Source organism: Anabaena sp. FACHB-1237 (assembly GCF_014696225.1).
GTDB lineage: Bacteria > Cyanobacteriota > Cyanobacteriia > Cyanobacteriales > Nostocaceae > FACHB-1237.
In genome coordinates this window covers 1-57,671 of record NZ_JACJPV010000023.1, presented here as the reverse complement: position 1 = coordinate 57,671, position 57,671 = coordinate 1, and the positions used below count along the sequence as shown (strand labels likewise).

50 protein-coding genes and 2 pseudogenes are annotated in these 57,671 nt (G+C 35.4%); 23 read left to right on the top strand and 29 right to left on the bottom strand.

What is annotated here, in order from left to right; all coding sequences use genetic code 11:
- Window positions 1-178 precede the first annotated feature (178 nt).
- The gene (locus tag H6F32_RS12790) at window positions 179-1,831 is read right to left on the bottom strand and encodes a type I-C CRISPR-associated protein Cas8c/Csd1 (protein ID WP_190369715.1); all 1,653 of its coding nucleotides are present in this window, start codon (window positions 1,829-1,831) and stop codon (window positions 179-181) included.
- A complete protein-coding gene (gene cas5c, locus H6F32_RS12785) occupies window positions 1,816-2,481 on the bottom strand; it encodes a type I-C CRISPR-associated protein Cas5c (RefSeq protein ID WP_190369714.1) in 666 nt (221 codons plus the stop codon). The genes H6F32_RS12790 and cas5c overlap by 16 nt, the downstream gene beginning before the upstream one ends.
- Before the next feature lie 38 nt (window positions 2,482-2,519).
- Here cas5c and cas3 point away from each other — a divergent pair, with 38 nt between their 5' ends.
- The 3 genes from cas3 to H6F32_RS12770 all read left to right on the top strand — a co-directional run bounded on the left by cas3 (window position 2,520) and on the right by H6F32_RS12770 (window position 8,019).
- Window positions 2,520-4,568, top strand: coding sequence for a CRISPR-associated helicase Cas3' (gene cas3 / locus H6F32_RS12780; protein WP_190369713.1), 2,049 nt, complete (start codon window positions 2,520-2,522; stop codon window positions 4,566-4,568).
- 569 nt (window positions 4,569-5,137) lie between these two features.
- Window positions 5,138-7,570 carry a phenylalanine--tRNA ligase subunit beta gene (pheT, locus tag H6F32_RS12775; protein ID WP_190369712.1) on the top strand — a complete coding sequence of 811 codons (2,433 nt, stop codon included), beginning with the start codon at window positions 5,138-5,140 and terminating at the stop codon, window positions 7,568-7,570.
- 179 nt (window positions 7,571-7,749) lie between these two features.
- Window positions 7,750-8,019, top strand: coding sequence for a YciI family protein (locus tag H6F32_RS12770; RefSeq protein WP_190369711.1), 270 nt, complete (start codon window positions 7,750-7,752; stop codon window positions 8,017-8,019).
- 168 nt (window positions 8,020-8,187) lie between these two features.
- Here the strand turns inward: H6F32_RS12770 and htpG are convergent, their stop codons facing one another.
- Window positions 8,188-10,134, bottom strand: a complete 1,947-nt coding sequence (gene htpG, locus H6F32_RS12765; RefSeq protein ID WP_190369710.1) for a molecular chaperone HtpG — start codon at window positions 10,132-10,134, stop codon at window positions 8,188-8,190.
- A 350-nt stretch (window positions 10,135-10,484) separates the two neighbouring features.
- Between htpG and H6F32_RS12760 the strand changes: the two genes are divergently transcribed.
- Window positions 10,485-10,700 carry a hypothetical protein gene (locus H6F32_RS12760; protein ID WP_190369709.1) on the top strand — a complete coding sequence of 72 codons (216 nt, stop codon included), beginning with the start codon at window positions 10,485-10,487 and terminating at the stop codon, window positions 10,698-10,700.
- A gap of 466 nt (window positions 10,701-11,166) precedes the next feature.
- Window positions 11,167-11,529, top strand: a complete 363-nt coding sequence (locus H6F32_RS12755) for a hypothetical protein (protein ID WP_190369708.1) — start codon at window positions 11,167-11,169, stop codon at window positions 11,527-11,529.
- A gap of 788 nt (window positions 11,530-12,317) precedes the next feature.
- Here H6F32_RS12755 and H6F32_RS12750 read toward each other — a convergent pair.
- Entirely contained in the window at window positions 12,318-12,803 is a 486-nt protein-coding gene (locus H6F32_RS12750) for an allophycocyanin subunit alpha-B (protein WP_190369707.1), read from the bottom strand.
- A 286-nt stretch (window positions 12,804-13,089) separates the two neighbouring features.
- Between H6F32_RS12750 and rlmD the strand changes: the two genes are divergently transcribed.
- Both rlmD and H6F32_RS12740 read left to right on the top strand, forming a co-directional pair.
- Window positions 13,090-14,487 carry a 23S rRNA (uracil(1939)-C(5))-methyltransferase RlmD gene (rlmD, locus tag H6F32_RS12745; protein WP_190369706.1) on the top strand — a complete coding sequence of 466 codons (1,398 nt, stop codon included), beginning with the start codon at window positions 13,090-13,092 and terminating at the stop codon, window positions 14,485-14,487.
- 403 nt (window positions 14,488-14,890) lie between these two features.
- Window positions 14,891-15,343 (top strand): ATP-binding protein, encoded by a 453-nt coding sequence (locus tag H6F32_RS12740; protein ID WP_190369705.1) that lies wholly within the window; start codon window positions 14,891-14,893, stop codon window positions 15,341-15,343.
- A 10-nt stretch (window positions 15,344-15,353) separates the two neighbouring features.
- On the opposite strand, the gene H6F32_RS12735 is transcribed toward H6F32_RS12740, so the two are convergent.
- A complete protein-coding gene (locus H6F32_RS12735) occupies window positions 15,354-15,641 on the bottom strand; it encodes a DUF6439 family protein (protein WP_190369704.1) in 288 nt (95 codons plus the stop codon).
- Window positions 15,642-15,682: 41 nt separating this feature from the next.
- Between H6F32_RS12735 and H6F32_RS12730 the strand changes: the two genes are divergently transcribed.
- The 4 genes and pseudogenes from H6F32_RS12730 to H6F32_RS12715 all read left to right on the top strand — a co-directional run.
- Entirely contained in the window at window positions 15,683-16,036 is a 354-nt protein-coding gene (locus tag H6F32_RS12730) for a hypothetical protein (protein ID WP_190369703.1), read from the top strand.
- A gap of 76 nt (window positions 16,037-16,112) precedes the next feature.
- Window positions 16,113-17,504: an asparagine--tRNA ligase gene (gene asnS, locus H6F32_RS12725; RefSeq protein ID WP_190369702.1), complete on the top strand. Its 1,392-nt coding sequence runs from the start codon at window positions 16,113-16,115 to the stop codon at window positions 17,502-17,504.
- 378 nt (window positions 17,505-17,882) lie between these two features.
- Window positions 17,883-19,343, top strand: coding sequence for an Asp-tRNA(Asn)/Glu-tRNA(Gln) amidotransferase subunit GatA (gene gatA, locus H6F32_RS12720; RefSeq protein WP_190369701.1), 1,461 nt, complete (start codon window positions 17,883-17,885; stop codon window positions 19,341-19,343).
- 398 nt (window positions 19,344-19,741) lie between these two features.
- A pseudogene (locus H6F32_RS12715) lies at window positions 19,742-19,957 on the top strand (hypothetical protein); the annotation flags it as partial.
- Window positions 19,958-19,982: 25 nt separating this feature from the next.
- On the opposite strand, the gene H6F32_RS12710 reads toward H6F32_RS12715, so the two are convergent.
- The 4 genes from H6F32_RS12710 to H6F32_RS20570 all read right to left on the bottom strand — a co-directional run bounded on the left by H6F32_RS12710 (window position 19,983) and on the right by H6F32_RS20570 (window position 22,401).
- On the bottom strand, window positions 19,983-21,218 hold the full coding sequence (locus H6F32_RS12710; RefSeq protein ID WP_190369700.1) for a DUF445 family protein: 1,236 nt from the start codon (window positions 21,216-21,218) through the stop codon (window positions 19,983-19,985).
- A 14-nt stretch (window positions 21,219-21,232) separates the two neighbouring features.
- On the bottom strand, window positions 21,233-21,922 hold the full coding sequence (ubiE, locus tag H6F32_RS12705) for a bifunctional demethylmenaquinone methyltransferase/2-methoxy-6-polyprenyl-1,4-benzoquinol methylase UbiE (protein WP_190369699.1): 690 nt from the start codon (window positions 21,920-21,922) through the stop codon (window positions 21,233-21,235).
- A gap of 117 nt (window positions 21,923-22,039) precedes the next feature.
- Window positions 22,040-22,249, bottom strand: a complete 210-nt coding sequence (locus tag H6F32_RS21090; protein ID WP_313926633.1) for a transposase — start codon at window positions 22,247-22,249, stop codon at window positions 22,040-22,042.
- Complete coding sequence (locus H6F32_RS20570) at window positions 22,192-22,401, bottom strand: helix-turn-helix domain-containing protein (protein ID WP_313926632.1); 210 nt, start codon at window positions 22,399-22,401, stop codon at window positions 22,192-22,194. Before H6F32_RS20570 ends, H6F32_RS21090 begins: the two co-directional genes overlap by 58 nt.
- 72 nt (window positions 22,402-22,473) lie before the next feature.
- Between H6F32_RS20570 and H6F32_RS21225 the strand changes: the two are divergent.
- Window positions 22,474-22,842 (top strand): annotated as a pseudogene (locus tag H6F32_RS21225) (transposase); the annotation flags it as partial.
- 340 nt (window positions 22,843-23,182) lie between these two features.
- Window positions 23,183-24,256 carry a RuBisCO accumulation factor 1 gene (locus H6F32_RS12685; protein ID WP_190369698.1) on the top strand — a complete coding sequence of 358 codons (1,074 nt, stop codon included), beginning with the start codon at window positions 23,183-23,185 and terminating at the stop codon, window positions 24,254-24,256.
- 492 nt (window positions 24,257-24,748) lie between these two features.
- Here H6F32_RS12685 and H6F32_RS12680 read toward each other — a convergent pair whose 3' ends face one another.
- The 5 genes from H6F32_RS12680 to thrS all read right to left on the bottom strand — a co-directional run bounded on the left by H6F32_RS12680 (window position 24,749) and on the right by thrS (window position 32,340).
- Window positions 24,749-26,374: an iron uptake porin gene (locus H6F32_RS12680; protein ID WP_190369697.1), complete on the bottom strand. Its 1,626-nt coding sequence runs from the start codon at window positions 26,372-26,374 to the stop codon at window positions 24,749-24,751.
- 540 nt (window positions 26,375-26,914) lie between these two features.
- Window positions 26,915-27,583: a phosphate signaling complex protein PhoU gene (gene phoU, locus H6F32_RS12675; protein WP_190369696.1), complete on the bottom strand. Its 669-nt coding sequence runs from the start codon at window positions 27,581-27,583 to the stop codon at window positions 26,915-26,917.
- 60 nt (window positions 27,584-27,643) lie between these two features.
- Window positions 27,644-28,951, bottom strand: a complete 1,308-nt coding sequence (locus tag H6F32_RS12670; RefSeq protein WP_190369695.1) for a cell wall metabolism sensor histidine kinase WalK — start codon at window positions 28,949-28,951, stop codon at window positions 27,644-27,646.
- A gap of 53 nt (window positions 28,952-29,004) precedes the next feature.
- Window positions 29,005-29,754, bottom strand: a complete 750-nt coding sequence (locus H6F32_RS12665; protein WP_190369694.1) for a winged helix-turn-helix domain-containing protein — start codon at window positions 29,752-29,754, stop codon at window positions 29,005-29,007.
- 705 nt (window positions 29,755-30,459) lie between these two features.
- The gene (gene thrS, locus H6F32_RS12660) at window positions 30,460-32,340 is read right to left on the bottom strand and encodes a threonine--tRNA ligase (RefSeq protein WP_242031121.1); all 1,881 of its coding nucleotides are present in this window, start codon (window positions 32,338-32,340) and stop codon (window positions 30,460-30,462) included.
- A 534-nt stretch (window positions 32,341-32,874) separates the two neighbouring features.
- On the opposite strand from thrS, the gene H6F32_RS12655 reads away from it, so the two are divergent.
- From H6F32_RS12655 to H6F32_RS12640, 4 genes are all read left to right on the top strand, one after another.
- Window positions 32,875-33,645 carry a Tic22 family protein gene (locus tag H6F32_RS12655; RefSeq protein WP_190369693.1) on the top strand — a complete coding sequence of 257 codons (771 nt, stop codon included), beginning with the start codon at window positions 32,875-32,877 and terminating at the stop codon, window positions 33,643-33,645.
- Between the two features lie 321 nt (window positions 33,646-33,966).
- Window positions 33,967-34,869, top strand: coding sequence for a peptide chain release factor N(5)-glutamine methyltransferase (gene prmC, locus H6F32_RS12650; protein ID WP_190369692.1), 903 nt, complete (start codon window positions 33,967-33,969; stop codon window positions 34,867-34,869).
- Between the two features lie 242 nt (window positions 34,870-35,111).
- A complete protein-coding gene (locus H6F32_RS12645; protein WP_190369691.1) occupies window positions 35,112-35,693 on the top strand; it encodes an L-threonylcarbamoyladenylate synthase in 582 nt (193 codons plus the stop codon).
- Window positions 35,694-35,981: 288 nt separating this feature from the next.
- A complete protein-coding gene (locus H6F32_RS12640; protein ID WP_190369690.1) occupies window positions 35,982-36,821 on the top strand; it encodes a sensor histidine kinase KdpD in 840 nt (279 codons plus the stop codon).
- A 31-nt stretch (window positions 36,822-36,852) separates the two neighbouring features.
- Here the strand turns inward: H6F32_RS12640 and H6F32_RS12635 are convergent, their stop codons facing one another.
- The 5 genes from H6F32_RS12635 to secD form a co-directional block, all read right to left on the bottom strand.
- The gene (locus H6F32_RS12635; protein ID WP_190369689.1) at window positions 36,853-37,305 is read right to left on the bottom strand and encodes a GNAT family N-acetyltransferase; all 453 of its coding nucleotides are present in this window, start codon (window positions 37,303-37,305) and stop codon (window positions 36,853-36,855) included.
- 117 nt (window positions 37,306-37,422) lie between these two features.
- Window positions 37,423-38,118, bottom strand: a complete 696-nt coding sequence (locus tag H6F32_RS12630; protein ID WP_190369688.1) for a methyltransferase type 11 — start codon at window positions 38,116-38,118, stop codon at window positions 37,423-37,425.
- Window positions 38,119-38,153: 35 nt separating this feature from the next.
- Window positions 38,154-38,558: a hypothetical protein gene (locus H6F32_RS12625; protein ID WP_190369687.1), complete on the bottom strand. Its 405-nt coding sequence runs from the start codon at window positions 38,556-38,558 to the stop codon at window positions 38,154-38,156.
- Window positions 38,559-38,672: 114 nt separating this feature from the next.
- Window positions 38,673-39,638, bottom strand: a complete 966-nt coding sequence (gene secF / locus H6F32_RS12620) for a protein translocase subunit SecF (protein WP_190369686.1) — start codon at window positions 39,636-39,638, stop codon at window positions 38,673-38,675.
- Window positions 39,635-41,056, bottom strand: a complete 1,422-nt coding sequence (gene secD, locus H6F32_RS12615; protein WP_190369685.1) for a protein translocase subunit SecD — start codon at window positions 41,054-41,056, stop codon at window positions 39,635-39,637. The genes secF and secD overlap by 4 nt, the downstream gene beginning before the upstream one ends.
- Window positions 41,057-41,462: 406 nt before the next feature.
- Here secD and H6F32_RS12610 point away from each other — a divergent pair, with 406 nt between their 5' ends.
- From H6F32_RS12610 to H6F32_RS12600, 3 genes are all read left to right on the top strand, one after another.
- Window positions 41,463-42,212, top strand: coding sequence for an SDR family NAD(P)-dependent oxidoreductase (locus H6F32_RS12610; RefSeq protein WP_190369684.1), 750 nt, complete (start codon window positions 41,463-41,465; stop codon window positions 42,210-42,212).
- A 34-nt stretch (window positions 42,213-42,246) separates the two neighbouring features.
- The gene (locus tag H6F32_RS12605; RefSeq protein WP_190369683.1) at window positions 42,247-43,554 is read left to right on the top strand and encodes an MFS transporter; all 1,308 of its coding nucleotides are present in this window, start codon (window positions 42,247-42,249) and stop codon (window positions 43,552-43,554) included.
- 365 nt (window positions 43,555-43,919) lie between these two features.
- A complete protein-coding gene (locus H6F32_RS12600) occupies window positions 43,920-44,453 on the top strand; it encodes an MgtC/SapB family protein (RefSeq protein WP_190369682.1) in 534 nt (177 codons plus the stop codon).
- A gap of 191 nt (window positions 44,454-44,644) precedes the next feature.
- Here H6F32_RS12600 and chrA read toward each other — a convergent pair whose 3' ends face one another.
- From chrA to H6F32_RS12555, 9 genes are all read right to left on the bottom strand, one after another.
- Window positions 44,645-45,850, bottom strand: a complete 1,206-nt coding sequence (gene chrA, locus H6F32_RS12595; protein WP_190369726.1) for a chromate efflux transporter — start codon at window positions 45,848-45,850, stop codon at window positions 44,645-44,647.
- Between the two features lie 75 nt (window positions 45,851-45,925).
- Entirely contained in the window at window positions 45,926-46,873 is a 948-nt protein-coding gene (locus H6F32_RS12590) for a D-2-hydroxyacid dehydrogenase (RefSeq protein ID WP_190369681.1), read from the bottom strand.
- A 25-nt stretch (window positions 46,874-46,898) separates the two neighbouring features.
- Window positions 46,899-47,228, bottom strand: a complete 330-nt coding sequence (locus H6F32_RS12585) for a 4Fe-4S binding protein (RefSeq protein ID WP_190369680.1) — start codon at window positions 47,226-47,228, stop codon at window positions 46,899-46,901.
- A gap of 224 nt (window positions 47,229-47,452) precedes the next feature.
- On the bottom strand, window positions 47,453-49,078 hold the full coding sequence (locus H6F32_RS12580) for an FAD-dependent oxidoreductase (protein ID WP_190369679.1): 1,626 nt from the start codon (window positions 49,076-49,078) through the stop codon (window positions 47,453-47,455).
- A 53-nt stretch (window positions 49,079-49,131) separates the two neighbouring features.
- The gene (locus H6F32_RS21220; RefSeq protein ID WP_395939607.1) at window positions 49,132-49,206 is read right to left on the bottom strand and encodes a hypothetical protein; all 75 of its coding nucleotides are present in this window, start codon (window positions 49,204-49,206) and stop codon (window positions 49,132-49,134) included.
- Window positions 49,191-49,370: an SDR family NAD(P)-dependent oxidoreductase gene (locus H6F32_RS12570; RefSeq protein WP_242031119.1), complete on the bottom strand. Its 180-nt coding sequence runs from the start codon at window positions 49,368-49,370 to the stop codon at window positions 49,191-49,193. The genes H6F32_RS21220 and H6F32_RS12570 overlap by 16 nt, the downstream gene beginning before the upstream one ends.
- Window positions 49,371-49,424: 54 nt before the next feature.
- Window positions 49,425-49,859, bottom strand: a complete 435-nt coding sequence (locus H6F32_RS12565) for a beta-lactamase hydrolase domain-containing protein (RefSeq protein ID WP_190369678.1) — start codon at window positions 49,857-49,859, stop codon at window positions 49,425-49,427.
- Between the two features lie 123 nt (window positions 49,860-49,982).
- Window positions 49,983-51,206, bottom strand: a complete 1,224-nt coding sequence (locus H6F32_RS12560; protein ID WP_190369677.1) for a glutathione S-transferase family protein — start codon at window positions 51,204-51,206, stop codon at window positions 49,983-49,985.
- A gap of 2 nt (window positions 51,207-51,208) precedes the next feature.
- Complete coding sequence (locus tag H6F32_RS12555; RefSeq protein ID WP_190369676.1) at window positions 51,209-51,865, bottom strand: class I SAM-dependent methyltransferase family protein; 657 nt, start codon at window positions 51,863-51,865, stop codon at window positions 51,209-51,211.
- An 824-nt stretch (window positions 51,866-52,689) separates the two neighbouring features.
- On the opposite strand from H6F32_RS12555, the gene H6F32_RS12550 reads away from it, so the two are divergent.
- Entirely contained in the window at window positions 52,690-52,983 is a 294-nt protein-coding gene (locus tag H6F32_RS12550; RefSeq protein WP_190369724.1) for a HindIII family type II restriction endonuclease, read from the top strand.
- Window positions 52,984-53,082: 99 nt separating this feature from the next.
- Window positions 53,083-53,922, top strand: a complete 840-nt coding sequence (locus tag H6F32_RS12545; RefSeq protein WP_190369675.1) for a site-specific DNA-methyltransferase — start codon at window positions 53,083-53,085, stop codon at window positions 53,920-53,922.
- Between the two features lie 139 nt (window positions 53,923-54,061).
- On the opposite strand, the gene H6F32_RS12540 is transcribed toward H6F32_RS12545, so the two are convergent.
- Entirely contained in the window at window positions 54,062-55,102 is a 1,041-nt protein-coding gene (locus tag H6F32_RS12540; RefSeq protein WP_190369674.1) for an NADP(H)-dependent aldo-keto reductase, read from the bottom strand.
- 494 nt (window positions 55,103-55,596) lie between these two features.
- Here H6F32_RS12540 and H6F32_RS12535 point away from each other — a divergent pair, with 494 nt between their 5' ends.
- A complete protein-coding gene (locus tag H6F32_RS12535) occupies window positions 55,597-57,372 on the top strand; it encodes an iron uptake porin (RefSeq protein WP_190369673.1) in 1,776 nt (591 codons plus the stop codon).
- The last annotated feature ends 299 nt before the right edge of the window (window positions 57,373-57,671 follow it).

The following is a 57,671-nucleotide window of genomic DNA, read 5'->3' as shown; positions in this document are numbered from 1 at the left end:
TACATATATGCTACATATATGTTTGATTAATGTTCACGTGCCAAGAATCCTCATGTGAACAATAATCTTCAAATGAATAAGCTGTTGTGCCTTTAACTTGAATAATTAATACAAGCAAGATGCTTGTGCTACTGTAACTTCAGGTTTTTTAATTAGACAGTGAGTGCTGCACATTAGCTTATTCATCTGTTTTTTTAGTAAAATATTCACCTCTTTTTTGCCACCAACCTTGAAAAAACAAAGCTTGAGATTTTAAATCTAGCACCTCTGGGAGTATGGAAATATCAAAACTTTCAAATTCTTCAGCTAGTAACTTTTTAATGTATTTACTATTATCACTTTCTAAATAATAATGGGTACAACCATGACAAAGCCTAGCAAACACTTGAGTAGGTGTGGAAGATAAAGTTTTTAAACTACGCATGACATTAGTGTTATCTTCACTGGTCATATTTTGAGCTTTAACTTGTGCTTGGTGCATTAAAAATGCAATTCTGCCTAAAGTGTAAGCAGTATCAAATTTTGGATCACCTGTGGGATATTTCATATTATTGGTGGCTAAATAAAGTAATAAACCTTGAAGTCTGGGAAAATATCTAAATTGTTTACATTTTGAAGGAAAATCATTAAACTCCTTTTCACTGCATATCCTATCAATGATTCTGTGGGCATATTCATCCGGTAATGCTTCACCTAAAAAACCAGCCTTAACTAAAGCAGTTGCTATTCTGTCAGTGTGTTCCTTACTGGGATTCAAAAAAGCACTATTACACAACATCCACATAGGACTAGGTGATAAATTATTAAGTTGCTGACATTCAATAAACTCCTGAATAGAATCTTTGATTTTTTGGGTAGTAACTTCACTCCAACCACTAAGGGAAATTCTGCCTTTATTACCTTTGAGAATAGCAAGATAAAAGCGAGATTGCATATCCTCTGGATTAAAATTTTTAGGATGATGGAGACTAGTAAAAATAGATTTAAAGCGAATATCTTCCCAGATTTGAGGATTAATACCTAAACCATCTTCTTCACCCCAATAAACAAAAACCTGATCTCCTAATTTATAACGGTTGGTGTCACTATTAAGTAAAAAATCTAATGCTTTATGAAATCTCACAGCACTTTCAAAACCTATGGGAGCGTTAATATTTCCCTCCCATCCGTGAGACTGATAAGCGGCTTTATCAAAACTACTAATAGCTGCGCCAGAAGTAGCAGCACCAGGAACACCTTTAACCATCATGGGCATTTTTCGCCCCATTGTTGAAGTCTGTTCACCTGTTAATAAACAAACACCATTAACGGTATCCTGTTTACTGGCATAATAGTTAACCCACCATTTTTGAACTATGGGAATTTTGGTGATTTGTTTACCTTTAAATAGAAACACAAATCTATCCCGATACCAATCTGTATTAGCTGCTGGTGGATAAATTTCTGTTAACTCTTTGGTGATTTGTTCTACAGTTGTATTTGTGACAAAATCATAAACTGCTTTTACTGCTTCGTGGTTAGTTTCTTGTAAACATTTTTCTAGCACCTGTAAATACAATTGATGACGTTTTGCACCTCTATCACCAGCACCAAAAACATATTCTCCTCCATCATCAATTAATAATGGTTCATCGCCATTGCGCCGCAGATCTGGTACTAACATTTTTCTGCCAAATTTCGGTTTACCTTTGGTTGCAGGTGTTTCTAAAACTTGAAAACTACTTAAAGGTAAATTAATTTGCCAATGACACAGACATTCACCAAATCCTATGGTTGTCAGTCGATCTTTCTGTTCTAAAGCTATGCTTAATTGATTTAATTCTTGCAACATAACCGCCCATCTCTCATGATAAAGTGAGCAAATTCTGTAACTACATTTCCCTTAACAAAACCTTCAGCAGTACGCCAAGAAACCGCCCCTTTTTTATCAGGAATAAAGTGCATTTGTTTAGGCATTAAACCTAAATCAATTTCTCCTTTTAATTCTGGTGCAGGTTGATCTTCTTCTGTAGGAAAACTAAAATAGGCTATATATTCCCGACATCCAAAATAAGGCTGTCTAAAACATTGCCCTTTTTCAATTCTGTGCTTAATTTGGGCTGAATATTTATTAGATAAATCTTCCTCCGTTTGTAAGTCAAAGTTAAAATCAATGATGTACGCTACATCACGTAATATTACATGATTTCTTTGGGCGCGATCGCTTACAGCAGTGTAACCCCCTATACCATCATTCTTCATCCAATCTTTAGGATTTTTATAGCTTTGTTTGGACTGTATCATGTTACGCTGGATGGTAAATGTATTAATTGGTTTTAGTACCGTGATGTGATTAATCTTGTATTTAATCTCTGGTTTCCAGAAAATAGACTCTAATACACCTACAGCCGCAGTAAAAGTCATTACCCGATAACTATGTGGTTCAGCTTTAAACTCCGGCCTTGTGAATAATGCCCATTCACCCCATATCTTTAGTTGCATAGACTTGGCTAAAAATTTTTTATATATTGTACACATCAATGAATTATCTTGCAAGAACTACTACAGATTGTAAAGAACAACTACTATCAGCACATTTACAGAATGTGGCCAAAATGTCTGCAAGCGCTGTGCCCCAGGAATTTGAAGCAGTAGCTAGGTATGCTGGTTTATGGCATGATTTGGGTAAATATCAGCAAACATGGCAAAAATACTTAAAAAACAAAGGTAAACGGGTTGTACATTCTCCCCATGGTGCTGTTTTAGCGTTACAAATGGCAAAAAAAGAACCACCAGCAATGGCTTATATTATTGCTGGCCATCATTCTGGTTTATCAGAAAGATTGAGATTAAGAGGTAATGAGTATCAACAATTAGCAATAAATTTAGAGGAATGTTTAGAAATAGCTAAACGGGAAATAGCAGATTTTATACCTCAAGAAATACCAGATATTAATTTACCTAAATTGCGGCGAGAATTTGCTATTAGAATGTTATTTTCTGTATTAGTTGATAATGACAGATTAGACGCGCGAAACTTTGAATATGAATGCGAAAGCCCCAAAAATAATACGGATCTTTCTGCATCAGCAGATAACAAAATGAGTTTCAATCTTCATTCGTTCTTTTCAGCATCACCAAATGTAATTAGTGAAGCAAGGAATGTATTTGCTCAATATTGTATCAATAAAAGCGAATTACCCAAAGGAATTTTTAGATTAACAGGACCTTGTGGAATTGGTAAAACTATTGCTAGTGCTAAGTTTGCCTATTTACACAGTGAAAAAAATCAAATGTCGGGTATAGTTTATGTTGGACCACTAAAAAGTATTATTGAACAAACAGCAGATGTTTATCGGCAATTATTTGGGGAAAATGCAGTATTAGAACATCATTCAGGATATGAACCTAAGTTAGAAGAAAGCAAAGATTATAAATTAAACACAGAAAGATGGGATAAACCCGTAATTGTCACCAGTGGAGTGCAATTTTATGAAAGTTTATTTGCTAATCATCCTACAAAATGCCGTAAATTACAAGGTTTAATTAACAAGGTTATTTTATTAGATGAATCTCAATCTATCCCTGGTAATTTAGTCCGTCCCATCTTAAATGTATTAAATACCTTAGTGATAGATTGGGGATGTACAATAGTTTTAATGAGTGCTACTCAACCAGCATTTCATAATCTTGATGATGATGATTTAATTAATGTTGTAGATATTATTCCCGAAGATGAAAGTACTAGATTATTTCAACAACTTAACCGTGTTAAATATGAATATATTGCTAATAATTGGGAATGGAAAGATGTAGTTTATAACATTGAAAATACTGGGTTAAATCAAGGTTTAATTATTGTCAATACCACTAAATTAGCTAGAGAAGGATATGAAATATTATCTGCACAATTTCCTGAAAAATGCTTTCATCTTAGTTCCAGAATGTGTCCTGATCATCGTTCCCAAATTCTCACAAAGGTGCGACAATTACTAAAAGATCAAAAACCCTGTTTTTTAATTAGTACCCAAGTAATAGAAGCTGGTGTTGATGTGGATTTTCCTATAGTATATCGGCAACTTGCACCTTTAGATTCTATCATTCAAGCCGCAGGAAGATGTAACAGAGAAGGAAGGCAAAATCAAGGTAATGTAATAATTTTTAATATGTCATCTTCCAACCCACCAGGATATCAATACGGAATAAGTATTACCAAAAAAATCCTAGAAAAATATGATTTAAACTGTGATATTTTATCTCTGACAGAGATATATTTTAGTGATTTATTTAATCAAAATCATGATGGAGGTATAGATGTGCAAAAATTAAGAGAAAGATATGATTTTCCTGAAGTCGCTAAATCTGTAAAAGTGATTGATGATGAACATCAAATATCTGTGGTTGTCAAATGGGGAGATAGTGAAAAATTAATTGCAGAAATGCAGAATCAAGAATATTTAACAGAGTCAGATTGGCGGAAATTACAAAAATTTACTGTTAATATTCCTGAGAAATTGACTAATTATACCCAAGTGGGAAAAGTCAATGTTTGGATAGGTGTTTATGATGAAACAGGAATAATATCATAGCTATATTCTGTCAGACTATATAACCAAAAAACCTGAAATTACAGTAACACAAGCATCTTGCTTGTATTTATTACCCTTGGGTAAGTCCTGATTAATTGAGAAATTAAGCTGATGTGTAGGACTGACTATATAACCAAAAAACCTGAAATTACAGTAACACAAGCATCTTGCTTGTATTTATTACCCTTGGGTAAGTCCTGATTAATTGAGAAATTAAGGTGATGTGTAGGACTGACTATATAACCAAAAAACCTGAAATTACAGTAACACAAGCATCTTGCTTGCATCTATTACCCAAATTAAAAACACAACAGCTTATTAGTTTAAATATTAGTTTTTGCTAAAATAATGGTAAGATAATAGTAAGATAATGGTAAGATAATGTTAGCGATCGCTAATATTTACTACTATTTATATTTATTATATAATTGGTTAAATCAGAATTTTTAGTTTGGAAAGATGATCAAGTATCAATTATTTGAAAATATTTGAAAAAATTTTCCTTGCTATTCCCTATTCCTGCTATAACATAATAAAATTAAAGCGAACATCAAAGACAAAATTATTCCATGCGTATTTCCTTAACCTGGTTAAAAGAACTAGTAGAAATCAAATTAACCCCAGAAGAACTGGCCGAAACCTTGACAATGGCAGGGTTTGAAGTAGAAGATATAGAAGATCGTCGTACTTGGGCTGATGGTGTAGTCATAGGAAAAGTGCTGGAACGTCAACCCCATCCCAATGCTGATAAATTAAGTGTGTGTACAGTTGATATAGGCGCGGATGAAACGTTAAATATTGTTTGTGGTGCGTCCAATGTCCGCGCTGATATTTTTGTTCCTGTTGCTACGGTAGGTACATATCTTCCTAATATTGACTTAAAAATTAAACCTGCAAAATTGCGCGGTGTCCCTTCTCATGGGATGATTTGTTCATTAAAAGAGTTAGGCCTACCCACAGAAAATGATGGGATTCATATTTTCCCAGAAAATGTTAAATTGGGTAGCGATGTCAGACCATTATTAGGTTTAGAAGATGTAATTTTAGATGTAACGGCTACGGCAAACCGTGCTGATGCTTTATCAATGGTAGGTATTGCTAGAGAAGTTGCGGCTTTAACTGGTGCAAAATTATCTCTTCCTGAAAATAATCACATTCAAGTATCTCAAAACAGCAAAAAATTAGGCTTACAAATTCAAGAAAATAAAGCCTGTCCTGCTTATATTGGCACTGTGATAGAACAGGTAAAAATTGCTCCTTCTCCCGAATGGTTACAACAATGTTTATTGGCGGCGGGAGTGCGACCAATTAATAATGTGGTAGATATTACCAATTATGTGTTATTAGAAAGAGGACAACCTTTACACGCTTTTGATTTACAAAAGTTACAAACTGTAGGCGGTAATGAAAATGTTACTGTTGGTGTCAGATTTGCTAATAACGGGGAAACCTTAGAAACTTTAGATGGACAAAATCGCAATTTATCCACCCAAAATTTACTAATTACTGCTAATAATATTCCTGTAGCATTAGCAGGAGTTATGGGAGGAAAATCTACAGAAGTTGATAGTAATACCACTAATTTGGTATTAGAAGCTGCATTATTTGATTCTGTAGCTATTCGTCGTTCTGGGCGTGCAGTGGGTTTAAGAAGTGAAGCCTCCGGTAGATATGAAAGAGGCGTAAATCATGCTGAATTAGAAATTGCTTGTAACCGCGCTTTATCCCTAATTACAGAATTAGCTAATGGCGTTATTGTTCAACAGGAAATAACAGATTATCGTCCCAATATTGCCAATTTATCTAATACTATTAATTTGCGGTTAAAAAGGGTTAATGAAATATTAGGACCTGTAGATTTGGGAGAAGAAACAGGAGAATTAACTGTTAAAGATGTGGAGGAAATATTAACAGCTTTAGGTTGTGAATTAACTAGAAACCAAGAAGATAGTTGGATGGTAAAAGTACCTCCCTATCGCTATCGAGATCTAGAACGGGAAATAGATTTAATTGAAGAAATTGCCCGCCTCTATGGTTATGATAATTTCTGTGATACTTTACCGGAAAAATCTGAGGCTGGGTATTTACCTTTTGAACAAGAAATAATTCGTAAATTACGCTCCTATTTACGTGCTGAAGGTTTAACTGAATTGATGCAATATTCTTTAGTTAAGCCTGGAGAAAATAATCAAGTTGTGCTGTCAAATCCTTTATTTACAGAATATTCAGCTTTGAGAACTGATTTAATTTCTGGCTTAATTACGGCTTTTAAATACAATTTAGAACAGGGAAATGGGTCTTTAAATGGTTTTGAAATTGGGCGGATTTTCTGGCGAGAAGAAGATGGTTTACAGGAAGCAGAAGCTTTAGCTGGGATTATTGGTGGTGATATAACTTCTGGTAAATGGTCACGGGGAGGTAAGGATAAACCTATTACTTGGTTTGAAGCTAAGGGAATTTTAGAAAATGTGTTTCAACAGTTAAAAGTTACTGTGGAATTTCAGCCAGAAAATCGAGATTTTCGGTTACATCCAGGAAGAACTGCTTCTTTATGGGTAGGAGGAAATAGGTTAGGTACTTTTGGACAAATACATCCTCAATTACAACGGGAAAAAGATTTACCTGATCCAGTTTATCTGTTTCAGTTAGATTTAGATGTGTTGTTAAATGTGCTGGATAATGATGATTTGTTAACTCCAAAGTTTAATAGTTATTCTACTTATCCAGCAAGCGATCGAGATTTGGCATTTTTTGCCCCTGTTAAAGTCACGGTTTCGGAAATTGAAAAGGTGATTAATAAAGCTGGTAAAGGATTATTAGATCAGGTAGAATTGTTTGATGAGTATTGTGGGGAAAATGTTCCAGCAGGACAAAGAAGTTTAGCTTTTAGGTTAGTTTATCGTTCTAGCGATCGCACTCTTACAGATGCAGAAGTTCAACCAGTGCATGATAAGGTAAGATCATCATTAGTGGAAAAATTTGGTGTAACTTTAAGAAGTTAATTGTTAGTTGGGTTGATGTGGTTGGGTTGATTCAACCCAACCTACAAGCTAAGTTGATGTGCAGCACTCACTGTATAACTAAAAAACTTAAAATTACTGTAGTGCAAGCATCTTGCTTGCATCTATTATCCAAATTAAAAGCACAACAGCTTACAAGAAATACAAGGAGTAACAAAAACATGGCAAAATATATAATGTGGGGTAGTTATTGTGAAGATGTTTTAACTAAAAGAGAATCCTATCGTCAAGCGCATTTAGCAGGATTGGCCAAACAAAAAGAATCAGGTATATTAATTACTTTAGGACCGACTAAAGATGTAACTCAAGTCTTTGGAATTTATGAAGCGGAAGATGAAAAAACCGTTCGCGAATTAGTAGAAAATGATCCTTATTGGCAAAATGGAATCTGGACAGAATATACTATTAAAGAATGGATTCAGGCATTTTAAATTTTTAAATTAAGGCGTTGCTGAACTCAGGTATGAAATTGAGAAATTCAAAATTTGAAACTTTGGGTCTAACGCAAGTGCTTCTCTTCGCTAATGCGCGAAACAAATATCATAATTATACCCCTATTCAGCAACGCCAAATTAGCCAAATTAGCCAAATTAGCCAAATTAACTAACTTTTTCTGTCAACGTGGTTAACACACTATTAGAACGTTCTACAAAAGATTTCATTCCATCAGCATCAAAACCCTTTTGAGACATCAAAGCTAAATCATAAACGTGCTGACAAATCATATTTACTAACTTAGTAGTTGGTGATTCTCCGTCGCCTTGAATAATCGCACCTTGACTAATACTTACCAAGTTTTGAATCAAAGGATGTGCAGTATTCACTAATAAAATATGTTCTTCTGGAAACTCGCTGGTTTGTTGCTGCATCATCGCATTCATATCGCGTAAACGTCGCAGAATCTCTGGTAATAATACCATTGCTGGAGGTGTTCCTTGAGGATTATCTGCTTTTAAAGATTCTGTACGGATATTAACTTTGGGTTTATTCAGTGCTTTTTCAAACAGTTCCTTGATAATTTCGCTCTTGGTTTTATTGGTTGTGGGATCAACTATTTCCCCAGATTTATCATCTAGTAGAGTATCATCTAAATCAGAATCAACACGACTAAACTTAACATCTCGATATTCTTGTTCTAAAAAGTTGATGAAGTGGGTATCTATGAAAGAGTCCATAAATAGCACCTCTAAGCCTTGACTTTTGTGTAGTTCTATGTATGTGGCTTGAGTAGCTTCATCAGTGCTATAGAAAACGCGGTTTTGATGACGCTCTTTATTACGTTCTAAATATTCTTTGATGGTTGTATAAGGGATGGTACTAGATGGAGTGGTTTCTTGCCAAGCATCATCAGCAGCAGTTTGTACTTCTACTTTTGGTGTTAATTCTGGTGTAAATGTGCTGCGGAAAATTAAGATATCTTCCACTTGTTTTTTAAACTTCTCATCATTGAGAACACCAAATTTAACAAATGTACCTAAATCTTTCCAAGCACTAATGTACTGTTCGCGGTTTTCTCTGTATAATTCCTTTAAGCGATCGCCTACTTTCTTAGCTATGTAATCTCCTATTCTCTTCACAGTGCGATCGCCTTGTAAAGCGCTACGAGACACATTCAGAGGAATATCTGTACTATCAATTACTCCCCGCATGGGCACTAAAAATTGAGGGATAATTTCCTCACAGTTATCACTGACAAACACCTGATTACAGAATAACTTAATCTGTCCTTTCGTCACATCCACATCAGGGCGCATTTTAGGGAAATAGAGAATACCATTAATGATAAAGGGATAATCAGTATTCAAATGTACCCATAACAAAGGTTCTTCTTGGAAAGGATAGAGATAGCGGTAAAATTCGAGATAATCTTCTTTAGTTAAACTACTACTAGACTCACGCCAGGGAGCTTTCTGTTTATTCAAAACCTCCCCATCCAATTTAATAGGAACAGGCATAAAATCGCAATAGGTTTTCACCAAATTTTTGATTCTAGCTGGTTCTAAATATTCTTCCTCATCGGGCATCAAATTGAGAGTAATAGTAGTACCGCGAGTAGTACGGGTAGAATCATCAAGAGTAAAAGCAGGTGAACCATCACAAGTCCAATGTACTGCTTGCGAACCTTCTTTGTAGGAAAGAGTATCAATTTCTACTTGTTTCGCTACCATGAAGGAAGAGTAAAATCCTAACCCGAAATGACCGATAATAGGTTGATCAGCCTTACCTTCATACTTGTGAATAAATTCTTCAGCACTAGAAAAAGCGACTTGGTTGATATATTTCTTCACTTCCTCAGCCGTCATCCCAATACCATTATCAGATATAGCCAGGGTTTTTTTATCCTTGTCTATGGTAATGGTAATTTCCGGTTCTCCTAGTTCTCCATTATACTCTCCAGCACGGGATACCATATTTAACTTTTGGATAGCGTCTACAGCGTTGGAAACCAACTCCCGCAGGAAAATTTGATGATCTGAATAGAGAGACTTCTTAATAATGGGGAAAATATTCTCAGTATGAATACTGATTGTACCTTGTTCTAACATGGTGATCTGTTTGTTTTAGTTACTTGCTGATAGTTTTATGAAGTTGATGAAGATCAATCTTCTGTGATTTTATATTTTTTCAGGTAAGGAATACCTCTTAATTATGATTCGGATTACACTACCAGGGTAGTGTTGATGGTTTTCAATAATTATGACGATAATGGGGATATTTAACCATCTTTAGGAATAATTCTATGGATCTCATAACTTTAGCTACTGCCATTACTACCATATTTCTCACGGGAGTCTCAAACCAGAGGTTTTATAACAAATTCCCTCAAATCTGATTTTTGCGGAATTGGTTGCTACTGCTGATGTAGAAAAATCCTAATACGCAAAATGCAGCATTTATGGTAAAATTATTATATATAATAAGCCTTTTGCAGTGTAATAAAAATACATTGTTTAATATTCTTGAATCACTTGCAGAACAAGCAAACTTTGCCGATCTAAATACAGAAACAATGTTAGCATTGCTAAAGCAAATAGAAAACAATCCTAAGTTATTGTCATCTATTCGGGAGTATTTGCAGCAGCAAACAGAAGCATTAGATAACGATACATAAAGAAATGATTGTTATGCAATCTTAAAGTTGTCTGAATTAGGATATCCAGGATTTAAGGATGTACAGGATTATCAGTGTCAAAATACTTGATAAATTACTAAAATCCTGCATAAAATTATATCTGAGCTACATCAATATACTGCGATTTTGTGGAAAATTTTTACAAAACTAACTATAACTTACCAAAAAGCATTAAAAACCACTGCTAAAACTCTGCATATTAAAATGTGAGGGTTGAAAATCATATATAACATTTCCTCATCTCAAACAATACCAAACTATCTGCGTTTATCCGCGTTAATCTGCGTTTAATTATGACTCGGGATACTTCACTGGAATAAAAATAAGTATCACAACTAAAATAAACACAACAAATCATTCACTTAGCAATCAAAAAAATAACGTATTGCCATAAACAAACATTGTATAGTAAAATAATCGCATCATTTTTAATAACAAAGTTACTATGCCAACACCAAATACTACTCGTCGCATTACTCCTAGTAACCTTCAGCAAGATATAGACTCCTACAACGGACTCAAAGCTGTTCCTAACTATACCACTGGTCGCGTAGAAGCTACACCGGAAGCGTTACAAAAAGCATATACAGAAATGATAATAAAACAACAAGAAGAGACAAAAAAACAAGCATTATTCAAAGCCGCAGCGGATGCAGCTAAACAAGCAGAATGGGAGTTTCATAACGCTGTTTTAGCTATGAAAGAAGCGGTTAAAGGTCAATTTGGTTCAGATAGTGATTCAGCGCAAGCAGTAGGTTTTAAGAAGAAATCAGAACGTAAGCGTCCTACGAAAAAGAAAGTAGAATAGAATTATCAGGTAATAGGGGATAGGTAATAATTATTTTATTTATATCAGAGATAGATATTCTTAGATAAATAGATAAGTAGTTATATTTTGAACTTTGTTGATATTCTTTCAAGATTGATTAATAATAATTGCTAATAGCGATCGCATATTCTGTCATAAATGAGTTATTATAATTAACGTAGATAGTTTTTAATTAATTATTCATTCAGTTGGCATAAGGAAGTGATCAAAATCACATTAATATGATGATCTAGATCATTTCTTAGAATCTATAACGTTAAGATAATGATATTGAACTCTAGCCGAGTTATTAATAGGGAACACACTAATCGCTAACAGACTCTCAAAGTTTGTTAGCTTTTCATTTTTGGTCAAAAGTTTATTTATTAGCAGTCAGTAGTCAGCTTTGGGTAGTTAATAGTTAGATATCAATAATATGGTAATATGGTTATTTGTTTGATTTATGGAGCTAAGTGCAAGGTACAATAGATAAGTTTTAAGAAAAATTTTTATCCCCACAGTTAGTAAAAATTTGTCATTACTAACGGTAGGGATAATTACAGGCAAAACAAAAGATGTTATTGTTGAGTTAAGCTGTTGTGCTTTTAACTTGAATAATTAATACAAGCAAGATGCTTGTGCTACTGTAACTTTAGGTTTTTTAATTATACAGTGAGTGCTGCACATTAGCTTAGTGGTAGGGTGCGTCAGATATCGAAAATCTGCTTATTTGGAGAATTTATAGAATCTGACGCACCTTGAAACTTATATCATTAAGTTAAAATAACTTAAGACATTGCTTGAATAATATAGTCAAAGTAAGGCTCTGCTTGGAGTGCATCATCAGAATTTAACAAGTCTAAAGATGCTTGTTTGAGAGATATAATCGCCTCAACCATACCAGGAACAGGAACACCCAAAGAATTGTACATTTCACGCACACCAATCAAACCAATTTTTTCGATTGGCTCCTTGTCACCGGCTAAAATACCATAAGTGATTAAACGTAAGTACCAGCCAAAATCACGGATACACAAAGACCGTTGTTTTTCTCCGTAGGCGTTACCACCGGGAGAAATAAAGTCAGGGCGTTTTTGCCAAAGTTTTTTGGTGGCCTCTGTGACAATTTTCTTTTCGTTTTCTGACAGGGTTGCAGCGATGCGGGTACGCTGTTCGCCTGTTTGCAAAAATTCCTTGATGCTTTTGAGTTCGCCACTGCTAGGGTAACGCAGTTCGTCGTCAGCTTGGAGAATAACTTGGCTAATTACAGTCATGATTACGTAATCAGGGAAAATGATATTTGCTAGTTTAGCGACTTAGAGGTACACAAGTGAAGAGTGTGAGAAGATTAGATATCTCAAGTTTTGAATATTTGCTATTTCTCATCATGGTCAAACTCAGATACCATAAGACTTATACCCTATTTTACATCTCACTTTTTCCCTATTCCTTTTGTAATTTTTGATGATAAAAAACTTAACGAAAATTTACCTTAGCTATCAGCATTCAGGAAAATTTTCTCCCGACTCCCAACTCCCAACTCCACACTTACTATAAATTATGACTAATACAATAACATGGCGACAAGGTGAAGTCCTAGAACTTCAAATATCTGATTTAAGCGATACTGGCGATGGTGTGGGACGCTTTGATCAGCGTGTGGTTTTTGTTCCTGATGCCGTAGTTGGCGATCGCTTACTTGTCAAACTGCTCCACGTCAAGCCTAAATATGCTTATGGTGAAATTAAGCAAATATTAACATCTTCACCCTATCGCATCCGCCCCAGTTGTATAGTTGCTGATAAATGTGGAGGTTGTCATTGGCAACATATCAACTATCAATATCAACTCACAGCTAAACATAATCAAGTTATTCAAGCATTAGAAAGAATTGGCGGTTTTAACAATCCACGAGTAGATCCCATACTCATACCTCTAGCATCTTTGGGATATCGCAATAAAGTCACCTATCCTTTAAGAATATCTTCTACTGGACAAGTTCAAGCGGGATATTATCACAAAGGCAGTCATAAACTAGTGAATCTTAATCAATGTCCTGTACAGGATCAACAATTAAATCAATTTTTAGCGGAAATTAAAAAAGACATTCAAAAACGCGGTTGGTCAATATACGATGAAACAAGCCACAAAGGGAAAATTCGCCATTTAGGACTACGTATAGGTAGACGCACAGGAGAAATATTATTAACATTAGTCGTTACTGATTGGCAACTACCAGAAATCATCACCCAAGCCCAGGAATGGATGGATAAATATGGGCAATTAGTGGGAGTTTCCTTAAATCTTAACAGCGATCGCACCAACAGCATATTTGGCAAAGAGACTCGTAGTATTGCGGGTAAACCCTATATCAAAGAAAACTTTGCCAACTTAGAATTTGAAATTCGTCCAGACACATTTTTTCAAGTTTACACAGAAACAGCCGAAGCACTACTGCAAGAAATACAAAAAGAAATTAATCCACAACCAGATGAAATTCTCCTAGATGCTTACTGTGGTATAGGTACATTAACCCTACCTCTAGCCAAACAAGTCAAACAAGCGATCGGTTTAGAAATACAACATACAGCAGTGGAACAAGCCATAATTAACGCGGAAAAGAACGGAATTAACAACGTCACATTTCGCACAGGAGCGGTAGAAAAAATGATATCGAGTTTAGGGATTATACCAGATATTGTCCTACTTGATCCTCCCAGAAAAGGATGTGAAATAAATGTTATCAAAACTTTACTGAACATCAAACCCAAACGCATAGTATATATTAGTTGTAAGATGTCTACCCTTGCCCGTGACCTAAAAATATTGTGTGGAGAAGGAGTATATCATCTCACAAGAGTACAACCAGCGGACTTTTTCCCCCAAACCCCCCACGTAGAAGCAGCAGCATTTCTCCAACTATCAGCAAATATCAGCACAACAGCCAGCAATACATAAAAGTCATTAATTCTTAACAAAAGCTAAAATGAGAAAATACAAATTTACAATCAAACCTCTAGTCAGAGTGGTAGAATTAGATTAGAATGAACACACAAACAGAGTATATTTCTGCCAAGTTGCCGCAGTAAATATCCTTAAAAAATGGTGAATAAAAGTTGTGTAAATCACAAATTCGTATTTAATTAAAGATAGTAGGGAGCAATATTAAACCCCTGCTGACTCCTTGTTTTCTTGACTTCTAAAATAGTTCATCGTTAACAAATAATTATGATTTCCCACTTAAAAAATTTAGTTTTGCAGACCTAAGTTTGACCACAACAAATGGCATTAATACTTTGATTCAGAGTGCCTACAAAAGCAAACTGATGTCTAACTAACTAAAAGCTATGGGGTTTCTCTTGTGATTACCATTTCTCTCCGTCCAGTGAAACATTATTGGGGTACGATTAGTTTTGCCTCAACTCTATACTTGTGTCCAATATTAGACCTACTACTCACAGACATTCCCGCCAAATTACAGGGAGAACTGAGACTAGGGCTACAGGAAGCATTAGTAAATGCCGCAAAACACGGTAATAAACTTGATCCTGGTAAATTAGTAATGGTGCGTTTTTCTTTAATAGATAATCAATATTGGTGGATTATATCAGACCAAGGGAGAGGCTTTACACCTTCCTTTGATAGAAATATAGATCCCATCGAGTATTTACCATCTGAAGAAGCAGAAAGTGGAAGAGGAATGTCTCTACTTCATCAGATATTTGATGAAGTAGAGTGGAATAATAAAGGAACGGAACTAAGATTATGTAAACAATTGGAAACTAGGCCTTTATTATCTTTATCTTGGCCATAGCTATCAGCTTTCAGTTAAAAGAATGAGTTTTTAATTCCTTGTGATGTGCATGAGTGGGACAAGGAGGTGCAGAAATTGACTTATTTAACCAGCCTACAGCTTGCTCTAACCTAGCTTGTGCCTCTTGAGGTTCATTTTTGACCAAAAATACCAAAGCGGCCGCTACAAGCTCACTAGCGCGGGCATTGCGGTTAGATTTGAGGCGATGCCAGTCATCAGGGGAAATACCTAACCTAGTCATTAAAACTTGGGCTAATTCTAAAGTAGAAATATCATGGAGTTGATCGGGTTGAGACATAATCATTAAAATTTCTATAACTATCTTAATCTAGCAACTAAATGAATCATCGAGAACAGCGCCAAGAACCAGATAACCTACTGATTGCCCAGGAACTAGAGGAACTAGAAGCCGATTTACAACATCTTAAACAAAGATTGGGCCAGGTGCAAGCAGATAAAGAACAAAAGGCACAATGGCAACAAGAATTACAAAATTTACAACAAAATAGAGAACAGACTCCAGAAATAAAAGCTGATATAACACGCATCAAAGAGCAGTTAGAAGCTATAGAAATTAACTTAGAAAGTCAGTTAATATCGTGGAACAGCATAAAAAAACCATTTTGGCAAGCTGTTCGTTTTGGGGGCTTAGGCGTTATTATGGGATGGTTATTAAAGTCTTGGGTAGGGTAGGAGTCAGGAGTCAGAATAAAGAACTTCCACTCCTGCACCCCAAATATACACTTTTAGAAAATACAAATTGTTAACAATGTTAAATCGTCGTATTGTAGAAATATTAAAAACTGGTCAACCTGACGAATCCTTATTAGTACAAGGGTGGGTCAGAACAAAACGCGAATTAAAAGGTTTTGCTTTTTTAGAACTTAATGATGGTTCATGTTTAAGTAACTTACAAATAGTTATTAATCAAGATATACCCGATTACGAAACAATTTTAAAACAGATTAATACAGGTGCTTCTGTAGAAATCAAAGGTGTTGTAGTTGCTTCCCAAGGTAAAGGACAAAGAATAGAATTAAAAGCTGATACTGTGAAATTATATGGTGATGCTGATCCGGAAATTTATCCTTTACAAAAGAAACGTCATTCCTTTGAATTTCTGAGAAGTATCGCCCATTTACGCCCTAGAACTAACTCCTTTGGTGCAGTATTTCGTGTCAGAAATGCTTGCGCTACTGCTATTCATCAATTCTTTCAAGAACGAGGATTTTTATGGGTACATACTCCCATTATTACTGCTAGTGACTGTGAAGGTGCTGGTGAATTATTTGCTGTTACTAGCCTAGATTTAAAGAATGTTCCTCGCACAAAAGATCAACAAATTGATTATAGTCAGGACTTTTTTAATAAGCCTGCTTATTTAACAGTCAGTGGACAATTAGAAGCGGAAATTATGGCCACTGCTTTTACTAATGTTTATACCTTTGGTCCGACATTTCGCGCTGAAAATTCTAATACTTCTCGTCATTTAGCTGAATTTTGGATGGTGGAACCAGAAATGGCTTTTTGTGATTTAGAAGGTGATATGAATTTGGCTGAAGAGTTTCTCAAATATGTTTTTAAATATGTCATGGAAAATTGTGCAGAAGATATGGAATTTTTCCAGCAAAGAATTGATAATACAGTTTTAGAAACTGCTAATAATATTATTCATAATGAATTTGCCAGATTGACTTATACCGAAGCAATTAAACTCATAGAAAAAGCTGATGTTAAATTTGATTATCCTGTTAGTTGGGGGGCTGATTTACAATCAGAACATGAACGTTATTTAGCTGAACAATTGTTTAAAAAACCTGTAATTGTTACAGATTATCCTGCAAAAATTAAGGCGTTTTATATGCGGTTGAATGATGATGAAAAAACTGTTCGCGCTATGGATATTCTTGCACCAAAAATAGGCGAAATTATTGGCGGTTCACAACGGGAAGAAAGACTTGATATTTTAGAAAAACGAGTTTTAAATCAAGGCATGAAAACCGAGGATTTATGGTGGTATTTAGATTTACGTCGTTATGGAACTGTTCCCCACGCTGGGTTCGGTTTAGGCTTTGAAAGATTGGTACAATTTATGACAGGAATGGGCAATATTAGGGATGTAATTCCCTTCCCCCGCACTCCGGAAAATGCTGAATTTTAAATAATGGTCAATAATGGTCAATAATGGTCAATAATGGTCAATAATGGTCAATAATGGCAGTTTCTGAACAACTTTACAGGATGTTTGAAAAGGGCGATTAGAAATTGTAGAAATTGCTTCTACCCAGGCAAAACTCAGGTGGAACAGGCATCCTGCCTGTTAATCTTGTACCTGATAACGAGTGTAAACTGCTGTAATTACTAAGCTGTTATGCTCTTAATTTGGATAATGAATGCAAGCAAGATGCTTGCGCTACTGTAATTTCAGGTTTTTTGGTTATTTATACAGTGTACACATCAGCTTACTCATTTTTCATCCCTGTCACCCATTTCCCCTTTAATGCTAAAATCAGAGATTTGAATTGTAAAGAGAGCAATTATGTCATCCATCCGCAAATTACATGAACAGTTAATTAATAAAGAGAGTTCGGCTGTAGAAATTGCTCAGGATGCTTTAAAACGTATTGAAGTATTAGAGCCTAAATTGCGAAGTTTTTTAACTATTACTAAAGAACAAGCATTGGCACAAGCAGCAGCAGTGGATCAAAAAATTGCTGCGGGGGAAGAAATTGGCCTATTAGCAGGTATTCCCATCGGTATTAAAGATAATTTATGTACTAAAGGTATTACCACTACCTGCGCTTCTCGCATTTTAGAGAACTTTATTCCGCCCTATGAGTCCACAGTAACGCAAAAACTCGCTCAAGCTGGAGCGGTAATGGTAGGTAAAACTAACTTAGATGAGTTTGCGATGGGAAGTTCCACAGAAAACTCTGCTTACCAAGTTACCGCGAATCCTTGGGACATTTCCCGCGTTCCTGGAGGTTCTTCTGGAGGTTCAGCGGCAGCAGTGGCTGCAGATGAATGTGTGGTGTCCCTGGGTTCAGATACGGGAGGTTCAATTCGTCAACCCGCGTCTTTTTGCGGTGTGGTAGGAATGAAACCCACTTATGGTTTAGTATCTCGTTATGGTTTAGTTGCTTATGCGTCTTCCTTGGATCAAATAGGACCTTTTGGGAGAACAGTAGAAGATACGGCTATTTTACTACAAGCGATCGCTGGTCATGATCCCCAAGATTCTACCAGTTTAAAAGTAGCAATTCCCAATTATGCAGATAGTTTAAAACCGGATTTTCAAACCCGGAGAAAATTAAGAATAGGAGTAATTACAGAAACATTTGGAGAAGGTTTAGATGCAGAAGTAGAAGAAGCAGTGACAAAAGCGATCAATCAATTGCAAGAATTAGGAGCAGAAATACATCCTATTTCTTGTCCTAGTTTCCGTTATGGATTGCCTACCTATTATATTATTGCACCTTCGGAAGCATCAGCTAATTTAGCTCGTTATGATGGCGTGAAATATGGATTGAGATCAGAGGATGCAAGTAATTTAATATCAATGTATAAAACCACTCGTTCTCAAGGATTTGGTGCAGAAGTAAAACGTCGGATTATGATTGGTACTTATGCTTTATCCGCCGGCTATTATGATGCTTATTATTTAAAAGCTCAAAAAGTCAGAACTTTAATTAAACAGGACTTTGAAAAAGCTTTTGAAAAAGTAGATGTTTTAGTATGTCCCACTGCTCCCACAACGGCATTTACCGCAGGAGAAAAAACCACAGATCCTTTGAGTATGTACCTTAATGATTTAATGACTATTCCTGTGAATCTTGCAGGTTTACCAGGAATAAGTTTACCCTGTGGTTTTGATAGTAAAGGTTTACCAATTGGTTTACAAATCATTGGTAAAGTATTAGGAGAAGAGCAACTTTTTCAAGTAGCTCATGCTTATGAACAATCCACAAGTTGGCATTTACAAAAACCTAAAGTAGCCTAAATTAAAGTTCCCATTTTTAAGCAGGGTATTTTCATTGTTGGAGGTAAGGGTGAAAATAAAAGTGATCTTTTCTTGATAGAATCAAAAAGAGGTCACTAATTTTTTGGGTTTTAAAATTATGTTAGATAGTTTATGGTAAAGGTTTAAAAAATTGCTACCGGATGAAAGTCGCTTTTATCAGCAGGAATCAGATAAAATTGCTGGTTTTGGGCGTTATTTACAACGAGTTTACCTTTACCGCTTTATTAAATAATTAATACAAGCAAGATGCTTGTGCTACTGTAACTTCAGGTTTTTTAATTATACAGTGAGTGCTGCACATTAGCTTACTCAAATTAAAGCTCAAACTGATAAACTTAATGGTATTATTAATGTTGCTGAAGCGGAATTAGGCGATCGCCCCCAATGCTTTTTATGAAGTGACAATTAAACCAGAAACTTTAACTTTAGGTAAGGGTAAAAATCTTTGTCATATTCAATTAGGAATGGAAGGTACAGTTGATATTATTTCCCGTGAAGAAACGGTGTTAAAATTTTTCTTGAGAAAAGCTAGACTAATTGCAGATATTTACAGATATTTAATTAATTCAGATCCCAGATCCCGGACTTCTTAAAGAAGTCCGGGATCTTAACTATTAACTAATTTTGCGTGAAGAAAATAAACCCAGTTTGAAATAAACCCACTATAAAACCTAATATTCCTCCCAAGGAAACGATCGCTTGTAGTTCATTTTTAACAATTCCTTCTATAGCTGCTTCTAATTCTGCTGCAGGGGTAGCTTTCACTCTTTCGATTATTACTTGATCTATGGATAATATGGGTATGGTTTGTTTAACAATGATTTCTAAATCTTTTTCTAAATATTTTTCTAAAATTAAAGCAAAATCATGAGAAACTAATTCTAAAGATGTATTTACCACAGGTGAACTAATTAAACGATTAATTAAAACTGTGGCTATTTTTTCCCAGTCTGCTGATTCTGTAAGGTCTTTAAAAAAGTCACTGCCACTATTTTGTAAATATTGTCTCACACTATCTCTAGTGGTTTTTCTCAGTTGTCTGACTGTACCCACTGGTAAATTTTGTAAAGAAAGTTTTTCTAATAACTCTTTAATGCGATCGCGTATTTTTAAATCTTTAATTAACTCCGCTAATCTTTGATTACTAACTTCTTTTTCATCTAAGCAAAATGTTCTCAATCTAGTCAATGTATTCTTTAAACCAAACAAATTAGCCACTACCCAATAAGTACCACTAGTTTTTTCTCTAAAACTTTCATCTATGGTTTGAATTGTCCGATCTGTCAAAAAATCTACTATAATTTGTCGCAATACTTCCGGAGGTAATACTACTTCTAATAACCAATCTGCTAATCTTGTAGCTTGTTCTTCTGTCAGCCTAAATTCTAACAGTACCTTATCAAATATTTGATTAATTTGTGGTTCTAAAAACTTCTCCTGTCTAGATAAAACTTTTAACAACCTTGGCAAAGATTCCCCTAATAAGTTTTTTAAAATCCCCGCAATTATTTGTGATGTGCGGGGATTTGTGTTATTTTTCAACTGTTCTGTAACTAGTTGTAATAACCACAATATTCCTTTTTGTAATCTTTCCGTTTCTAACAATTTTCTGGCTAAATTTTCCAATTCCTCCGGAGTTAATAACGATTTCATGATCGCATTAGCTATATTTTGTCCTAGTCTGTCTTGGTTACTAGGAATTAACCCTGGGGTAAAGGGTAATTGACGTTTAAAAATGTAAATTGGCCGGTAGGGACGAAATAACATTTTAATGGCTATATCGTTGGTATAATAGCCAATTACAGCACCAAGCACCGGTGGTGATATGTAGAGTAAAAGATGAGATAAATCCACTTGACAATTTCAGATTACTTTCTAACTACTAATACTCCCATCATACCGTTAGCTAGAGGATAATGTGTAACTTCTTGAAAACCAATTTCTTGGGCGATCTTCTTTTGTTCACTGCCTCTGGGAAATCGGTCTAAACTAGGACTAATGTAAGCATATTCCTCTTTTAGTCCCATTTGGGTAGCTAAAGGAACTACACAGTTATCTAAATACCATTGTTGAATGTTGCGAATATATTGATTACTAGGCCGATGAAAGTCTAATATAGCAGCTTTTCCTCCTGGTTTGAGAACGCGGTAAATTTCTTGTAAACACAGAGGAATATTTTGCACGTTTCTTAGTCCATAACCCATGGTGACTACATGACAATAATTATTATCAAAGGGTAAATTTAAAACATCTGCTTCTAGCCAATTAATTTGGGGTTGAGGATAGTAATCTTTACAACGCTTTTTAGCCATTTCTAACAAATTACAGGAAAAATCTACTCCGTAAGTTTGACCACTATTAGTAATTTTTCTGGCTAATAAAAAAGTTAGATCTCCACTTCCACAACATAAGTCTAAACCGATATTTCCGGGTTGTACTTGTGTCCATTTAATAGTCATTTGTTTCCAAATACGATGTTGTCCTAAACTTAATTTGTCGTTTAGTTCATCATAAACTGGGGCTATTTTGTTAAATATTGTTTGTATTTGTTCAGTCATAATTTAGAGGAGATCGAGGAGTTAGGAGTCAGGACAATTATATTTTATTTACTTTCACATAAAGTTCTAAATTGTCGCCATCCTTGTAAACTAATTGACCTGGTAAGTTTGCGGTTTTTAATCTTCCAAAGCAATAACTTGGTTTTCGCTAATAGTCTTGGTAGATAATTTGTGTAAAAAGTCTTTACGGGTATCAGTAATTTGATTATGCAGTTTTGCAATTTTAATTGGAGTTTTATCCCTAGGGTTTGATCCCTTGGATTGACGTGCTAATTTCTTTTGAAGTACTTTCGTTGAGCAGTTTTCTTGGCTTGGGTAATAAGTAATTTTTGCAAATCATTATTACTTGGTAATTTTTTTGCTTGTTTACAGATAGCTAGAGCATCATTCCAAACCACACCCACGGAAGCGAACAACTGAGCTAAAGTCTGTTGTTGTTGAATTGTGGGGTGAAAACGATACTGATATCTAGCTTTGATGATTGGTGCTATAATTGGCTAGTAAACTAATTATATATTGCTCTATAAAAAATGACAAGTTGCTGAAAAAATGCTGAAAAAATGAATTTTCAAGTGCTTGAGTTTAATGGCGAAGAAAATCATATTCATCCACTTATTGAGTATCCGCCTAAACTATCTATTTCTCAGATAAGCTGTTGTGCTTTTAACTTGAATAATTAATACAAGCAAGATGCTTGTGCTACTGTAACTTCAGGTTTTTTAATTATACAGTGAGTGCTGCACATTAGCTTAGTAAATTCTTTAAAAGGTGTATCTATTCGCAGTTATGGACAAGCTGGTTATAAAAAACCCCATAAAGAAGCATTATGGAGTCCTAGCTATTTTGCTGTTTGTGTAGGAGGTGCGCCACTAGAAATATTAAAGGAGTATATTAAAAATCAAGAAAAGCCGTCCTTTTAGGAGGGGGCTGGCATCCCATTATTTTTGGTCAATTTCATAATAAGATGTTATGTATTTATTGAAGACCACAGGCGATCGCAAACAAACCCAAATTATCAACTATGCCAGTTTTACCAAACACCTCTACCAATCTCGTAGCGGGGAAAGCTAAACTACGAAACTTGATGCAGTATATCAGGAGAGGAATAAACTGGTATTTGCACTTGCAAAAATCTGTCAACGACAAGGATTTTTAATTTTTGGGGACGTTCGAGACTCATGCTTGACGGCAGGGTTGATCAGATTCAAGTTTAGGATTATCCATAAAATATCATCAAATTTACTATTTACTACTGAGATTATGACTGAAAGTAACAATCAAAGTTCACAACAGGATGCGGCTTTATTAGTTAAATTACGACAAAAACAGGGAACATGGGTAGAATGGGGACAAGCGATCGCTCAATTACAAAAAAATGGTCATCATCCCCAAGATATCTTTGAAGCAACCGGCTTTGAACCGATTCAACAAAATCAGGTAGTGGTGGCTTCTCAAGTATATAGTTCTCTGGAAAAATGCGGATCTCATCCAGAAACATTAGCACATTATCAAACTCGCGGTAGTGATGTTTTGTATGAGTTACGTTTATTGACGCAGGAAGATCGGGCTACTACTGCCAATTTGACATTTCAGCACAAAATAGATGCTGATGAAGTGCGGGAAATTGCTAAAGCAGTGAAAGATTTTTCTCGTTTTCCTATGTTACCAGAAGGTTTTAGTCATCATCCAGGAGATGCAGTAGCTTATCAAGCCTGGAAATTAGCTAGACAAAAATCAGATTTACAAGAGCGATCGCGTTTAATTGCGAAAGGCTTACGTTTTGCTGCTTCACAAACCGCCAGAACACAATTAGAACAGTTATTGGTGGATTTTACCGTAGTTCCTAAACGTCCTGCACCTACGTATCCGTTTTATCGTTTAGAAACGGATGATGACTTACCGCGTATTTTACCCGTAATTGGTGAATGGCCATTAGCTACAGCAGATTTAAAATCAGTACCATTAATTACGGAAATTGAACCCTTTAGAATTGTGAAATTTGCGGGAGAACAAGCCTGGGTTTCCTTACCTGGTTGGAAAGTCTTATTAGGTGCGGAGGATCCTGTAGTAATTATGGGAAAAAGTGACTTATTTCCTAATAAACATCAAATCAACGTTGAACCTGTTTTAATAGTAATAGATCGCGCTCAAAGAAAATGGGATGATACCAGTTATTTTGTATTTGATAATAATGGAGAACTTGATTTTCAATGGTTTGAAACTGAAGCCCAAAGTCAAGAAATTAAATTATTAGGAAAAATCATTGTTATTGTACGTCCTAAGAAAATTCTTGATGAGGAATTTACTAAAGATGCTTGGCAAATTGATGAATAATTGAAAATATCGGTAGGAGTTTAGCAGAGACTTTTACTTCTGTCACCTACTAAATACAAGGTGCGTCAGAATGTATGATTGCAAATAAACAGATTCTTGATATCTGACGCACCCTACTAAATACTAAATACAAGGTGCGTCAGAATGTAAGCTAATGTGCAGCACTCACTGTATAATTAAAAAACCTGAAGTTACAGTAGCACAAGCATCTTGCTTGTATTAATTATTCAAGTTAAAGGCACAACAGCTTATGACTGCAAACAAACATATTCTCGATATCTGACGCACCCTACTAAATACTAAATACAAGGTGCGTCAGAATGTATAACTGCAAATAAACAGATTCTCGATATCTGACGCACCCTACTAAATACTAAACACAAGGTGCGTCAGAATGTATAACTGCAAATAAACAGATTCTTGATATCTGACGCACCCTACACACAAACAGACTTTTACCTCTGTCACCTGTCACCTGCTATAGAATAAATCTTAGAAGGAGAAAGTGGTCCGTAAAGTACCTACATAAGTTGTATTGTTTTTATCGTTGTGTTCAGGATTGAAAATTACCAACAAACCAGGAGTTAACAGAATATTGTCAGAAATTTTCATCTTATACAAACCTTCTAAATGATAGGAAGTATTTGCATCTTTGGTAACACCTGCACTAGCACCAGTAACTTTAGGAGACTGACCGAAAACGAAACCTAAAGTATTACCTTCTCTCCCAAAGTCTTTAATACCCAAAGTAGCAGCCCAATACCAAATATCTGCATCTCTTCTTGCAGTACCAGTTACAGCACTAGCATTGGTATAACCTCCCCAACCTCCTAATGTGATCTTAGCACTAGGTTGGAAGCTAATTTGTAAACCATAATTATCTGACTCAGTAGCAGCACCGAAAGGATTATTTGCCCTAGCACTTCCTGTATCACCAAATAACCTTCTGGTAGTATTTTGGTAGGAGCGGGCGTAGGTTAAACCAATGTTGAACGGTTTAGCAGGTTTCAAAGCTAATTGAGCAAAGAAGGTATTATCACCGTCAAACAAACCCTTACTAGTAGAAGGATCAGCCGCATCATTTCTATTGCGTGCAAAATAGGCTGCACTCACAGTAAATTTATCGCTGGGTTTAACGTTAACCGTGATACCAGCACCGTCATTAGCTAAACGGTAGATGGGGCTAAAACGTCCATAGCGAGATAAAGCACCTGTACCACTGCTTCTAAAGTCTGGGTTAAATACTTCCACGTTCTCGTTTAACTCTGCACCAATAGCATCAACCTTAACGTTGATTTTCTCGCTTAAATTGAAAGCGTAGTTTAATTTATCAATGGTAACAGTGTTATTGCTGTTATTACCAGTAGCACTACCGTCATAACCCAAGCGAGTCATGTTAGTACCAGTACCAGTAGCACCAGTATTATTTGGGAAAATATTGATACCTTGTAACCGTGTTTGTAACTTATCTGTACCCATGAAGCTACTTTCTAAGGACAGACGTACACGATCAGAGAATGTGGTGTTAGAATCTAAATCTGTTGATGGTGTCCCAGAAGCAACTGCTACTTTATCACCAAAAGCCTGAGATAAGCTGAAAATAGCCTCTCCTTTCAACTTGGTGGTAGTAGAAAACTGGTTAGCTTCTAACTCAGATGTACGCGCTTCTAAAGCATCCACTTGACCACGCAAAGTTGCTAATTCAGCAGAATATTCTTCTTGTAAACGTTGCAGAGTAGCTAAATCCTCTTTCTTCACAACGTCAGCAGTAGCAGTGGCAATTAATTCATTAACTCTATCTAAACAGGCGTTTAAACCAGATGCAAATTCATAACGACTTAATGCACGGTTGCCTCGGAATGTACCATTAGGATAACCTGCAATACAACCATAACGTTCTACTAAAGATTGTAATGCTTGAAACGCCCAATCTGTAGGTTGTACGTCAGAAAACTGAGAAACCGATGTTACTTGACCAATGTTATTGCTATTTTGAGATAATTCAGCAACACTTGTTACCTGGTTATTAACTTCCCCAGCGATCGCGCTATTAGCTACTAATACAGTGGAAGCAAATACTGGGCTAAATTTGAGGATATTCCAGAATGTTTTTTTCATGTTTTTACTCTCTCTCACACCTAAATGAATATAACCTATCGTTAAGTTTTATTCACAGAAAATTACTTATAAATTTCCTATAGTTACTATACAACATAAATATCACTTTACACAAGTAACTTTTTGGATTTTATCGTAGAATTAAGACCAATTTATGATTAGGTAAAGAATGTAATTTACTATGCTAACAACAGGGTTATATCAGCATTTGGTTATCTCCAAACTACTCAACAATATTAGATATTTTGATGGAATATATAATTAAGATTAAGATTGACTAATATTCTCATAACTTAGGGGAATTTCTAATAAATAATGTTACCAAATATACGAAATTTGCTAAGTATCCTCACTAGACATCTGGTGAAAATTGGTGAAAATTACTGTAGGGACAATTCATGAATTGTCCCTACAAAGGTTTGGTGGTTATGAAGATTTAATTACCACCAGATATCTATGGATAATATGCCAAACTGATGATCGGTAAAACTATTTTTTATCGTAAACTTTTGAGAGCCTAAATTCTTCATCTCCTTTATTTTACGATCGCTGACCTGTAACAATATAAGTTACTCTTTGTCCTATATTTGTAGCGTGATCTGCCATTCTTTCTAAACAACGAATTGCTAATGTTAACAATAATATTGGTTCAAGGACTCCTGGTACATCTTTTTGATATGCTAATTTTTGATAAAGTTCTTCATAGGCATCATCTACCGCATCATCTAATTTTTTCATTCTTTGTCCACTTGTACCATCTAAATCTGCTAATGCAACTAAACTAGTCGCTAACATAGCTTGGGCGTGTTGTGACATCATAGCAATCTCTGGTAAAAAGTCATGGGGAGGATAGGGAAATAGTTTCACAGCAATATCCGCTATATCTTTTGCATAATCTCCTATTCTCTCTAAATCTCTTACTAACTGCATAAAAGCACTTAAACAACGTAAATCTTGTTCTGTGGGCTTTTGGCGGATAATGATAGTTGTACAGTCTGATTCTATTTGCCGATAAAAGCGATCTATTTTTTTGTCTAATCGCCGTATTTCTGTGGCTGCATCTAAATCACGATTAAACAATGACTGATGACTTAAACGAAATGATTGCTCTACTAAAGCACCCATACGCAGTAAGTCTCTTTCTACACGCTTAATGTAGCGTTCTATTTGAAGTAATTCAGGGGAAGTAGGATAAAAAACAGCTTTCACTTTGATGATCTCAAAAGAAAATTTTATTCTTAATATTCTAACTCTAAAAAAGTCAGTTAGTTACTTGCTGACTGTTAACGGCAGGTTAATTTGTATCCAAGCACCTCCTGTTTTTGGGTGGTTCATAGCCTTGATACAACCATTATGAGCTAAAATAATTTGTTGTACTATAGCTAAACCTAAACCATTACCCGTTATTCCTGCATTGCTACTACTTTCATCATTTGAAGAACGATAACGAGCTTTATCTCCTCGGTAAAATCTTTCAAATACGTGGGGTAAATCTGCCTCATCAAAGCCAAAACCAGAATCAATAATATTGATTTCTACTTGTTTGCTGTTGTTACTGTTATTCATACTTAACACTTCTGCTTTTATATTAATAGTTGCAGAATTAGGACTATATTTGATGCTGTTGTCTATTAAATTAAGAAATACCTGATATATTCTAGCTTTATCAACACGAATATAAATATCTTCTGGAATAGTACAAGATAGTTGTAATGATTGTTTTTCCGCAATAGGTTCTAACGTTTCATAAGCTGACAAGACGAGCGATCGCATTTCCACCACTTCCAAATTTAACCGCATAGTGGGGTTATTTTCCATCTGTGTTAAGTCTAACCAACTTTGTACCAAATTAATCAAGCGATCAATCTCTTGCATCAAGCGATTAACCCAACGATCTAAAGGAGGTTCTAAGCGATACTGTAAAGTTTCTGCCACTAGTTTAATAGAAGTTAAGGGAGTTCTCAACTCATGAGCTAAATCAGAAAAAGAGCGATCGCGGTTCTCATATAAATCTAACACCTGCTGACAATTTTCCAAAAATACCCCCACCTGTCCATTTTGCAAAGGACAACTAGAAGCGCGTAAACGCAAAGACTTTAACTGCTTCATAGCCATAGCATCCTCACAAGAGGGGTGAAACACCCATTCTCGCACTTGGGGCTTTTGCCAATCACGAGTTTGTTCAATCACTTGATCTAACTCATAGGACCGTACCAACTCTAACAACAAACGTACCTGGCCAGGTTGCCATCTTTGTAAAGATAAGATTTCTCTGGCTTGGACATTACACCATAACAGTTGATTTTCCTCATCTACCTGTAAATAACCCAACGGAGCAGAATCTAACAAATCGTGATCAGAATATAACGCATCTTGCATAGTTTCCCGTTGGTTAGTCAAAGCCAAAATTTTTTGACGTAAACGAGGCCACAGCACTAATGAAAAAGGTATATGCTGATAATTGCGAGAACTAGCAGATTGAAGTAAGCATTGTAAGTACAAACTAAATTGTAGCTGTTGCCAAACCCAAAACCCAAATCCAAGGGTTAAACCCAGCAAAAATCCCAATATAAACATTTATGTCATTAGTGTTTTTGTGATTGATCAAAACTAACAACTAACTAACAACTTTAACCAAATTTGTAGCCAAATCCTCTGACAGTCACAAGATATTCTGGATGACTGGGATCAATTTCTAGCTTTTCCCGTAACCATCGGATATGCACATCCACAGTTTTACTATCTCCCACAAAATCAACACCCCATACATGATCTAGCAACTGTTCCCGCGACCATACCCGACGAGTATAACTCATAAACAGTTCTAATAAACGGAACTCTTTAGGAGATAAATTTACTTCTTGTCCACGCACAGTTACCCAACATTCTTGGGGGTTTAAGGTAACATCCTTGTATTTTAGAACTGTAACCTGTGGTGAAGTGATTAAACGCTGTCTTCTCAACAACGCTCGACACCGCGCTACTAACTCCCGCATACTAAAGGGTTTAGTTAAATAATCATCAGCACCCACTTCTAAGCCCAATACACGGTCAGTTTCACTACCTTTGGCACTCAACATCAAAATTGGCACAGAGTTACCTTGATGCCGCAAAAAACGGCAAATATCCAAACCATTTACCTGTGGTAGCATCACATCTAAAACCACCAAATCCAAAGGTACTTGTTCAGTGTGCTCACAGTTTTTAATATATTCTATAGCCTTACGACCATCACCAGCAGTAATTACTTCATATCCCTCCCCCTCTAAAGCAACAACTACCATTTCTCGGATCAACTCCTCATCTTCCACTACGAGAACACGGCTCGTTTGTTCAATATCTGCCTTGGCAGTATATCTGTTTAATTCAATGGTGTACATTAGGTAACAACTTTTACTAACCTGCTAGTTTTAATTAACCAAAATTCAATATAGTATTTACTCAGTAATTAAGTAAATAGACAGGCTTTTTAGCCGATTCCTAGCTATATTCTGATACTCTTGGTATAACCTTCTTACATCTTATCCTGTATATCAGCAAAACTCCATAGTTAGATAAGTATCATTTTGTAAACTTATCTTGACAACCGCAACTGGCTTGTTTATAGTATATTTGTACTAAATTAGGTGATTGGTAATAGGACTTACGCAAGCGCCAATGTGCCATTTGCGTAAGTCCTGGGTAATTAAAGATTACTAACCAAGAAACTCGCATTCAAAACTTATCTAAACAACTGGAGTGTGCATTAAAATAAGTCCAGGACTTAGCAGTGAAAGCTATTGAAGGAACTGCAAATATTAATTCTTATCAAGCTGTGAAGGAAATTGCTTTAGAACAAGCTAAGACTAAGTAAGTCTATGGGTTGGGTTGAACGAAGTGCAACCCAACCTTGTATCTTAATTTTTCAACCCATAATAGATGTTAGCACCTATTGTATAGCCACTGTATAGCCACAACCATATTTCCCATGCATCCACTAAATAAAATATAGCTGATGCAATATAAAGCAAGGATTTGAATGAGTAGACAGGTAATGTAACGGGTTGTACTGCTTGAGATTTAGTATCACTAACATTTGATGCTTGTTAAAGAGATGCTTCGGTAACATCTGGTACTTGTTGAGACGTTACATCAGAAACATCAATGCATAGATTCTCAAATTTAGCGATCGCATACTCTAACTTATCCAAAACTATATCCACAGGGATACTTCCCAATTCCCCAGAAGCACGGGTACGAATGCTTAGAGAATGGGTTTCTACTTCTTTTGCACCTACCACCGCCATCACGGGTATTTTATATTTTTCGGCGTTGCGAATCAATTTAGCCAGGCGATCGCCACTTAAATCAACTTCTGCACGAATGCCTAATTCTAGCATTTTCGCCACCACTTGTTGACAAAAATCAACTTGTAAATCTCCCACAGGTAATAGTCTAATCTGTACAGGTGCTAACCACAAAGGAAAATCACCGGCACACTCTTCAATGTAAATCCCTATCAACCTTTCTAAAGAACCAAAGGGCGCACGATGAATCATTACTGGGCGTTTGCGTGTACCATCTTCTGCCACATATTCTAAATCAAAGCGTTCTGGTAAATTATAATCTACCTGTACCGTACCTAATTGCCATTCTCTTTCTAAAGCATCAGTAAAGATAAAATCGAGCTTTGGACCATAAAAAGCCGCTTCTCCAATACCTTCAAAATAGTCCATTCCCAAGGCTTGCACAGCGCGTCGAATAGCACCTTCAGCCTTATCCCAAACTTCATCTCCACCAATATATTTATCACTGGTAGGATCTCTAAAACTTAATCTAGCCTTAAAGTTCTTTAATTGCAGACTCTTAAATACTGTCAAAATTAAATCTACAACATTGAGAAATTCCTGATCTAGTTGTTCAGGAGTTACAAACAAGTGAGAATCATCCACCGTAAAACCACGTACTCTAGTTAAACCTCCCAATTCCCCAGATTGTTCGTAGCGATAAACTGTACCAAATTCCGCTAACCGCATGGGTAATTCCCGGTAGGAACGTAATTCACTCTTGTATATTTGGATATGAAAGGGACAGTTCATAGGTTTGAGAACAAAACCCTGTTCAATGGCTTTTGCTTGTTCATCTTCAGCCATTAAGGGAAACATATCTTCCTTGTATTTTTGCCAGTGTCCAGATGTTTTAAATAAATCAACTCTAGCAATATGGGGAGTGACTACAGGTAAGTAACCCCGTTTCAACTGCTCTTTTTTGAGGAAGTCTTCTAAAATTGTTCTCAGTAAAGTTCCTTTAGGAGTCCATAAAGGTAGGCCAGGACCCACTTGATCAGCGAAAATAAACAATCCTAATTCTTTACCTATTTTCCGGTGATCACGTCTTAATGCTTCCTCTTTCCGACGTTTATACTCTGCTAATTGCTCTGGTGTTTCCCAAGCTGTGGCATAAATACGTTGTAATTGCGCTTTCTTTTCATCACCACGCCAATAAGCACCCGCTACACTTTCTAATTCTAGGGCTTTAGGGTTAATTTCCTTAGTATTTTCCAAGTGCGGACCAGCGCATAAATCCCACCATTCCTCACCTAAATGATAAATGGTAATGGGTTCTTCTTTGATATCTGCTAAAATTTCTAATTTGTATGGTTCTTTAATTGTTTCAATTCGTTTTTGTGCTTCTTCGCGGCTCACTTCTTCCCGAATTACTGGCAATTTGCGATTAATAATCTTAACCATTTCCTTCTGAATAGTCTTTAAATCTTTATCGCTAAAGGGTTCAGGATTATCAAAGTCATAATAAAAACCATTTTCAATCCAAGGACCAATGGTAACTTGAGCTTTTGGAAAGAGTTTTTGTACTGCCATGGCCATAACATGAGAAGCTGTATGACGAATCTTTTTGAGGGTTTCTGATTCGCTGGTACGCGGTAAAGTAATTTTTCCGACTACTGGGGTTTCTTGATTTGACGACATGATTAAAAAATAAACTTCTCAAAATAACTATAATTCTACAACGGTTAGTAAACAAGATAGCCCTGTTCTACAAGAAGTCAGGGATGTCATGAAAATTCATTACTTGTATCCGCTACTATTTTAGTTGGAACGTTTGATTAGCTAACACCGTCCTGTGATAATAATAAGATTCTGATGATCTTGAAACTACCAGGATATTTAAGATTAATGTAGAAGATATTGATCAGGAGTATTGAGGAGTGCAAAGTTACAAAGAATCTAAATCATCAATAATTAAGGAAAAGTAAAAATAAAATAACTTTAGTCAGAATTATCGCTAAATTACAGTGATAATAGAATCACCTGCATTTAGTAATTCATAGTTGATTCCTCCAAACTACCATGATTTTAGATGTATTTTATATGTCTTTGTATAAACTCATATAAGATGGATTAAAGTATATGGCGGTATAACTAAAACCGTTAAATAGTGACAAAGTTAGCAAATTGGTTTGTTGTTCAGGATAAGTAGAGTTTTTCATTCAAGGAGTATTCATGAAATCATTAGTGCGTTGGGGCGTAGCATTGGGTTTAGCTAGTGGAGTGATTTTTGGTAGTGTACCATATATCAATAATAATGATAATATGCAGGCGATCGCTCTACCCCAAGATCAAGTAATCAAAGCTTTACAAGAAGTTCCTATATTTACACTAACAAATCCTAAAGGAGAATTTGTAGTAGTTTCTCGGAAAGTGGAATCTAAAACTATTTCACAAATAGGGTTTTTCATTAGCAAGAAAGATGCTGAGAAATTTTTAGATGTACGTTTGAAAAAGGAAAATCCTAAGTTAGCAGGTAATATTCAGATTAAACCAGTTTCTTTAGCAGATTATTATAAACTGGTGTTAGAAAATTCTAAGAAAAAAGATTCTCCTTTGATTTTTACCTTAATACCTCAAAAAGAACAGTTAGATTCTGCAAAAAGTCTATTAAAACTCAATCAAGAATTTAAAGGTGTTCCTTTATTTGTACCTAAATTTAAGGAAGCTAATAGTTATTTAACTATTCCCGCAAATTCTCAAGGTAAAGATCGTTTGATTCCTTTCTATTTTGAAAAAGAACAAGCTGTAGCTTTATTAGATGAGTTCAAAAAAGCCAAACCACAAGAAGCAGCAAAAACAGAAATTCAAGTAGTAGATTTATATGGAGTTATCGAAACTTTAAATAGTAGCAATGATCCAGGAATGAGTAAAATATTTCTGTTTCCTTCACGGGAGTCCATAGAATTTATTCGTTCTTTACAAAATACTCCTAAAAAGAAATAATCTTAACTATTCACTCTGAACCTAAATAGGTTAAGATTATCAGAACATTAGTGGTGTGTTAGGTTAAATTCTCACACATCCTACTAATATTCAGGACTTATGTAAACTGATACATTAGTAGGGCGCGTCAGACAATATCAATAATGTAAATAAACAGATTATTGATATCTGACGCACCCTCCACCTAATAGACATCTCCGATAATTAAATCTGCATAAGCACCAAACCCTTGTAGGGACAATTCATGAATTGTCCCTATGATAATTTTTACCAAATGTCTAATATAGTAAAGTTCTAAATATTATAAGTAAAATCAAAAATATGGTTTCTGGTTATGATTTATGGCAATGGCGGAAACAAGCAATAAACAGCGCAATTAATAATAATATTCCCTTATTAGAATTGGACTGGTTATTAACAGAAATTAGCGGATTAGATAAACTACAATTGCGTTTAGAATCCTTTAAAAATCAGGATGAAATTAAAATGCAACTGTCATTAAACCAATTAGAATCTTTATGGAATAGACGATTAAAAGAACATTTACCAGTACAATATATAGCAGGTTATAGCAATTGGCGGAATTTTAAATTAAAGGTTTCTCCAGCAGTGTTAATTCCTCGTCCAGAAACAGAAATTTTAATAGATATAGTTGTAGATATTACTAATAAAAATCAAGATTTAAAATTGGGTAATTGGGCAGATTTAGGTACTGGTAGCGGAGCAATTTCTTTAGGTTTAGCGGATGTTTTACCAGCAAACAATGCCCAGGCAAATATTCATGCTGTGGATGTGAGTGTAGATGCTTTAAATATTGCCAAAATTAACGCAGCAAATTATAATTTTAGTGATAGAATTAACTTTTATCAAGGTTATTGGTGGCAACCTTTATCATTGCTTAAAGGGCAATTTAGTGGTATGATATCTAATCCGCCTTATATACCTAGTGCTACTGTTCTCAGTTTACAACCAGAAGTGGTTAACCATGAACCTCATTTAGCTTTAGATGGTGGAATTGATGGTTTAGACTGTATTCGTCATTTAATTAAAATTTCTAGTGATTATTTACAGAATGGGGGAGTATGGTTAATTGAAATGATGGCCGGACAATCTAATATAGTTAAAGCATTATTAAAAAGTGCTGGTACTTATGACAATATCCAAATTTATCCTGATTTAGCAGGAATTGATAGATTTGCACTTGCTTACAAAAAATCCAGTTAATGTAGTTTTAGGGTGTATCAGATACAGCACATTCCATCTACATGAGGTACACTATGAACACAGCAAGATGCCTGTATTACAAGGGTTTTACCATTAACATCTGTACCTCATAATAACCGAAACTGCTGTATCAAAAATATGCTTATTGACATCATTTATACTGTCTGAAACACCCTGTAATACATCCATAGCGGAGTGCTAACTCCTAACTTCTGACTCCTAACTCCAAACATGAATAAACTATGAATGTTTCCTTAGAAAATTTAGTAAATGCAGCTAAAAATGGTCAATTAATTAGTTTTCCTACAGATACAGTTCCGGCTTTAGCTAGTTTACCAGCACAGGCAGAATTAATATTTAATGCTAAACAAAGAAGTTTAGATAAACCACTGATTTTAATGGCTGCTAAAGCTGAAGATTTATGGGATTATGTAATAGGTGATCCTAGAGAATTGCAAACTTGGCAAAATGTGATTAATCAATATTGGCCTGGTGCTTTAACATTAGTATTACCAGCTAGTAAAAAAGTTCCACTAGTGATGAATCCCCATGATATCAATACTATTGGTGTGAGAGTACCTAATAATATCATTGCCCAAAACATTTTGGCACAAACTGGACCTTTAGCTACCACTAGTGTTAATTTATCAGGACAACCAGCTTTAGAAACTTTATCAGAAATACAAACTTATTTTCCTGAAGTTATCACTTTAGACTCGGTAGAATATAAAGGTTTGGGAATACCTTCCACTGTTGCTAAATGGACTAAAAATGGTTGGGAAATTTTACGTCAAGGAGAAGTACAATTAATAATTGACCACTGATACAGCACATTCCATCTACATGAGGTACACTATTAGCACAGCAAGATGCCTGCACTACAAGGGTTTTATAATTAACATCTGTACCTCATAAGCTGTTGTGCCTTTAACTTGAATAATTAATACAAGCAAGATGCTTGTGCTACTGTAACTTCTGGTTTTTTAATTATACACTGAGTGCTGCACATTAGCTTAATAACCGAAACTGCTGTAATTAACAATTAATAGTTATAAGGTCAATATTCTAAGATAAACTAATTTGTATATGATTTGTATAATTAGGTCAAAAAAATGGATTCCTTATTAACTTCTGATATAAATGAATTAATAGCAGAAAATCAAGCATTAAAAAAACAACTAAAAAACACTGAATTAGCATATCAAATGGCTAAAGAAATGTGTAGTTTTAAAGCAGGTTTTTTAGCCAGAATTAGTCACGAATTGAGATCACCATTAAATGGGTTAATTGGACTACATCAATTAATCTTATCAGACCTGTGTGAAAGTCCCGAAGAAGAAAGGGAATTTATAGAACAAGCTCATCAGCGATCGCTCAAACTGATAAAATTAATAGATGAAATTCTCATGATCTCTAAAATAGAATACGGTACAACTCAATTAAATATTACATCTATTAAATTATTAGATATTTTTGAAGAAGTTTATCATGCAACTTATTTATTAGCAGCAAATCGTAATTATCCTTTTAATATTACTTTTCCTCATCCAGAAATTCATATATTAGTTGATCATCGTTGTATCAGACAAATATTAATTAACTTGATAGAAATGAATATTACCACACATCAACAAAGTAATATTCATCTATCCAGTAGTGATATGACTATAAATAATCATATACATATTTGGTTAGATATTCCCAAAGATAGTTTAGTAATTAGTGAAGCAATAGATTTAATTAAATCACATAAATCAGATCCATTAGATAAATCAGAAAATAACCTAACTTCTGAAAATCACATCTTATCACTAGGAATGAAATTTCTAATCAATCAAACATTAATAGAAATGATGGGAGGAGAATTAGTCATTATAGAATCTCCCATCATGAAACAAATAATACCCAAAATCATCCGATTACAAATATCTATTCCCTGCGCTGATAGTTAAGCTGATAGTGAAAATTTTTTCTCATGACTTCTTAAACTAACTCCTCAAGTTCTTGAGATACTAAAGCATCTAATTCTGATTGATTATATACAACCATAGTCGTGGTATGATTGACTTCAAAGCCAATTTTTTTGTAAAATTCCTGTTGATGAGTGGTCATCAAATAAACTCGTTCTACTTTTTGTACGCGAGGATGACTTAAAACAGTTTCAACCAACTTAGTTCCTAAACCATTTCCCTGATATTGAGGATGAATCACTACATCCCATATTGTAGCGCGATAAATACCATCTGAAGTCGCTCTAGCAAAACCAATTAGTCTTTCTTTGTCCCAAACAGAAATAACAGGTTCACTATTAGCAATAGCAATAGCTAAATCTTCAATACTGCGTTCTTTAGCCCAAAAAGCAGTAATATTAAACAATTCCTGGAGTTGGTAAAGATCAATTTTTCCATCGCTAAAATGAAGTTGAGAATATTTCATGTCCAGTCAACCCATACTCACATTATCTTATTTGTTATGGCATATTTTCCCTAAAAATAGTAACCCTGTATATAGATATGCAACTTTTAAGTTTTAGTTAGGTTCTTGTGAATATACTCATATCCCCGACTTCTGGTAGAAGTCGTGGATATTCTGGGTTTTCTTAAAAACAATACAAGTCACAGAAATATCTCTAAATAACCATAAACTATAGCGGAAAGAATTTAGCCATCTTAAAGGTTGATAAAATGGTAAAAGCAATCTCATAATCATAATGATCACATATAAAAAACCAGGAATTGATGTACATTGATATAATTTTCCTCCACTAATAATTTCTCCTTCAATCATTTCTAACTCAGGAAAAAGTTCACATAATTGATTAATATTGGGACGGAATAAAGTATCAATGGGATCTAAATGTAAAGGAAATTGATAGGGAACAGTAACAAATAAATAACCATTAACAGGAATAATAGAACTAATGTTTTGACAAATTTCCTCTTTATTAACAATATGTTCTAGTAAATTAGAACAAATCACAGATTGAATATTTAATTCAGAAATAGTCTTTAAAAACTTAGTATCGTTTAAATTTCCTATTAAATCAACACCAACATCCTGTTTTAAATCAGCATGAATAACTAAATTACCCTTTTCCTGAGCAGGTTTAAACAAGAATTGATATATCCAAGGTTGTTGTTTTTCTCGGAATTTTTTACTGGAACTTCCAAGATTTAATAATGGAAAAACTGTATCTTTATCAAGAGAATAAATCATTTTTCCGAGCCATTGTGCTTCTTGTTTTAACATAATTTTAGTAGATAATTAGTAATAGTATATTATTCCTATTCTGGATTATTTTGACAAACCCATTTCCACAGAGGATGAGATTTTCCCTGCTGTTTAATTTTATAAACTTGCTTGTGTAAATGTTGTTTTTCTGCTAATGGTAATCCCCAAAGAATATTACGACTTTGCCATACTAACACAGAAACCGTCATCCCAATACAAAAAGCTAAACCTACAGTAGCAAAAGGATGAAAAATCAGAGCATAACGCACAGCAACCCAGGTAAAATAATCTTGTAATAAACAAATTTCTGTACGTAGATCCCAAATACAAAAAGGTGCGATAGTCAACCATAAAAATATGGCAAAAAACCATCTACCATAAACAGTTAATTCATGTAATCTTTGCACTTGTTGGGTAAAAACGGGATCTAAATTATCAAGATTTTCTGACTTATCCATATTATAAAATTGATAATTGGTAATTGATAATTGATAATTGATAATTGATAATTGATAATATTCTGAGGTTCAAATTTTAACAGTTACCAATCACCAATCATCAATCATCACATATTAACTGCCGCCTGTTACTTGTAATTTTTTATTTGCTAATTCATGACGTTCTCTCCACCAAATTAGCAATGTACTAGCGATGAAAATACTAGAATAAGCTCCCATAATAAAACCAACAATTAAAGCTAGGGAGAAATATCTAAGGGTTTCACCACCAAACAAGAAAATGGCTACTAATGTGAGTAATGTGGTCAATGTGGTGTTAATTGATCTGGTTAAGGTTTGGTTTACCGCATCATCTACAATTTCTGCAATTGGGCGATCTGGGTTAATTGTGATGGTTTCTCGAATGCGATCATAAATAACCACAGTATCATTAACAGAGAACCCTGTAATAGTTAATAAAGCCACGATAAAAAGACTATCTACTTCTATACCTGCGACTAGACCCAAGATGGAAAATATCCCAGATGTTACTAAGATATCGTGGAAAAGAGCGACAATTGCAAAGGTAGCATAATCCCATTGAAAACGCACTGCCATGTAGATAGTAATACCAACAAAAGAAAGTAATAGGGCTAAAAGTCCTGATTTAAAAAGTTCTTTTCCTAAGGTTGGACCAACATCATCTATTTGATTTTTTTGTGGATCAAAGTTACCAATTTTTTCGCTTAACGCGTTTTGTAGTTTAATCCGTTGATCTGTATCTAAATGTTTACTACGAATGGTAATGCCGTTATCTTTGCTATCTTCAGATATTAATTGAATGCTACTATCTCCTAATCCTTGAGACTTGGCTATGTCTCGGACTAGGTTAATATCTATTGGTTGATCACAATTGCTGGGTTTACTACAGTCTCTAACTAATTGTAAGCGTGTACCACCGATAAAATCTATTCCTGGACGTAGGGGTGCTTTGATGTTAGGATTTGTCCAGGAAATGATCATGGAAATGATACCGCTGAGAATTACGATAGCTGAAATACTCCACCACAGCGATCGCCATTTATGAATTTGTAATGTCATGATATTACCCCTCCTTTATTTGTGGTGGAAATTGCTGGAAGATTAGGACAGTAAAGTTGAGGTTTGCGCAAAGAATGAATAGAAATCACCAAGAACATTAATGTGCGACTACAGGTGATAGCACTAAACATACTCACGGCTACACCTAATGCTAAGGTTAAAGCAAAACCTTTAACTAAGCCAGATCCCAACCAAAATAAAGCAGCGCAGGCTATCCAAGTAGTTACGTTGCTATCTAAAATACTAGAAAATGCTCGGTAAAAACCAGATTCTACAGAACGATATAAGGATTTTCCTGCTCGTAGTTCTTCCCTTGTACGTTCAAAAATTAATACATTAGCGTCTACAGCCATGCCAATACTGAGAATAAATCCTGCTATTCCTGGTAAGGTAAGGGTAATACCTAATAAAGCGAAGGCTGCCCAGGTTAATAAAGAATAGATGATTAATGCTATGTTTGCGATCATGCCTGGCAAGCGATAGTACACAATCATGAAAATAAAGACTAAGGTTAGACCTCCAATGCCAGCATAGATGCTACTTTGAATACTGTCTTTGCCTAAGCTCGCGCCTACGGTTCGTCTTTCTGCAATTTCTACTGGTACTGGTAATGCTCCACCCCGTAGTTGCACTCCTAAGTTGTTGGCTTCTTCTAATGTAAATTTACCAGTAATAACTGCGTTACCTCCTGTAATGCCAGTGGCAGCAAATTCTGGACCGACTGAAGGAGAACTGATCAATTCACTATCTAGGAAAATACCAATACTGCGTCCTGTTCCAGCTAATTTTTTGGTTATTTCTGCGAATAGTTTACCGCCTTGAGTGTTGAAACGTAATGCTACGTTCCAATTATTACTTTGTGTGGGTTCGCCTTGAGCATCTTTGAGGTATTTACCTGTGAGAGGTGGGTCCGTACTCTCGAATAATTCAGCGATCGCCTGTTGAATTTTCTTAAGTTCTTCCTGGTTTTTCTGAATTTCTCCAGGATCGTTAGATTTTCTCAACTCCTGTTGTTTGATCTTTTTTTCTGACCGTGATGCTAAAAAAATTGACAACTGAGTTTCAGTGTTGGGCTTTTGCAGACGAAATTCCAACTGTGCAGTACCACCTAATATCCGTTCTGCTTGTTGTGGGTCATTTACCCCAGGTAACTGGACTAAAATTTTATTAGGCTTGACGGTTTGAATCACAGGTTCGGATACGCCTAAACTATTAATTCGCCTTTCTACTACTTTCTTTACTGCTTCTAGTTCCCGTTCTGTAATTTGGGTAATTTCTGCGGAGGTTTTTACCTGGATAGTCAACTGTGAACCGCCCCTGAGATCCAACCCCAATGGTACAGGAATTGTGAAAATCACCCAAATTGCGGCTACTATTAACCCTAAAATTAACGCTACTAGCGACTGCTGTTTTTGCATACTAGACTCAAAAGATAAAAAACCTATAACATTGTACCGTTAATCACATTCTCACGAGTTGGCCAATCATGCCAAATCATTAGTAACATTGAGAAACAAAACCCAATCTACAATTTTACTTTTCTATTCACAATCTGGTATTGGTGAACTCAGGTATGAAGTTGAGAAATTCAAAATTTGAAATTTTGCATTTAACACACCGTAAGTGCTTTGTTTTACTAATATTTGTTTGCGTCTAATACACTTAGCTAACACGCGAAGCTACTATTTTATATAACTTACTCATCTTGAAGTTTGCTGAATTTCTATTGCTTTTTCTAGCCCCTGTGATATGTTTATTTTAAATCTACAGTATTTTTATCAAAATACCGTACTATATAATAGAAAATTAGTTGATCTATGGGTTATGGTAAATAAATTAGAAAGTAAAGTAGCTATTATTACAGGAGCATCTTCAGGAATTGGGAAGGCTACAGCGATCGCTTTAGCAGCAGAGGGCGCGAAAGTAGTCATTGCTGCTAGAAGGGTAGAACGTCTAGAAGAATTAGCAAAACATATTACTGATAATGGCGGAAAAGCATTACTAGTTGTTGCAGATATTACAGATGAAACTCAAGTTAAAAATATTGTACAAAAAGCAAAAGCAGAATATGGACAGATAGATATTTTAGTCAACAACGCAGGAGTGTCATTTCCAGGCAGAATCGAAAATGCAGATCCTTCCAATTGGCGCAAAATGATTGATATTAATGTTCTCGCATTGATGTACACAACTTACACAGTGTTACCCATATTTAAGGCGCAAAAATCAGGACATATTGTTAATATTTCTTCCGTAGCTGGACGCATCGCTCGTGCAGGAATGTCTGCTTATAATGTAACTAAATGGGGTGTAAATGCCTTTTCGGAAGCGTTAAGACAAGAAGTATATCAAGATAATATTCGTGTTACTATTATTGAGCCTGGTTTAGTAGAAACAGAAATTGATCACCATATTACTGATATATTAGCCAAGCAAGAAATTGAAGCCAGACGCAAAGCAATTACACCATTACAAAGTGAAGATATAGCATCAGCAATAGTCTATGCTGTTACCCAACCACAGCACGTAAATGTAAATGAAATCTTGATTCGTCCAACGCTGCAAGACCGATGATAATCACAATTAGACCGAAAAATAGGTAATATTAATGTTACAAAAGAATAGAACTTCATTGAAGAAAAGCAACAAAATATTTGCTCTTTTGAAAATTTCACCTGCAATTATACCACCAAATTTATTTGGTTTTTTGATTGGGGAAAGCGTATCTTTTTTCGGATCTTGGATGACACAAATTGCCTTAGTTTGGCTAGTTTATCAATTAACAAATTCAGTCATGTTAGTTGGCATAGCTGGCTTTAGCAATCAAGTTATGGGTTTGGTGATTACACCATTGGTAGGGGTATTATTAGATAGATGGAATTTAAAATATGTTCTATTAACTACCCAGATAATATCTATTTTCCTATCTTCACTGCTAACTTTTTTAACTGTTAGTAATCAGATAAACTTTACAGATATTATAATCATTGGTATTCTTCAGGGCATAGTCAAATCTTTTGATTTACCAGCACGTCAAGTAACTATCCCCAGATTGCTAGAAAACAGAAGCGAGACTTATAGTGCAATGGCTGTGCATTCATTTTTAATTAATACAGCTAAATTTGTTAGTCCGATGATTGGGGGTTTGATAATTGCTAGAAATGGAGTAGGTTTATGTTTTTTAGTAGATGCTATTAGCTATTTGCCTTTTATGTTAGTTATCTTCACGATCCGGATAAAACCAAATATCAATAATCCATCTAAATCCGAATCTACAAAAATTTGGCATAATTTGAAAGAAGGATTTATTTTTGTCTATAATTTCGTGCCTATTAGGTCTATTTTAATATTGCAAGTTATAGTTTGTTTTATGGCAATGACTTATGTAAATATGATGCCGATGTTTGCTAAGGAAGTGCTAAAGGGCAATGCGGAAACGATGGGTTTTCTGATGACTTCTACGGCCTTTGGTTCTATTTTTTCTGGTATTTATCTGGTGCGACGCAAGAAGGTAATAGGATTAGAAACGGTTATGGCAATTTCTACCCTAGTGCTGGGAGTATCGTTAATATTATTTTCTCGCTCAACACGGCTAGAATTTTGTTTGGTGTTAATTTTTATTGTGGGGTTAACTAATACTTTAACTCTAGCTGCAATTAATAATTTTATGCAATTAATTTTGGTGGAAGAAGATAAAAGGGGACGGGTAACTAGTATATTTATGACTACGTTTGTGGGAATCTTGCCTTTAGGTAATTTATTTTTCGGGGGGTTAGCGCATTATATTGGTGTTGCTAATGCTTTATTTTTTGGTGGTACTTGTTGTGTGTTTGGAGTTTATTTTTTTGCTAGAAAAATCTCAAATATTAGAAAAGTGGTAAAACCTATATATGAGGAAATGGGATTACTTTCTTAATGATTATTTATAAGCATGTATATCAGAAGTAGCGAGGGGCAGATTTCTATTTTGAAAAGAAAAAAAGTTATTCCCCCCAAGATAAATGTTTAAGGATGCAACTTTACCTGCTCAATTAGCTGAAGCTATTACACCTAAACGACTGAAGTAGATTGATTATCAAAGGCGAGCAATTCTTGCCCTAAATAGTGTTGATCATATCTCAGTTATTTTACTTATTGTTAATTTTATGTTAAAGTAAAAACAAACTACTTTAAACCTATCAAATTACTGGAGTTGGATTTGCTGCAATCATCAATAGGTAATCTTTTCTCCTGTGGGTAATAGGTGCAAAACTCCGTTCCATCTTTCAGAGGAATCAATCCATGAGTGTAATGTTTTTGGCTGCCGATGATTGGATACATATAGGTTTTAGATTAATACTGGCACTTTTAGTCGGTTGCATAATTGGATTGAATCGCCAGAAAGGTGGTAGAGCAGCAGGGATGAGGACATTTATGCTGGTGACTATGGGAGCAGCATTATTTGTGATGATTCCTTTGCAAGCTGAAGGTGATAGTTCCTTCGCTGCGACTAATGCTCTGAGTCGTACTATTCAAGGTGTAACTACTGGTATAGGCTTTCTTGGTGCAGGATTAATTTTGCAAGAATCTCCCAGAAATTCTGAAGTGCCAAAAGTACGGGGTTTGACTACAGCGGCCTGTGTTTGGACAGCGGCAGGATTAGGAGCAGCTATTGGTTGTGGTTTGTGGCAAATGGGATTGTTGGGAGGATTTTTGACTTTAATTACTTTGAGTGGTATGAAGCGACTTAATCGTTTTTTTAGATTTTTAATTGGTCAAAGTAGTCAACCAATTGCTTCACAGCTAAATGCTCCTGCTGATGATGATGATGATTAACAGTAAATAATGACAGCACTTTTGGAGTAAATGAGGTACGTCAATTTTAGAAGATAGTTTTAATACTTGAAGTTCAATAGGCTAATGTACTTCATAAATCTCCAATCTGCTGTAAAAAAAATATTTCTCTAATTAGGGTTTGCTGACAAATCCTCTCTGTGAATTTTCTCTGCTAAGATATTCAACAATTTTTATTTGATATAACCTAATGCTATGGCAATGTAACCAATTAAACTACTAGCTAAAACTAGCCAAGCAGAATTAATGTGATAGCGGGTAATCAAAATTGTGGAAATGAGTGCGATCGCTATCCCTAAAACATCTACATAAGGTGGTTTTACCACATTTAAAGTAGCCATACCCAGTTGCAAAACCGCCACCGCCATCAGAGCCACAGTGCTGGCATTCACAGCATCTAAAAAAGATTTCATCCGAGCAGAACCACGTAAGCGGGGAATAACTGGATTTAAAGCAACAACAAACACAAAAGACGGTAAAAAAATACCAACAGTAGCCACCATCGCACCAGGAACATCAGCCAACACATAGCCAATAAAAGTAGCAGTAGATAGCACAGGTCCAGGAGTAAATTGCCCAACAGCGATCGCATCCAACAATTGCTGTTGAGTCAACCAACCATACTCTTGAACCAACCCTTGTTGTAAAAAAGCAATTAACACATAACCACCACCAAACAAAACACAACCGACCCTTAAAAAGAACCATCCCAATTGCCATAAAGGAATAGAAGCACTAGCCACAGCACTGAAAGTGGATGTTGTTTGTAACGTTACGCTTGTAGTCAAAAAAGCAATCAATAGATTAAACTTATTTCCTGGAGGTCCGAATTGACCTCCAGAACGTAACCAAATCATACCTAACAGTCCTCCAAACAACAAAGCAACCACTTCATTCACTTGCCAAATTAATACCAATAACCCTACACCCGTAGCAATCATCAACAATTGACAATTTTTAATTGCTTTTTTTGCCAAACCCCAAACAGCATTGACCATAACCGCCAAAACAGCAGGCTTAACCCCATACAGTAACGGAGCAAACTGAGGTAAACCACCATAATTAACATAAACCCACCCAAACACCCCCGTTATTAAAACAGCAGGTAATATAAAACAAACACCCGATACAATCAACCCTAACCATCCTGCATAAATATAACCAACATGAATAGCCATTTCTGTAGAATTAGGACCAGGTATCAAATTCGTTGCACCTAATAAATCGAGAAAATGGTCTTGTGTCAACCACCGACGACGCTTGACTACTTCATCTTCAATCATGGCAATATGGGCAACAGGTCCACCAAAACCAATAACACCCAATTTTAAAAATAGTATAGCTATTTCACCCAACCGACTAAATAAGCTGTACTCCATAATTTGCGTCATCTATATTGAAAATTCACAAGTCAACTTACTTTGACCTATAATTGTTTTATTATTTATTATTATTTAATAACCAGCAGTTTTATCAACCACATTGCGTAATTGTTGTCCTTGACGATAGCGCGTGAAGTTTTCTAAAAATAGGGCAATGGTTCTCCCTTTAACTCTAGGCGAATTTCCAGAACAATGGGGGGTAATAAAGACATTTGGTAACGTCCACAAAGGACTTTCCGGTGGTAGAGGTTCTGTAAATACTGTATCTAAAGCCGCCCCAGCAATCCAACCTTGTTCTACAGCCTGGCTAAGTGCAGATTCATCAACAATCGCTCCCCGCGCAATATTAATTAAATAAGAATCAGGGCGAAATAAACGCAGGGTTTCTAGATCAATCATGCCCTTGGTTTCTGGCGTTAAAGGTGTGGCAATCACCACAAATTCTACTTCTGGAAGTAGTTCTTTCCATTTGTTAGCCCCGACTACTTTATCAAAGTTTGGTAATAGTTTTGGATGACGAGAACTACCAAAAATACGCATTCCAAACGCCTTAGCACGAACAGCGATTTCTTGACCAATACCACCAGCACCAATAATCAATAAAGTTTTCTCAAATAATTCTTGAATTGGTAAACCTCTTTGCCAATTACGCTCATTGTATTGCTGATATAAACTTGGTAATTGTTTAGAATAAGCCAGTAGATAAGTAATCACAAATTCAGCAATAGGAATACCATGCACTCCAGCACCATTAGTCAATATCAAATCCCGTTCTAAATATTTTGGAGTCAAAATATGATTTACACCCGCATTTGGAGCATGATGCCAACGTAATAAAGGTGCAGCATCTAATACTCGATGTAAAGTAGTAGGTTTGAGATAAAACCAACTAAAATAAACTTCCGCATCTGTAGCATCACCATCTATATTACCCTCACTATCTACAGACAATACAGCAGTGGTTTCAGGTAAATGCGGCTCAATTTCATGAGCAATTTCTACTGGCAAAATGAGTTTCATAATAACTCCGATTATTTTTGATAGTTTATTTCATCTTTTGTAACAATTGATATGTTGCATCTTGTTTAGCCCTACCCATCACAGACTTTCCCCAACCAATATTTTTACGATAACTTCCTAAAAGTTCCCTTTCCACCAACGATTGTTCATCAATTCCTGTTAATGGTTCTACATCAGGTGAAACATACAAAGCATCCACAGGACAATATAACTCACACATAAAACAAGTTTGACAATCACCTTGCCTAGCAATTTTTGGAACTGCATTTAGTACCTTCTCAAAAACATTTGTTGGGCAAACCTTAACACAGAGATTACATTGAATGCACCGGGATTCGCTAATTAACTCAATCATTTTATTTACCAGTAATACCTTGATTAAACATTGAACCTCCCCCACCTCTTCTATTGTGAATAGGACTTACATAAAAAGTAATTACAACCCTGATTATCTTGTAAAAGTAACTCATTAATTACCTCTACCTTCATTCTATTTTACGTAAACCCTAGAAGGATAAACTTCCAGATCATCTGGATAATACCTACCCCACAAGAACTTAATAAAAAGTTTTTTCCTCACTACATAATCACAAATTCTTCCACCCTTCTTTCCTGTATAGGTGTAGCTTTTACCCATACTTGATCTAAACCACCACTAATTAAATAATGTAATTGATTAGGATCCTGTTCCGGATAATCCAAATGTTTGTGCATACCTCGTGTTTCCTTGCGTTCTAAAGCACTACTGTAGATCCATCTAGCTGTTGCTACCATTGCAGCAGACTCCCTAGAGCGGACAATATTGCTATTGTTTACTACATCACTGTTGCGAATCTCATCCCAGAGAGAATGTAACCTGTGCAACGATTCCGTCAAAGTTCGTTGATTACGGAAATAATTGTGATTATATGGAAACACCTCTGCTTGAGTAGCCTTGATAACATCCTCGCAGTGAAACTGCTTATCACCACCAGAGACAAACCCCACCGTACCCACAGCATAAACAGTCCTTTGGTTAGCTTGCGCACCCAAACTATAGGAATATGTAGCCGCCGACCGTCCTGCCCAATACCCTGAAGATATTGCCCAAGCCGCATTATGACTACCACCACCAGTAAAACCTCCACAAATTAACTCTCTAGTAGCCGCATCACCCGCAGCATAAAGCCCACCCACAGAAGTAGCACAGGTATAATCAGTGATTCTAATACCACCAGTACCGCGTACAGTTCCTTCCAAACGTAAAGTAATAGGGAAGCGTTGAGTAAAAGGATTAATACCAGCACGATCAAAAGGTAAAAAGAAATTGGGTTGAGATAACCGCATTGCCACCTGCATTTCTTCCGTTGCCTTGTCAATAATGGCGTAAACCGGCTGTGTTAGTAATGTTTTGGCTATAACCGAACGCCCTTTTTGGGAACCAGCATAGGGGATAGGAGTACCATCAGCGTAAGTAAAAGTTGCCCAGTTATAGAATAAAGTTTTAGTGACCGAAGAAAAAGCAGGAGCAATACCGTAAGCATTAGAAAACTCCATTCCTGACATATCCGCACCAGCTTCCGCCGCCATCAAATATCCATCCCCTGTTAGCACATTGCAACCCAATGCTTTACTCAAAAAAGCACAACCACCAGTGGCAATAATTACCGAATGCGATCGCACAATCCATTTCTTACCGCTCTGACGGTTAACCCCTACTGCCCCAGCCACCGTACCTTCCGCATCTACCAACAACTGTAAAGCAGGACTATGATCTAAAACTTTTACCCCTGCTCGATTTACTTGTTGCCGCATCAAGCGCATATATTCTGGACCCTGGAGACTGCGCCGATAAGGCTTACCTTCCCCATCCGTAGGGAACGGATAACCCCAATCAGCTAATTGGTTAATATTCACATAAGTTTGATCCAGAACCCGTTGCATCCAATCACGCCTAGACAAAAATCCTCCCAAAGCCTCCCTAGAAGCCATTGCCGCTTCCCTACCGTCGGTTTCTGGTGGAACATACCACACACCATTACCTGATGCAGCAGCACAACCACTTGTACCACAATAGCCTTTATCCACCAAAACTACCTTCGCTCCAACATTAGCAGCACCCCACGCAGACCAAGTTCCAGCAGGACCACCACCAATCACTAACACATCAGCCAATAAAACTTGATCTACATTCCTATCTTGTGACAACAATTGTTTTTGAGTCATAGAAATTCCTCTTTTTTATAACATTAATTAACAGAAAAACCATAGCGATCACTTTAAATACCTGGCATAGTTCCACCATCAACTTGAACTTCCGCACCAGTGATAGAACCAGCTAAATCAGAAACCAAAAATAAAACCAAAAATGCAACTTCTTCAGTTTTTCTTCATTGCGAGCAGCGATAACGACATTCACACCTTCCCCGTACAAAGCCTTAGCAACAGCTAAACCAATTCCAGCACAACCACCAGTAACAATTGCTGTTTTACCCGTTAGGTTTAACTCTAAACCCATAGAAAATACACCTCATAATAAACTTACAAACTGAATAACTTGAACAACCTAAAATTACTTAACTGCAAACTTTTCTAATAGAAAATCCTTGAGATGTGGCTGTTCTAAATTAATACCTAACTCCTTAGCTTTTTGGGTAATTTCTTCATAAGTTAAACCTGTTTTAATTGCTTCAGAAATTAAAGCTACACCTCCTGCCCTTGCGCTACCAGCGCAGTGGATTAAAATTGGTTTAGGTAAATTTTCAATAGCTTGAATTGCTTCCGTTGTTAATTCTTGATTTGGTACATGGGAGTTTAAAGGAATATTTACATACTCTAATCCTGCGATTTGCGCTTGTTGTTTTTCATCAAGTACAAAACCATATTCATCAGGAGAACGTAAATTTAAAACTGATTGAAAACCTGCCATAGCCAACTGTTTTAATTCTTCAGAAGAAACTTGTCCAGAAATACTCAAATCATCACTAACTTTTTTCAAATAACTCATTTTGATATATCCTTGTATTACATCAATAAATAGAAGGTAAACCTTACGTATTACATCAATAAATAGAAGGTAAAACCTTATGTATTACATCAATAAATAGAAGGTAAAACCTTATGTATTACATCAATAAATAGAAGGTAAAACCTTATCTATTGCCCCTCGCAATGCCGTTGCAGCGCCCGCACTCATATCTCGTGGAGCGCAAATCCTATTTCTCAAATAAGCTAGTGTAATAGCCCCTATAGCAGCGATAATAGGATCTATACTTTCCTTACCTCCGGTTCTTCCTCCTGGTAATAATTGACTATTACCTTTAACAAGATAATCAGCTAATAATCTCAAATGAAAATCAACAGATTCTTTAACCGTAGAAACCTCATTATCTACGGCTAAAGATAGAACACCTGAGTTTTTTAAAACATCGCTAATAGCAATTTCTCGATTATCACTTAATCTTTCTGCTGCTTCTGCTCGATACTCAATATGTTCAGTGTCAGCCATATCTAAAGGTAAGGAATTACCAATAGGTTCTACGCTAAATCTTCGACGTAAAAGTAGGTTATTGGTAATATTGTCTGATTTAACTTTGTTGTAAGCAGGACGTTTTTTAAGTGCTGCAAACCAAGTATTGATATGGGGAAATTTGGGATTTTCTTTGATGTGATAGCCTCTATATACTGGTAAGTTAGCAGCTAATCTATCTAAATGAGGACTATACATGATATCTACTAAACTAAATGTTGGTAAGAAGAATGGTCCTGGGTATTTACCCAAGGTTTGCTCTATTTGATTTAATTTAGTTTCAAACTCTGTTTCTAATTTCTCTAATTCGTTAGCGTCTTCTGGAGGTTGTCTCAAGAATTTGTAGGCAATATCCCGAAAACCATTAGCTTGATCTACATCTTCAATCCATTGTCTGGCGATCGCATTTTCTTCTAAATTTTCTGGAAGTAATGTTTCTCCAAATTGTTCCTCTAATTCTAGAAGAATGTCTTTAGATTCATAAACCAATTTACCGTTAACATAAGCTCCTGGTACAAGAGTTGTTGGCACCAAATCCGTATACCATTTAGGCTTATTACTCAGATCAATAAATTCAGTTTCAAAGGGAATTTCTTTTTCTTCTAAAGCAAACCAAACCCTTTCACAAAAAGGACACCAAGAGTTACTATCTCGATATAACAACACAGGTGGTTTTGTATTTGGTGCAAGTTTATGATAACTACTAGGAATAGGAGCAGTAGAAGGAGCCTGTCCTGGTCTTTTTAATCTTCGTGCAGAAGTATTTTGTTGAGCAGTTTCTAATATCTCTTCCCAACTAGATATAGTAGTGCTAAAAATGGACATTTTTACCTTGCCTTATTAGGAACGCCAGAAAATACAAATAATTGTTCTTGTTTAGGTGTAGCTATACTTTCACCTAAATAACGATGAATACCTACTCCCATATCTCCTGTGGCCGTGAGTTGAAAATCAATCTCCTCAAATCCAAATTCACGGAAGTATTTACGCACTATTTCTGAATAAGCAATACCGTGAGTATGTCCGCGAGTCCAAAGAACAAAAGCACCTTTTTTCGTAAGAAAACTTAAATTTTCTAATAAACGATTCAGTTCATTCTCATCAGCTAAATTACCAAAAATACCACAGACAATCACAATATCTGCTGGTGCTGCTCCTAGATAATTAGCAGCAGATGTAGCATCACCATTAATAAACTCAATTTGCTTTGTTAAACCCAATGATTCTATATTCGCACGTCCACGTTCGACTAATTGAGGATTGAGTTCTACTAATCTTGCATATACATCTTTAGCACGGGGATGATTTGGTAATGTCCCTAATAAATCTCGTCCATCCCCAGCACAAAGACTCACTATTCTAATGTTTCCTGTGGGAGCGTTATCCAAACTATAGGCAATATATTGCCGCACGATTTCTAACCTTTGTTGTAATTTAGGTTCGCTATTATAAAGATCGTGCCATTCTAACCAGTCTTTTGGCATAAAAAAGATTTCCAATTACTAAAAATTCAGATTTTGGAGATTATTTCTAACCTCTCTATATGTTAAATACTGTAAGTCTATCGAGAAATAGTAGATTAAAGATAAACATAGAGTAACATATCAATTAGTAAAAAATCAAGCTATCTATAAAAAAATAATTATGGTGTATAATTTACTACTGTTTAAACTAAGTTTACGTGAGTATATTTGATGAAATAACCTACCAAAAACGATTTTTCTCGTGTAGATATGATTTATATTTGCAAAAATTGTATAATATATCACTTTTATTAAAAATACGTATTTTATTCTGCATTCCTCGGTGTTACAATCGGTTTTTGAATATTTTTATCCCCATTAATGTTGTATTGTGTACCAAAACGAAATCTCTAAACGACCAGTTTTCGTTGTGTGACAGTTTAGTGTGTTGAAGGTAGGTTATAAACAAAAAGATCCTTGATTTTGAAAGGGATCTCAACTGATATATCTCATTTTGTAAGTTGCATTAATGAAATATAATCCAAGATTCTTTATTGATATTCATTTAGTGGTTTAGTTATTCATTGTTTGTCAATCATAATTATGGTTTTTCAGTTATAATTAGCTTATATAAAACCATAACATTAGTTTTTCACCCTAATACTTAAGACTGTTGGAGAAAAAATAAAGACTATACAATGATTGTATGTCCAATTTACCAATTACCAGTTAAGCTGTTGTGCCTTTAACTTGAATAATTAATACAAGCAAGATGCTTGTGCTACTGTAACTTCAGGTTTTTTAATTATACAGTGAGTGCTGCACATTAGCTTAGAACTAGCCAAATTTATCAACCGGCTACTACAAAAAATGTTTGTATATTTACATATTCACATCTGGCTATGCTAATTTCTTTTTCTATGTTTGAGGATAACAAAAAGATAGAAGAATTGCTTCACCAAATATTTAAAAAAATCTTGGTTTTAAATCCATCAAAAGATGCGTTTAGTTATTGGATAGCAATAACTACTACAATATTGGAATTTGATCAGAAAATGGAAAAACTATGGAAACAAGAAAAACAAGCAGCTTTAGAGTCTATGAAAGCAGCAAAAATTATGAAAATGACTCATGAATAAGCTTTACAATAACTACTGATAGTTCATAAAATTGAAAATAAAATAGCAGCTATAAATTCATTTACAAACAATACAATTTTTGAAATTAGGAATTAATAAATGTCAACCACTGAATACATCAACAAAATATTACCTGGTGATTGTTTAAAAGTTATGAAAAACTTTGATAATCAATCTATAGATATGGTATTAACATCTCCACCTTACGACAATTTACGTAATTATAAAGGATATATATTTGCTTTTGAAGAAATAGCTAAAGAAATATATCGTGTTATTAAAAATGGAGGTGTTTTAGTTTGGGTAGTAGGAGATGCAACAATTGATGGAACTGAAACCGGAACATCTTTTAAACAAGCATTATTTTTCAAAGAAATTGGCTTTAATCTTCATGATACAATGATTTTCAGAAAAAAGAACCCAATTCCTCAAATTTATAGAAGTAGATACAATAATGAATTTGAATATATGTTTGTTCTTAGCAAAGGAAAAGTAGTAACACATAACCCATTAATGACAGAATGTCTTCATGGAGGATTAGATTTAAAAGGAACAACATATAAAAATTATTCCAAACATGATCAAAAAAGAGAAAAAATGGCCAATCCTGTAAAACATGAAAAAATTCGTGGCAATATTTGGGAATATGTAGTTGGGAAAAATTTAGAAGATCAAGAAGCAAAAGGACATCCTGCACCTTTTCCTTGTCAATTAGCTAGAGATCATATTTATTCATGGTCTAATGTAGGCGATATTATTCTTGATCCTATGTGTGGTAGTGGTACAACTTGCAAGGTTGCCCAACAAATGCAACGAAATTTTATAGGTATTGATATTAGTAATGAATATTGTCAAATAGCTGAAAGTCCGATACAATCACCTGACAAAATGCAGTTACAATTACCTTTAGAATCCGTAGGGTGCGTTAATGAAATATAATGCACCGTTTTCTATTAATTTTTAATTGTCAGATATGGATTTAGCGTAGCTAAAAGTTTTCATAGGAAAATTAGTCCGCGCAGGCGGACTTTATTTTTGTAGTAGCGAATTATATTCGCCTTATCTTGTCAGATATTATCTAAGGTGCTGGATTAGGATAACGAGTATGCACTGCATCCAATTCTGCTAAAATCTCTTTATCCAAAACTACATTCACACTACCTATATTTTCCTGCAATTGGGCTAAAGTGGTTGCACCAATAATTGTACTTTTCACAAACCAACGACTTTTAACAAATGCGATCGCTAATTGTGCAGGAGAAATATTATACTTCTTAGCAACTTCCACATAAGCCTTAACCGCTTCCTGAACATTGGGTTTTAAATAACGTTGTCCAAAACCAGGAAACAGAGTTATTCTGGTATTTTCTAATTGTTGATTTTCGATATACTTACCAGTTAAAAAACCGAATCCCAAAGGACTGTAAGCCAATAAACCAACATTTGTATAGTGATAAACTTCCGCTAAACCTGAATCAAAATTACGATTAAGCAAATTATAAGCATTTTGAATCGAAACCACTTTAGGTAATCCCAACTCATTAGCAATGCGAATGAACTCACTTACACCCCAAGGAGTTTCATTACTGACACCTAAATAGCGAATTTTCCCCTCTTTAATCACATCGGCAAACGCCTGTAACTGTTCCACAATAGGTACTGTTTCCCTAACTAATTCTGGATTATACACTGTTTGACCAAAAGTAGGAACATAACGATCTGGCCAATGAATTTGATACAAATCTATATAATCAGTTTGTAATCTCTGCAAACTATCATCAACAGCTTGTTTAATATTCTTATTGTCAATTTTCACATCTCCATCTCTCAGCCACGAAAAAGGACGGCCAGGACCTGCAATTTTCGTAGCCACAATCAACTTATCTCTTTGTTGATTCTTCAACCATTCGCCAATATAAGCCTCAGTCTTACCCTGAGTTTCACCACGCGGTGGTACAGGATACATCTCCGCAGCATCTATAAAATTTATCCCTTGGGTAACAGCATAGTTAAGTTGTTCATGAGCTTCTTCAATCGTATTTTGATGGCCATAAGTCATAGTGCCTAAACAAATCTCAGAAACATTCAGGTTACTTTCACCAAGTTGATTGTATTTCATACTCTTTCAATGATTCTCCTTAGATTACCTTAATTCTTTTTTCCTAAAAAAAATCAAACTACGGCTTTTATATAAAAATACACTAAATCTACTGACTTACCGTATTTAATAGCTCAAAATTCAGAGTATCATACATAATTTAGTTAAGCAACCCTTTGTAGCAATTAATTAGAAATTAATTAAAATTTAAAAAAATGTATCCACTAATACTTGAATTTTAAATTTTTTGTGAAATACTATCTATTCAGGATAAACTACAGTAAATCAATCAAGTTACCGTATGTTTTTTATCAAATATTAAAAAATATTCCATCAGGTAATCTTGTAATTACTATAGGCTTTCATGTCATCACGAATACAAACTGACCGAGAATAGCCCTTTTGTGCCAATCCTTAATTTCAACAGTTGCGATATTTTTCATCAGGTAAATGCGGAATCTATTTCCGATTTCGTACTTAGTTAATTATGTGTGTGTGGGGAGTTATCAATCAAAATGAAAAAAACTACTTGGAACATATTAGTCACTTTGCCAATATCTCTAGGTCTGTTGGTCCTAGCAGCTAGTACAAAAACTCTAGCTAATGAAATAAATAACACAAAAGAAGACCTATTATCCATCAAAGAAAATACTGCTGATAACGATAAAACTACTCAAATAATTGCCCAAGCAGAACCTTCCTCTTTATCTAATGAGTCAGAACTTACATCTGTATCCCAACTTTCAGATGTTCAACCAAGTGACTGGGCTTATGAATCATTAAAATCCCTTATAGAACGTTATAACTGTTTAGTTGGTTCTGATACTAAGTATCGCGGTAATCAGGCTTTAACTCGCTATGAATTTGCTGCTGGGTTAAATGCTTGTTTAAATCAAGTCAACAAACTTATTGCCTCATCCACGTCTAATTTAGCCGTAAAAACAGATTTGGAAACCATACAGCGACTAAGTGAAGAATTTAATACCGAACTTACCGTATTACGCGGAAGATTAGACGCAATAGAAGCACGAACAACAGAATTAGAAGGTAATCAATTCTCCACAACAACTAAACTCCAAGGAACAGTTCAGTTTGTGCTTGGAGGAGTTCTGGCAGGAAATAATGTTGTCACCAAACAACCCGCACCTAAGACAATAACCTTACAGAATCAAGCTCGTTTAGTATTAAATACGAGTTTTACTGGTAAAGATCAACTACGATTAACACTATCAGGCGGAAATATTAACTCATTAGGTGGAGTACCTAATCCCAAAGGAACAGGAACTGGACTTAGTACCAACAATCCCACAGGGGGAATCTTCGGAACATTTGATGGCAGAACAGCCGATAATGCTAGTCCCAGTTTTGGGCCAAATCAGATTATTATGGGTGGTATCCGTTATCGGTTCCCCATTGGTAACAAAACCCAATTCAACATTTTTGCCCAATCTGATGGGGCAAATGAAATAGGATTAAGCGGTCCAACAAATCCATTTGAAGGGTCTGCTTCTAATGGTATTTCCCGATTTTCCCGCCGGAATATGGTCTATAACTATGGAGACACAGGTCCAGGAATTGCCATACTCCATGATCTGAGTAAACAGTGGCAATTAGGTTTATCCTATAGTGCGCCTAATGGTAATGATCCCTCACCTAAAAACGGCTTATTCACAGGTAGATATGTAGCATTTGGACAAATAACATATTTTAGCCCTAAAAAGAACTTTCGAGTAGGATTAAGTTATGCTAACACCTATAGCCCAGCAGGTACATTAGGTCAAGGTGGTACAAACTTTGGTCCTGCGGCTGGGAGTAATTTAGCAAATAGCACCATTTCTACTAACCCAGACAACGCAACTAACGGTATTGTTGATAAAGGAACATTAGGAAATCTTTATGGGATTGGAGCATTATATAGAATCAATCCCAGGCTAACAATTAATAGTTTTGTAGGTTACTCAGCCCATCGTTATTTAGGCTATGGAGATGGTCAAGTATGGAACTGGGGAGTAGGACTTACATCTCCTGATCTGGGTAAAAAAGGTAGCTTAGGTGCTATTTTTGTAGGTCAAGCACCAACACTAACCAAACTGAGCACAAATGTAGACTTAGGAGCAGGTAAGGGTCAAGCTGATAAAGATACATCTCTACATATTGAAGGATGGTATCTATACAAACTCACGAACAGTATTGAAATTACCCCTGGATTTATTTGGATTACTGCACCTAACTCAGATAGTACAAATCCTGGTAGTGTCGTTGGTTGGCTGCGTACTACCTTTAGATTTTAAGGTATAAATTAGGATTTATGGGATTTGAAGATATCCAGATTTTCCTACTTATACTAAACACGGCTTGGGTTTGGACTTTTCCAAAATCATGAAAAACTCCTACCTGTAGAATCAGATAATTAAGCCGTTTTGAGTATAAGCTGTTGTGCCTTTAACTTGAATAATTAATACAAGCAAGATGCTTGTGCTACTGTAACTTCAGGTTTTTTAATTATACAGTGAGTGCTGCACATTAGCTTATGATCTTTCATCCTGTAAATCCTTTATTCCCTGAACATCCTGATATGACTCGCTATGCC

Coding starts and splice junctions, on each gene's coding strand:
- H6F32_RS12540 (WP_190369674.1), bottom strand. CDS start 55,102: ATGAAATACAATCAACTTGGTGAAAGTAACCTGAATGTTTCTGAGATT.
- H6F32_RS12665 (WP_190369694.1), bottom strand. CDS start 29,754: ATGTACACCATTGAATTAAACAGATATACTGCCAAGGCAGATATTGAA.
- H6F32_RS12560 (WP_190369677.1), bottom strand. CDS start 51,206: ATGTCCATTTTTAGCACTACTATATCTAGTTGGGAAGAGATATTAGAA.
- H6F32_RS12680 (WP_190369697.1), bottom strand. CDS start 26,374: ATGAAAAAAACATTCTGGAATATCCTCAAATTTAGCCCAGTATTTGCT.
- secF (WP_190369686.1), bottom strand. CDS start 39,638: ATGACATTACAAATTCATAAATGGCGATCGCTGTGGTGGAGTATTTCA.
- H6F32_RS12670 (WP_190369695.1), bottom strand. CDS start 28,951: ATGTTTATATTGGGATTTTTGCTGGGTTTAACCCTTGGATTTGGGTTT.
- H6F32_RS12790 (WP_190369715.1), bottom strand. CDS start 1,831: ATGTTGCAAGAATTAAATCAATTAAGCATAGCTTTAGAACAGAAAGAT.
- H6F32_RS12610 (WP_190369684.1), top strand. CDS start 41,463: ATGGTAAATAAATTAGAAAGTAAAGTAGCTATTATTACAGGAGCATCT.
- H6F32_RS12590 (WP_190369681.1), bottom strand. CDS start 46,873: ATGAAACTCATTTTGCCAGTAGAAATTGCTCATGAAATTGAGCCGCAT.
- H6F32_RS12635 (WP_190369689.1), bottom strand. CDS start 37,305: ATGAAATATTCTCAACTTCATTTTAGCGATGGAAAAATTGATCTTTAC.
- H6F32_RS12655 (WP_190369693.1), top strand. CDS start 32,875: ATGAAATCATTAGTGCGTTGGGGCGTAGCATTGGGTTTAGCTAGTGGA.
- chrA (WP_190369726.1), bottom strand. CDS start 45,850: ATGGAGTACAGCTTATTTAGTCGGTTGGGTGAAATAGCTATACTATTT.
- cas5c (WP_190369714.1), bottom strand. CDS start 2,481: ATGCAACTAAAGATATGGGGTGAATGGGCATTATTCACAAGGCCGGAG.
- cas3 (WP_190369713.1), top strand. CDS start 2,520: ATGAATTATCTTGCAAGAACTACTACAGATTGTAAAGAACAACTACTA.
- H6F32_RS12735 (WP_190369704.1), bottom strand. CDS start 15,641: ATGTCTCAACCCGATCAACTCCATGATATTTCTACTTTAGAATTAGCC.
- H6F32_RS12535 (WP_190369673.1), top strand. CDS start 55,597: ATGAAAAAAACTACTTGGAACATATTAGTCACTTTGCCAATATCTCTA.
- H6F32_RS12730 (WP_190369703.1), top strand. CDS start 15,683: ATGAATCATCGAGAACAGCGCCAAGAACCAGATAACCTACTGATTGCC.
- secD (WP_190369685.1), bottom strand. CDS start 41,056: ATGCAAAAACAGCAGTCGCTAGTAGCGTTAATTTTAGGGTTAATAGTA.
- H6F32_RS12645 (WP_190369691.1), top strand. CDS start 35,112: ATGAATGTTTCCTTAGAAAATTTAGTAAATGCAGCTAAAAATGGTCAA.
- H6F32_RS12640 (WP_190369690.1), top strand. CDS start 35,982: ATGGATTCCTTATTAACTTCTGATATAAATGAATTAATAGCAGAAAAT.
- H6F32_RS12585 (WP_190369680.1), bottom strand. CDS start 47,228: ATGATTGAGTTAATTAGCGAATCCCGGTGCATTCAATGTAATCTCTGT.
- gatA (WP_190369701.1), top strand. CDS start 17,883: ATGTCATCCATCCGCAAATTACATGAACAGTTAATTAATAAAGAGAGT.
- H6F32_RS12760 (WP_190369709.1), top strand. CDS start 10,485: ATGGTAAAATTATTATATATAATAAGCCTTTTGCAGTGTAATAAAAAT.
- H6F32_RS12750 (WP_190369707.1), bottom strand. CDS start 12,803: ATGACTGTAATTAGCCAAGTTATTCTCCAAGCTGACGACGAACTGCGT.
- H6F32_RS12580 (WP_190369679.1), bottom strand. CDS start 49,078: ATGACTCAAAAACAATTGTTGTCACAAGATAGGAATGTAGATCAAGTT.
- H6F32_RS12630 (WP_190369688.1), bottom strand. CDS start 38,118: ATGTTAAAACAAGAAGCACAATGGCTCGGAAAAATGATTTATTCTCTT.
- H6F32_RS12625 (WP_190369687.1), bottom strand. CDS start 38,558: ATGGATAAGTCAGAAAATCTTGATAATTTAGATCCCGTTTTTACCCAA.
- rlmD (WP_190369706.1), top strand. CDS start 13,090: ATGACTAATACAATAACATGGCGACAAGGTGAAGTCCTAGAACTTCAA.
- pheT (WP_190369712.1), top strand. CDS start 5,138: ATGCGTATTTCCTTAACCTGGTTAAAAGAACTAGTAGAAATCAAATTA.
- H6F32_RS12600 (WP_190369682.1), top strand. CDS start 43,920: ATGAGTGTAATGTTTTTGGCTGCCGATGATTGGATACATATAGGTTTT.
- H6F32_RS12770 (WP_190369711.1), top strand. CDS start 7,750: ATGGCAAAATATATAATGTGGGGTAGTTATTGTGAAGATGTTTTAACT.
- H6F32_RS12555 (WP_190369676.1), bottom strand. CDS start 51,865: ATGCCAAAAGACTGGTTAGAATGGCACGATCTTTATAATAGCGAACCT.
- htpG (WP_190369710.1), bottom strand. CDS start 10,134: ATGTTAGAACAAGGTACAATCAGTATTCATACTGAGAATATTTTCCCC.
- H6F32_RS12545 (WP_190369675.1), top strand. CDS start 53,083: ATGTCAACCACTGAATACATCAACAAAATATTACCTGGTGATTGTTTA.
- H6F32_RS12685 (WP_190369698.1), top strand. CDS start 23,183: ATGACTGAAAGTAACAATCAAAGTTCACAACAGGATGCGGCTTTATTA.
- H6F32_RS12755 (WP_190369708.1), top strand. CDS start 11,167: ATGCCAACACCAAATACTACTCGTCGCATTACTCCTAGTAACCTTCAG.
- H6F32_RS12565 (WP_190369678.1), bottom strand. CDS start 49,859: ATGAGTTATTTGAAAAAAGTTAGTGATGATTTGAGTATTTCTGGACAA.
- asnS (WP_190369702.1), top strand. CDS start 16,113: ATGTTAAATCGTCGTATTGTAGAAATATTAAAAACTGGTCAACCTGAC.
- prmC (WP_190369692.1), top strand. CDS start 33,967: ATGGTTTCTGGTTATGATTTATGGCAATGGCGGAAACAAGCAATAAAC.
- thrS (WP_242031121.1), bottom strand. CDS start 32,340: ATGTCGTCAAATCAAGAAACCCCAGTAGTCGGAAAAATTACTTTACCG.
- H6F32_RS12570 (WP_242031119.1), bottom strand. CDS start 49,370: ATGGGTTTAGAGTTAAACCTAACGGGTAAAACAGCAATTGTTACTGGT.
- ubiE (WP_190369699.1), bottom strand. CDS start 21,922: ATGACTGAACAAATACAAACAATATTTAACAAAATAGCCCCAGTTTAT.
- H6F32_RS12605 (WP_190369683.1), top strand. CDS start 42,247: ATGTTACAAAAGAATAGAACTTCATTGAAGAAAAGCAACAAAATATTT.